Genomic DNA, 57,671 nt, shown 5'->3' with positions numbered 1-57,671 from the left:
AGTACTCCTTGCGCTCGAAGCGGCTAAGATCGTCGCGGTAATGAAAGGTCGGCCACAGCGTCGCGTTGGAGAAGCCTCGATAGTACTGGTCATAGTCGCGTCGCGTCAGGCCGACCGTGCAGAAGGTGACTTTGCCTTCCTGGTGCGAGTCAGGCGCGACGGGCAAGGCGTCGACGATGTCGCCGCTCCAGCCGAACCAGATACCGCCTTTTTCCTTGAGCGCGTCGTATACGCCCACGGCCAGCCCGCCGGCCAGCGGCTTGCCCTCGGTAATGGCGGCGACGCGATTCGAAACAATAACAAGTCGACTCATGCTGTCTATCTCCTGCGGATTGCGTTTTTGGTGAAACACGACGAGAGCGCGACGCCGTGACAGCGTGCGCGGCGGGAGCAGCGTCAGAGCAGTTGTGCGAGCCAAGCGGCCAGGGCCGCGGGCGATGGCAGGCGGGCGCGTGCGAGCGTCGGGCCGGGGCCGATCTTGATCGAGATGCCGTTCAGCGCATTGACAGCTTCAAAAGCGCTTTCGTCGGTAAGATCATCGCCGGCAAACAGCGGGCGACGGCCCGCGAATGGCGTGCGCTGCATCAGCAGCCGCAGCGCGGCCCCTTTGCTGGCGCCCTTGGGCTTGATCTCGAACACCATTTTCCCAGCCTGCAGTACAAAGGCATCACTGTTACGCGCCGCCAGCGCGCTCATCGCCTGACGCACGGCGAACTCCTGCGCGGGTGCGTTGCGAAAGTGCAGCGCCAGCGCCAGCGCCTTGCGCTCGAGCAATAGTCCGGGGTCGGTGGCAGCGACGCTGACTAGGGTCGAGGCCATTGCGGCAACACGCTGCGGGTCAATGGCCAGTCGTTCAGTCTGCCCGCGGGCGTCACGCCACTCGGCGCCATGCAAGCCGGCCGCAACGAGTTCCAGCGGCGACAGCAATTGATCGATCTGCGCGATCGGGCGGCCCGAAATGACCGCCAGGGCCCCGTCGGTGCGCCGTTGCAGATGAGACAGGGTGGTACGCAGGGTCTTGGATATCCGCACGTCATCCGGCGTGGGCGCAATGGGAGCGAGCGTGCCGTCCAGATCCAGAAAGAAAGCGGTACGGGCGATGTCGATGGGGGGCTCGATGCTGATATCGAGTTGCGCCTTCGAGGCGCTCGATTCTCGCATGGCGAATGGGTCTCCTCAGAAAAATGCAGGCAATGTGCTATGTTGAACAGCAGATCTGCCTACCATTGGGTGACAATGACTCAGACAACACTTTTCGGTTTTGGGCTACCTCCATGGTTTTATGTTGTTGCCGCCGCGTTGGCGGTGATGCTGCTCGCGCTGGCGGTGCATCGTGCCGGCGCGGCGGTATTGCGGCGCGTCACGCGTTCACGCGTGATCGGCCGTTTGCTGGTCAACTTTACGTACCAGGCCAGTCGCTATGCACTCCTGCTGATTGCATTGCAGATTGTCTGGAGCGCGGCCGATGACGCGCTGCCCGGTATACGTACTTTACGCCATCTGACCGGACTGGGTTTGATTGCCATGCTGACCTGGCTGGCAATCCGGGCCTCGCATGCGGTCAGTGCAGCGCTCATCGAGCTGCATCCGGCCAATATCGACAACAACCTCGACGCGCGCCGCGTGCAAACCCAAACCCACGTGCTCGGCCGATGCGTCAATTTTGTGATCGTTCTGATTGGCGTGTCGGCGGCACTGATGACCTTTCCCGGCGTACGCCAGATCGGTACCAGCCTGCTTGCGTCGGCCGGGGTTGCCGGTCTGGTGGCCGGTATCGCCGCGCGGCCGGTACTCGGCAATCTGATTGCCGGCTTGCAGATTGCGCTCACGCAGCCGATCCGCATCGACGATGTGCTCATTGTCCAGGGAGAGTGGGGCCGCGTCGAGGAAATCACCGGTACCTATGTGGTCGTGCGCCTATGGGACGAGCGCAGGCTGATTGTGCCGCTGCAGTGGTTTATCGAAAACCCTTTCCAGAACTGGACGCGCACGACCTCACAAATCATTGGCACCGTGTATCTATGGGTTGATTACGGCATGCCGCTCGAACCGCTGCGCGCGGAGCTGAAACGATTGTGCCAGGGCGCGCCCGAATGGGACGGACGCCTGAGCCTGCTGCAGGTCACCGATAGTAACGAACGTTCGATGCAATTGCGCGCGCTGGTCACCGCTGCCGATTCCGGGCGCAATTGGGACCTGCGCTGCAAGGTTCGCGAAGGGCTGGTGTCATTCGTGCGGCGGCACTACCCAGACTATCTCCCCCGGGTACGCGCAACCTTGGATGGACCTGACGAGCCTCACGGGCGCGGGGAGCCGCGGGATGCACAGTGATCTGCAGCGCGCCGCTCGGCCCGTTGGTGCGGGCGCGGCGGCCCACTGTATTTCTCATGTATTTTATTGAAATATATCGTAAACTATTGAAAATATTGTTTATTTTAAATTTATTTATTGTGAGGGATTAGTCTGTGGCGTAACTGTGGGCACAGAGCGAGCGTGTGTTTGGCACCCCGGCGACGGCGCGTGCATCGAATCATCACACCACCTGAGGTACCTATGGCGGCATGGCAAATCACAGTGCGGGGGCGGGTTCAGGGCGTCGGCTATCGCGCGGCATGCGTCGCTCAGGCGCAATGGCTTGGGTTGCGCGGGTGGGTCGGAAATTGCCGCGACGGTTCGGTGCGAGCGCTGGTGGTGGGCGACGAGACGCAACTCCAGGCAATGCGAAGCTGGATGCAGGTGGGGCCACGCGGCGCTTGCGTCAACGCGTGCGAAATTGCGGTGCTCGACGAAAATTCGGCGCACGAGGCTGGTAGCGCATCATTTCACATTCGTGTGATCGACTAAGCATAGACTTCGGAGCCCGACCGGCCTGATAGCTCACCAGGTTCTCCGCCATCTGCGATTGCGACATTCCGTCGGTCGCTAAATCCGCTTATGCGCGATCTTTTTAGGACATTTCCCATTCGCCGCGCTTGGTGCCTATAGAACCATCTTATTTTCCCTACAGTAGACTTTGCGCCCGGAACCGGGTCGCTGTCCCACCAAGTTCCATGAAATGTCTGCGATTGATCGCCTTATGGCGCGCTTGCCGTGCTCGTTCACGCTTGCGCGGCGAACGCGAACTGGATCGACTGCGATTATCCCAGCGCTGGCTGTTGTTCGGCGGCGGCGCCCTGATTTCCCTGGCGATTTGCGTCGCGGCCAGCATCACCGTGCTGGCGCGCATCGACAGCTACATCAATGATCAGCAGCATTTATTCGTAAGTGACCGGCAGGCGCTGATCAATGAACTCGGGTATGCCGAAGCCCGGCTGCTGCATAGCGTTCATGTCGCTGAGCTCTGGTGGCGGCAGGTGAGCCACACGTTGCCCGACATGTCGCATCCGTGTGGCGCTCAGGCACCGGAACCGGCGCGAACAGACCTGGGTGTCGACGGTATCTCGCAATATCAGCTGCTATGGCGTAGCCGTCCGCGCCAGGCGCAAGCGCCGCTGTCCGCGGCGCGCTGCCGTCGCTACCAGGCTCTCGCGGAGCATGTTTCACCCGGCCCGGTACTCGTGCGAGAAATCAATGGCGAGCCGGCCAGCGGCTATTTTTTCGATCCTCGCGGGCATTTCGTTGCCGTGGCGCCACCGATCGACCCTGCGGCGGTCTCACGCCGTCTGGGCTTGCCCGACACCGACGCCTTGATCGACCGCCTTTGTCTGAGCACGGACTGCCGGGCGGCGCCCGACAGTCGCAAGATTGCCTGGCTCGGCCCGCATGAGGACCCGCTGACCGGGCAAGCCGTGGTCAGCGCGGTCGGTACGGCGTATCACCTCGGGCGGCCGTTCGCCGTGTTTGTCGATAACTTGCCGCTGACCACGCTGCAAAGCAAGGTCGACAGCTTGCGAAATCCCGGCGAATTTTTCCTGCTCGGCGCGCACGGCAAGCCGATTGCCGCTACCCAGTCGGGCGATGGCGCCGCCCAGGCCCGGCATCTTGCCCTGGTCGGCACGCTGGCGGACAAATCGGGCGCGCTCGAGCGGCGACGCCATCTGTCTACTCAGCGTATCGGTGGCGTATTTGTATTTCTCCAGGCAGTGCCTGGCACCGACTGGATCTCGGCGTATGCACTGGATTGGCGCTCGGTCGCAGCCGGCCTCGCGCCCGAGCTGAGCCTGATCGGCGCGCTCAGTGCAGCGGTGCTGGTGCTGCTTTGGACCGTACTGATCGGCTTCGAGCGGTATGTGTTCAGCCCAGTGCATCGACGCGCTCAGCGCGTCTATGACAGTGAGCGATTCAACCGGACGGTGTTCGATACGGCGCCAATCGGCTTGTGCGTGTTGCGCGCCGACGACGGCCGCATTCTGGCCCAGAACGACCGCATGCGGGCGCTCTCGCAACAGTTTTTCGAGCAGCCGGACACGCCCGTCAGGACGTTGGCCACGCGCCTGTGGATCGATCATCGCCGGCACCCAATGCCGGTCGGGCAACGCCTGCGCGAGTTCGATCTGCCGCTTGCGCCGACGCAGGGGGGCGCGGCCTGTTTGAGGGCGGCGCTGGTAAAAACACGATATCAGGGACAGCGTGTGCTGCTGGGAGCCGTGAGCGACATCACCGCACAAAAGGCGCTCGAGGCCGGACTGCAGGCTGCGCGTCGCGCTGCCGATCAGGCCAATCATGCCAAGTCGGCGTTCCTGGCTGCCATGAGTCATGAGATCCGCACTCCGATGCAGGGAATTCTGGGACACCTGGAGTTGCTCGAGTTGTCGCTGCCAGCCGGGGATGCGGCGGCGCGTTTGAAAGTCGTCCGCAATGCATCGCAGCATCTGCTGCAGATCATCAATGACATTCTCGACATTTCGAAGCTGGAAGCCGCACACATGCGACTCGAATCGGCGGACATCGATTTGCATGCGCTGATCGAGCAGGTCGTGATGACCTATGCGCCGGGCATTCGTCAGCGTGGTCTGGCGCTTCATTTGGTGCTTGATCCGGCACTGCCGGGGCCACTGCGCGGCGACGCCGCGCGACTGACTCAAATGCTGGCCAATCTGGTCAGCAATGCGGCCAAATTCACCGAGCGCGGCGGCATCATTGTCCGCCTGGTCGTCGGCGTGCGCGAACATGCGCGGCAATGGATACGCATGCAGGTCGAGGACACCGGCATCGGGATTGCGCCCGAGCGGCAGGCGCAGTTATTCGCGCCTTTCACGCAGGCCGATGCCTCGATTGCGCGTCGCTTCGGCGGCACCGGGCTGGGGCTGTCGCTTTGCCGACGTCTGGCCGAACTGATGGGCGGCCGCATCTCGCTGGATAGCGAGCCAGGCAGGGGCAGTGTGTTTACGATCGAAGTGCCGCTTGCCATCGGTGCGGAAGCCGTCCCCGCGAGCCCAAGCGTGCTCCCGGGAGCCGAGATCATACTGCTGGGCTCGCCCGGCGAGTGGCGCGACGCTATAACCGCGCAATTGCGTTATTGGGGCGCGCGCGTGAGCGTCCTCGAGCATGCTCCGGCGCACTGGCCAGAGGCCGACTGGGTGTTGACGCTCGAGATCGCGGCATCGCTCACGCCACCGGAGAACATGCACTGGATCGATGTCACGCCCGATGGTCCCTGGACTCCGCAACGTCGGACGACGCATCCCCGGGCGTGGCAGATTTCCAGTTTCAGCCTGAGCGGCTTGCGCCAGGCATTATCGACGAGCGCGGCGGGCGAGGCCGACGCGGCACGCGAAGGCCCGGCATCCGCGCCGAAGCAGGACTGCGGCCAGACGAACGCAATGCCGCCCAGCACGCGCGTCTTGGTTGTCGAGGACAATCCCGTGAACCGGCTGCTGCTACAAGAGCAGCTCGCCCGTCTGGGCCATGGCACGCTGGGGGCCGAGAACGGCGCTCAGGCGCTGACGCTGTTCGCCTCCGCCCATGTCGATCTGGTGCTCACCGATCTCAGCATGCCGGACCTCGATGGTTATCGGCTGGCCAGGATGCTCCGGGAGCGCGGCGCCACGCAACCCATTATTACCGTGACGGCTCATACCGCCCCGGAAGTGCTCGAACGCTGTCGAGCCAATGGCATCGACGAGGTAATCGTCAAGCCGGTGTCGCTGGAGCAATTGCGCCAGGTTTTGGGCAAGTGGCTGACGTCGGACGCGCCATCGGCACAGATGCCCCGCAGCAAAGCGGAGCGTCTGCTGGACGGCGACGGCCGGTCATTGCTGACGGACACCATGCAAGCCGACTTGCAGGCGCTCGAATCGGCGTTGACGCAGGGCGATCGCGGCGTTCTGCTCGCGAAGCTGCACCGGATAAAGGGGGCGTTCGCCGCGTTGGGCGAGCGTGCGCTGACCGATCGCTGCCACGATCTCGAGACGCTCACGCTACAACAGGCGCCGACCGCGCGGTGGCGCACGGCCTATGAAGCGTTCAACGCGCAGGTGCAGGTATTTCTGAAGCGGTGGCAACCGTGACGCACTCGCCTGCCCGGCGCATACCGGCAAGTCGGCGAGAGGTTGGCTTCAACGGTTGATGCCACCGGACTTTTGCGTGGTTTTCCATTCCTGCAGCGCCTTGAGCGTGTTGGCAACGTGCCGGTCGGGGTCCAGGCTACTGTACTGATACAGCACCGTATCGTCAGGGGTGATCACATATGACACGCGATTCGCATATTTCGTCTGCATCGGCAACACCGCATGGTAGGCCTTCATGATGCTCCCATCGGTATCTGCCGCCACAGGAAACTTGCTGCGGCATTCGCTGACGGAAAAACGCTTGAGGGTCGCGATGTCATCGTGCGACACGCCAATGACTGTGGCCCCCAGTGCGTGGTAGCGCTCGATGGCGTCGGCAAAGTCGTGCGCCTCGATCGTGCACCCCTTGGTGAACGCTGCCGGATAAAAATACAGCACGACCGGACCGCGCTTGAGTGCATCGGCGAGCGAAAACGTATAAACCTTGCCACCGAGCGACGCCTGGGCAGTAAATTCCGGCGCTTTGTCGCCGGGTTTGAGGGCGGCATGGGCGGGGATGAAAAACCAGACGCCGATCAGCACAGTGAGCAACGTGCCCGTGCCGAGAAAAATTCGCTTCATGGACCGTTTCATGTTCGTTTCCAAAGAATGATCAAACGCTAAGCCAGACACGGGTAGCATAGCGCGACTGCCCGACGGCGTCTCGGCGGGCTCTATCGCTCGGTCGTTTCGATGGGCAATACCGTCGACGCTTTGATCTGCGAGAGCGCGATCATCGAGTTGACTTCCTGAATCATTGGCAGTTGCGAGAGCCGCTCGAAAAAGAACCGCTCATAGGCTTCCACATCGCGTGCCACGATACGCAAGAGAAAATCGACGTTGCCCATCAGCACATGGCATTCCATAACCTCGGGGAAGGCCTGGATCGCCCGTGAGAACTCGGGTAGCGCGTTGCGGCTGTGGGCGGCCAACTTGACATGCGCGAACAACATGACGTTAAGACCCGCCTTTTTGCGATCGACCACCGCGACCTGCCTGGTGATGACACCCTCCTGATAGAGTCGGTCGATGCGTCGCCAGCATTGCGATTGAGACAGGCCGACGCGCTCGCCCACTTCCGCCGCCGAAAGTGAAGCGTCTTCCTGCAATAGAAGCAGAATTTTTTTATCGAATTCGTCGATTTGCATAATTTATTCTTAAATTCTGTGATTTTAGAATCGATCATGTATTTTTAGCGTTTATTCGTCAAGTGAAAGCGAAGCAATTACAACGGCCCACGCCTACACTGAGTTTTCCCCGCACAAGGCCGGCCATTTGCCGACCGCTATTCCAGGAAGGCGCCCCATGAATTCCGTACTCGAACTCGATCCGCTGTCCGCGCATTGCACTTTTGCCGACACGTTGCGAGGCGCCGACATGATTGCCCGAACGCTATGCGAGATTGGAGTCTCCACGGTGTTTTGCTACCCCGGCGGCGCGAATCTGGAAATGCTGGATGCGCTATCGCGCGTCGATATTGCGCTGATCCGCACCGAGCACGAGCAAGGCGCGGTATTCGCCGCGCAAGGCTACGCTCGTGCCACTGGGCGGCTCGGGGTATGTCTGGCGACATCCGGCCCCGGCGCGACGAATCTGGTGACCGGCATTGCCGACGCAAACAGCGATTCGATCCCCGTACTGGCCATTACCGGCAATGTGGCAACGCACTGGCTAGGTAAAAATGCGTTTCAGGAAGTCGATATTGTTGCCGTGACGCGGCCGATTACCAAGCAAGCCCGACAGGTGCGTCAATTTGAGGCGATCGGCCCGGCATTGCGCGACGCTGCCGCACTGGCGTTGGCGGGCCGTCCAGGCCCGGTCTTGCTGGATTTTCCCAAGGACATTCAGCAGGCGTGCTCAGTCACCAACGAGCCGACGCCGATCCGGGCCGTCGAGCCTGTGACCATGACCTTGACGCCCGAGCAGATCGGACGGATTGCCAGACTGCTGATGGAGAGTCGCCGACCGGTTATTTATGCCGGTGGCGGCATCGTGGCATCCGGCACCAGCGCGCTGCTCGTGCAACTTGCCGAGCAATTGCAATGCCCGGTGGCACTCACCATGATGGGACTGGGAGCCATGCCGGACGGTCATGCGCTGTTACTTGGGCCGCTCGGCATGCATGGCGCATACTGCGCCAACGTGGCAGTCAATGAAGCCGACGTCGTATTGGCCTTGGGTGTGCGCTTCGACGACCGCGTGATTGGCGATCCAGCGTCGTTCGCGCAAGGGGCGGCGATCGTTCATATCGATGTCGACGCCGCGGAAATCGGCAAGAACAAAGCCGTGCACATCGGTGCGCAAGCCGATTTGCGTGCTGCGCTACCCGAGTTGCTGAGGCTGGCCAAGCCGATCGCGACGGCGCCGTGGCTGCGCTATCTGCGCTCGGTCGCGGCGGCTCGTCCCCTCAAGGTCGCGCAGAATTCCGGGACGGGGCTCAGTGGCCCTCGGGCGATTGCCATGCTGGCCGAGCGCCTGCCGGCCGAGGCCGTCGTCGCCACAGGCGTGGGCCAGCACCAAATGTGGGCCATGCAGTACCTGCGTGCGCGCCAGGCGCGCGCTTTTCTGTCTAGCGCCGGGTTCGGCACGATGGGATTCGGCTTGCCTGCCGCGCTGGGTGCGAAAGCCGCGCTGCCGCAGGTGCCGGTGATCGATATCGACGGCGATGGCAGCCTGAATATGACGATCAATGAACTCAGCACGTGCCGCCGCTATGGTTTAGGCGTCAAGATCTTCGTCGTGAATAACCAGTGGTTGGGCATGGTTCGGCAGTGGCAGGACATGATCTACCAGGGTAACCGGGTGCTCAGTGCGCTGGGTGATGACGAGCGGGCCGCCCGACCGCCCGGCAGCGCGCCGTATCCCGATTTTCCGGCGATCGCTGGGGGCTACGGGGTGGCTGCCGAGCGCGTTGAGCGGGCCGAAGATTTGCCGGCAGCGCTCGAGCGTATGTTGGCAGATCCTGATCAGCCTTACCTGCTCGATGTGATGGTGGCGCGAGAGGACAACGTATTTCCGATGATTCCGGCCGGCAAGAGTTATCGAGATGTGATTTTCGCGCCGATGTAATCGTCAGGTTTGACGCTTTGCCTGACTGAGGTCGTCGCGATAGCGCTGCGCGAGCGCCGCAACGCGCATGAGAAAATCTGCGTGCAAATCGCTCGCGCGGGCGAGTCCGCCTGCGTCGACGCGGGCCTGCAGTACGCCGAGCGCCTCGACCAGCGCGTTTTCGCCGAGCATCAGCAAGGCTCCCTTTATTTTGTGCAGACGCCGCAGGAATGCGTTCTTGTCGTTATGCTGGCGGGCGCGTTCCAGTCCCGCGATGTCCTGTTCGCAGGTGCGTAGGAAGATGGCCCTGAGGTCGTCGTCGAGCGCTGTGCCGGCAACGGGTGAGTGAAACTCGCGGTGCATCATGTCGACGGCGCGGCAGGGGTCTGGGCGCGCTACCAGTGTTAGCGTGCGAGCCAATTGCTCGAGTAACACGGGTTTGACGAGCACCGCATCGACGGCGTTGCGGAACGGATGGTCCTGGTTGATCGCAGTCGCACTGAGCGCAACCACAGGAAAGCGTTCGCCCCGCGCGCGCAGTGCGCGGACCAGTTCGCTGCCGTCGATCTCCGGCATGGCGAGGTCAGTGAACAACACGTCATAACGATTGGCGAGACTTCGCTCAAGAGCGATGCGTCCGTTTTCGGCGCAATCGACGGCAGTGTATCCCAGGGCATTCAACTGTCGCGCAATAAGGCGCCGACTGATCTCGTCGTCGTCCGCCACCAGAATTTTCAGCCTCGGCGGTGAGAGCGAGAGCCATGCCGACGGGCGCGCATCGGGAGGAGCCGACAAACCGCTCAAAACCTCGCAAAGTGCTGAACGGTTGAACGCTGATAAGGCTATCCATGGGCCCCGCGGTTCGGGTGCCAGCGGACCTCGCTGGCTGAGCCAAATCCGAGTCGATGCGACGATCGCCGGCAGTTCATCAGGACTGTCGTCGCGCATTCCCTGCGCGTAGACGATCGCGTCGTAGGGCGCATGCCACTGGAGTTGGCGAACGAGCGTGGGCTTCGCCTCGGCGCCCCAGGCCCGCAACTGTGCGAGAAGATCGCATCGCCATGCTGCAATGTCGCATATCAGCAAGATGCGCTTTCCAGCCAACGGTGCAGTGATGGAAGTGCTGGCGTGGGTGTCAACTGCAAAGGGTAGCTCGACGGTGATTTGCGTGCCGTGACCCGGGCCGCTTCGCAGCGCGATGGCGCCGTTCATCAGATCGCACAACTGGCGGCACAGCGCCAGCCCGAGGCCGGTGCCGCCGTAGCGGTTCGTAATGCGACGATTGGCCTGGGTGAACGGCGCAAATAGCTTTTCCTGATCGTGCTTCGCAATGCCGATACCCGTATCGGCGACGAGCAGGCGCAACCGGCCGCCGACGTGCTCTTCCGGTTGCCACTGCGCGCGCAATATGACGCGGCCGCGGGGCGTGAATTTGGCCGCGTTCGACAGCAGGTTATTCAGGATTTGCCTGACCCGGCCGGCGTCGCCAATCAGCATGGGAGGCAACGCCGGAATCAGGCAAAGCAGATCGACCTGCTTTTTCGTCAACAGAGGAGCAAACGTTCGCGTGACGCATTCGATCAGATCAGCCGGACTGAACGGCGCGGGTTGCAAATGAAGGCGGCGCGCTTCAATTTTGGACAAGTCGAGGATGTCGTTGACCACGCGCAGCAGGGATTCGAAGGACGCTCGAATGGTCGTGACCAATGCGCGTTGCGCCGGCGGCATCGTCGCTGTTTCGAGCAGCTCGAGATTACCCAGCGCCCCATGCAGGGGGGTGCGCAGCTCATGACTGGTCGAGGCCAGAAATATCGACTTGGCCTGGCTGGCTTCGTCGGCTTCCTGCTTGGCCTGTCGCAGCAGGTCTTCGCTAAGCTTGCGTGCGCTGATGTCGTGGATGCCGCACAGCAGGACATCTTTGTGCTGATAGCGCGCTCGCCCCATGGAGACCAGAAGGTGAAGTGGCGTGCCGTCGTCTCGAGTGGTCGAAATTTCGCTATGCACGATCTTGTCGTCCGCAGTCGGCCAAGCGTCGCTCCGATGCGTCCGATAGGCCTCGAGCAAGCGTTCTGCAAGGGTGTCGGACTCGCCCGGCAGAGCCGCATAATCTTGCGCAAGGCGGTTGCCGAGAATCACCGAACCGCGGTCGATATCGAGCACGCAGAAGCCGACGGGCGCGGTAGCCACCATGATGCGATTGAATTGTTCGCTCTGCGCGACGCGGACGGCCTCGAGGTGAATCGGTCGAAATACACGGCGGTCAAGGAGTACGGCAAAACTCCATAGCAACACGCAGACTCCTGCTGTCAACAGAGTGATCAATAAGAGTTCGTGATGCAGTTGCCTGACGATGGACAGCCAGCCAAAGCTGTGCGTCAGAATCCAGTCTGGCCCGGAGAGCGCCTGCAACAGGACAAAGCGTCCGCCGACGCGGTAGAGTGCGGCCCGCGCAGCGCCGCGTGACACAGCGTCGTGCCGCCATGTCTGCCGCGCGCGTTCGATGGCGGCCGCATCGCCCCGGGTGAGCGGGGCGCCCGCCAGATGCGCGCCCGCGAATGTGTGAAGTGCGTAATGTTCGTCCAATGCCTGCGGCAGAAAGCGTGAGGCAAAGACTCGAAGAGGTATTGAGATGACCAATACAGCCGGTGGTGCGCGATCCTGAAAAATCGGCGCGAGGCAACTGACGACCAGGTTGCCCGAGCTGGTATCGATATGTGGCCCAAGCCATTTGATGGACGGAACCATGGCTTGACCCTGTCGTGCAACGACCGTCGCACCCGCGAAAGGCGTTGTGGCCAGTCGAATCCGCCTGTCGGGTGGCCCGCTGGGGAGAGATTCGCGTGAAACTGCCAGCGGATTCCAAACGGCAAGAAATTGCCGTTTCCTGTCATACAACATGGTTTGCTGGAATTTCCCGCCCAGCAGCGTCAGTGCTGCGATATCCGGGGAGAAGTTCTGCGCTAATTCGTATAGCGATTGAAAATCCGGCGACTCGGGTGACAGCTCGGAAACAATTTCAAGCGGGGATGGCTCAGCATTGGCGATGCCGATTCCAGGGCGATGAGCGTGTTCGACCGTCGCTGGGGGGCTCGTGACGGCGCCAGCGACGTGAGCGTGTTGATGGCGAGCTAACGACTGCGATATGCGGGATTCGATTCCGACGATTTGCGATTCGATCAACGCCCGTTCTATGGAGAAGTCATGACGCTTGTCGTCGAGATAACTCGCGACGCGGTTACCGACCGAGAGGGCGACGGAACCCAGGATGACCAGGGTCAGGACCGCTGTGCCGCCGTATAGTGTTCGACGATACCACCGGCGCAGCGCGACCGCGTGGTCCGGCATTGCAGTCGTGCCGTTGACAACGGGCCGTGCCATCACGTCATGGTGCCCAATACCTTGAAGAGTTCCATGTCGTTGCGCGCGCCGAGCTTTCGCATCAATGCGCTCTTTTGCGCGCTGACCGTTTTGATGCTGCGGTGAGTCATTTGGGCGATTTCGCTGACACGCAGCCCTTTCTGGAGCAGCCGCATCGTTTCAGCCTCGCGGATCGATAGTACGGCGGCAGGCGATTTCGGATACTGAGGATCGAGCATATTCTTGAGGAGGTCATCCGCCGTCGCCTCATCGGTGAAACGCTTGCTTTGACGCGCAGCGCGTATGGCCATGAGCACGGTATCGAGATCGGCGCTTTTCCGCAGGAACGCTTGCACGCCCAGATTCAGGGTGGCCTTGATGGTCATGAGATCGTAGTGCGACGACAGCAGAATGATTTTGACATCCGGATGCAGGCGACGAATGCGGCGCAGCAATGCCAATCCATCGGGCTCCGGATCCTCGTCGAAGGAGTAATCGCAGATGAGAATATCGCACACTGTCTTGTTGAGTGCCGCCAACGTTTGTCCGACAGTCTGCGTCATCGCGACGATCTTGATGTTCTCGTCCGGCTGGAGAACCTTGGCAATACCGCTGAGCACGACTGGATGATCGTCGGCGATGATGACACGGCATGGCGACGGCGATGTGCCGATCCGGCTGCAGGACACGATGGTGCTATCCATAGATTTCCGTTCTCGAACGAGCATTGAACACGCGGAATGCAACATGCAGTTGTACCGATTGCGAAGCGAAGACGCATTCAACACGTGAGATAAACGAGGTACGTATTGCGTGCATGAGCATCGCCTCGTCTGAAAATATGCGGCGATTTTCGCAGCTCGTCTCTGGCTTGGAAATAGGATGAATCTGCTAATGTTTGAGGATTGTTCTCCTGCTATTTGCATGGCAAAGGCTTACGCTAAAACGGCGTGCAGATCGCGTTGCGCTGCCACCAGGAGAAGGTGGTTTGTTTGCCACGGCGGCCGTGTCGCGGCGTTCAGGAGGTTTTGGGCGTCGGGGTGTCGGTGAGTCCGAGCAGGGCGTAGTACTGGAAGAGTTCAGCATCGCTCGAACAGCCGAGCTTGGTCATCGCAATCCGTTTCTGATTACTGACAGTCTTGCCACTGCGCCGCAGGTGATTGGCAATGTCTTTGACCGGCATGCCGCCCAGGTACATGCGCAGCACTTCCATTTCCCGCTTGGAGAGGCTTCGCACGCGATCGGCATCGGGGCGGATCATATGCTCCTGCAGCGCCGCGGACACTGCCTTGCCAAAGTATTTGAAACCCTTGGAGACACGATCGATCGCGAGCGGGATTTCGTTGATCTCGCTCGCTTTGTTCAAGAGCCCGTGGACCCCGAGGCGGCCGATGTTGCCCAGTAGCGCTGTGTTGGTCAGCACGGTGAGGACGATCAATTTGACTTGCGGATAGCGCTGCTTGAGGCGCGTCAACATCTCAATGCCGTCGCCGTAGGCGCCGCCGGGCATGGCGTAATCGGTAATCACGATGTCGATGACATCGCTTTCCAGAATTTTGAACAGCTCGGTCGAATTTTGCGCGACTCCGACTACCTGGGCATTGACTAGCGATTTCAGCGTGGCTTGCACGCCCAATGCGACGACAGGATGATCGTCGGCAATGAGAAGCCTGATTTGAGTTTGGCTCATGTCGCCCACCATTTGGAGTCCATTTAGACTGGACTGCAAAGCATAAAAATCGGATTCTGCCCTAATTCTACCTGCAAAATTGAGCAAGATGCACGTTTTATGAGCGCCGGAACGCGCTGCCGTAGACACGTGAGCTCAGGTTTCATGGGGCTTTGCCAGTGTCTCTCGGAAATCGGATGAGCGCGTGGATTACCCTGAAAACATAAAGAGAATTTTCTGTCTGACAGACAGTCATTCTCTTATATCGAGGTTGTTTCCCGCTATTTATCATCGGGCCTACATTTTTTTGCTTTTGAGTAGGATGTTCGATGAAGAAAAAATTCCTAGCTACCCTATGCGTGGTTGGCGCATTCGGTGTGCTCTGCACACCGGCTCGAGCGCAATCCGAGCCACAGCACCCGTTGCAAGTCAGCCTGGCCGCACAAAAAATTGAAGTCACCAACGGCAAGGAAACGTTCAAGGATGCCGGTCGAGTCAAGCCTGGCGACGTGATCGAATACCGCTCCGTCTATGTCAATCGCGGCAAGGAGAGCCTGAAGGGTGTTTCCGGCACTTTGCCGATACCGACCGGCACAGAGTACATCATCGAATCGGCGAATCCCTCCAATGTCAATGCCAATACGGTAGCCAATCCCGCTTACGCACCGGCACCGCTGACCCGCACGATCTCCGTCAATGGCGCCGCGCGCACGGTGCGCGTTCCTGCCAGCGAGTACAAGTCGCTGCGATGGGATCTGGGCGAGATTCGAGCTGGTGAGCGGCGTGCCGTGTCCTTGCGTGTTCGTGTATTGAGCAATCAATTTGAGAAAGCGACTCCGACCAAGCAGTAAGGCTGGCAGAGACAAGCAGCACGGGGTTTGTATTGCGTCAGACGAAAAAAACAGATCGATGTCGCAGGATCGATGGAAATCAGGAAGGATTATGAGTTTGTTAATGAAAAATCGCACCAACGAAGCAGGATATTCGTCCGCATTCCGAAAGTCGGTTTGTTGGGCGGTGCTTATAGTCATGGCATTGGCAATGATCATGCCTACCGCACATGCCGCCATGCCTCCGGCAGGCACGGCAATCACCAGCAGCGCGACCGCCACTTATACAAACGCTGCGGGCGAACAGCAGACGATCGTGTCGAATGCGGTTACGACGACAGTCTCGGAAGTCTACGCGCTCAAACTTAACGATGGTGGCGGCAAACAAGTCAATCCCGGCCGCACGGCGACTTTCTCTCATAGCTTGACCAATACCGGCAATATCAAAGAGAAATTCAAGATAACCGCCGCGGAAGTTGGTGCTGGCATTGATGCCAGCAGCATTGTGCTATATCCGGACAGCAATCGTGATGGCATGCCTGACCCGGGAAGTCTGCCAATCGATCTTTCAACCCAAAAGCGTAGCGGGCATATCGTCGAGTTAGCCCAAGGCAACAGCTTCCACTTCGTGGTGCAGGCGACGACGCTCGGTTCGGCCGCGGAAGGGCAGGCCACCTTGAAGTTGAGAGCGTCCACTACGACGCCGGCAACAGCCGTAACGTTTGATTCGACCAATACGGTACACATCAAGAATGGTGCGGGCTTCGACGTGCGGCCTGGCGTAGCTATTCAGGTCACGCCGGATGCCGCTGCCAATGTCGAAATGATGGTTGCCAACAACAGCTCCACCGATGGCTACGTGTATTTCCACCAGGCGATTGGTAACGACAGTGACACCGACAAACTCACCTTTGTGTTGAACAGCCTGAAGGTGAATGGAAACGCGGTGGCCGATGGTGATCAAATTGGCGGCAAGCCTGTCAAGCTCGACCAATCTGCGGGATATCTGAAGATCGCGTTCTGGTTGGTCGCTGGGCAAAATGCAAAACTTAATTACCAGGTTCAGGTTGCCGCTGATGCGCAGCGTGGTTCGGTGAAGCGGTTGGTTGCTGACTACGCCGTGGCCAAAGTGACCGACGGCAAGCCGGCACTGGAACCTCAGGGGGTCACGTTCAAGGCGAGCCCATTCTTGATAACAGTTGCGCATAATCAGGTAGTCATCATTCGCGGTAGTGACATTGCCGGTGGCGCGTTGAGTGGCACAAAAGTCAAATTCCTCAACACGGTGAAAAACGCGGGTAGTGCCACCGATACCTTTGATATTTCACTAAGCGACCTGAAGTTTCCGGAAGGGACGCGCTTCAGAATTTTGGCTGCGGATGGCGTTACAGAATTGCCCGACACCAACCGAAATGGCATCCCGGACACGGGTGCGGTCGAACCTGGCCAAACTGCAGCCGTCTATGTCGAAGCAGCTCTTCCCGTCGTATCGAGTTCCAGCAGCGAGAAGTACTCGGTTACGGTTACGGCTACTTCAGGCGAGCACAGCGCTGGAGCGGTCAGCACGCTGATCGGTGGCATCAAGGTTGGCGCCGTGGTCCTGAGCTATAACAGCGTCGACGATGCAAAACGGGAGTTCAACGTGCCGGTGCAGGCGGATAAGCCGACGGCTATCAAGCTTCACGTCTCGAACAATAACCCCGGCAATCACGCGGAAAGTTACCGACTTGAGGCAACGGTCAAAGACAATCATCCTGTGGTGGTGCGGTATTTCAAGCCCGTTGGCAATGAGTGTCCCGTCGACGGCTTGACTGCGCAGATCGGCCGTACCGATGTCGTCAATGGCGGGCAATCAACTCTTGTATGCGCGCGTGTGGCTGCATTGGGCACTCTGACCAAGATCAGTGTCGATTTCAAGGCCACGGGCTCCGTTACTGGCGCCAACTCGACCGTGAAGGGTACATTTGATGGCACTACCCAGGGTATTGCCATCGGATTCTCGGGAGCGAAGACGGTACGCCCCGGTGGTGATGTGGTGTATAGCCACTTGTTGCGCAACCTCGGCAACACAGAAATCGCCGCTAATACGCTGACGATGTCACTCGTTAATGAGAAGCGCGATTGGAAAGCCAAGGTCTACCTTGACCCGCATGATACCGGCAAGATCGATGGACTGAAGGAATTGACGGGGCCAATCGATATAGCCGTTCCGGCCAATGCCGACCTCCCGTTCCTGGTGCTTGTCAGCGCGCCGACCTCGGCTGCCGACCGCTCGGTCAATGTCACTACGGTAACCGTTCAGACTAGCTCTGGCGATCTGAAGGCATCGGGCACGGATACGACGACAGTTAGCACCGACGATATCTCGGTCAGTAAGACGCAGTCTGCTTCGAGCACCTGTTCGAGTACCGTCCCGGCGGATGCAACGTTTTCGACCGCCAGTGTCAAGCAACGACCGGGGCAGTGCGTCTGGTATCGGGTAACGGTGAAGAATCAGGGTACAGCCGCCGTCTCTGACCTCGCGGTCGCCGACACCGTTCCGTCATTAACCACGATCGACGAGAGCACGATCTCCTCGTCGAACGGAGTGACGAAATTAGAACATGGTGTCGTCAAACTGACTCTTGACGCCTTGAACGCTAACCAGCAAGTCATGGTGACTTATCGAGTCAAGATTAATCAGTAATGGCACTTGACTTGCCGGTAAGCCGGCAAGTCTTTCCACTGGGTTGATACGGGCCGCAGGCCCGTCAATCGGAAAACGATTGTCCGTTCCTATTCGCGCCGGAAAAGCAAAGCACAGCACTAATGAGTGAGATGTCGGTATGCAGGGCGTTCCTGCGACATGTGCTCTAGCGCTCTGACGACGTCAACCGAGCTCTTGGTATCAACGATCTTCTTTCTCGATTCTCTCGAGGAGAGAGGTTTGTTGTGTCCAAATCTCGACATGTAACGGACATGGCTGGTCGGTTATCAGCATTGCAAACGAACTAACATGGAACAGAGCAAGCTCAACAGATTCACTTCCTGCAGGCATCACGCAATCTGTCATTGGGTGCTGGTGGTGCTTGTCATTTTCCTTGCGGTAGTTTCCTCCATCGTGTCGGCAGCGCAAGCCGGCGACGGAGCGATGCCTGAAGCCGGTACCAGAATCCGTGCGCAGGCCACTGTTACCTATATGCCGTCTGGTTCGCGTCATCCTGTGACAATCGAGTCGAATGTCACGGTGATCGAGGTGCTGCCAGTGGAGGCCTTGAGCTTCGATGGCGACCGGCAAGTACGGGCCGTGCCGGGCATGAGCGTCACCATACCGTTCCAGTTGGCCAATACGGGAAATACGCACTCGATTTATACCTTCGAGACAAAATCATTGTCTGGTTTCGCTCTGGACAATCTCAGCTTATACCTTGACACGAACAATAACGGGTCAATCGACGAGTTCGATCGTCCACTCCCTCCGGGCGCCACCCTATCGCTGTCACCTCAGGGCCGGGCGTCCTTGTTGATTCATGGCAATGTGCCGATCGGCGTAACCGGCGAAGCCAACGTTCGCCTCAGGGCAATGGCTCAGGGGAGTCGGATCGATGCTAGCGCAAAGGCGACGATTTACGCCGTGCAGGGTGCCGTGATGCAACTTACCCAAACTGCTGCGCGGGGCTCCGTGAATCCCGGTGATGCGGTCAAGGTCACATTATCCTCGAAAAATGTCGGACTCGAGACTGCGGAACCGGTGGCTCGCATCGAGGGCCGAGCCGTGAAAATCGACGGTCAGGAGCGCAACGTCATCCTGATGCGCAATCTTTTGCCGGCTGGCGTCACCTATGTTCCGGGTTCGCTGCAATCAGGTAACGCAGAAGCCTTGTTGCTGGTTCGAAACAAAACGGATGCTGAATTTCAGTATCGCGCGGCAACGGGTGTCGCGTCTGGCGATGTCGTCGAGGTCGCCATCGCGCTGCCGGTCGCCCTGCCTTCTGGCAGGGCATTCGACGCGTCGTTTTCCATGAAAGTCGCACCAAAATTCACCGGCAAACACATCAGCAATATTGCCGATACCTACTATGGTCAGGGCACTGCGCCGGCGCAGCAGGTGACCAGTAACCGCGTCAGTATTCGCGTTGGTGGAACGCGTCATCCCGACCTGGTGCCGCAGGTGACTCAGGAGGGTGATTTCATTGCCGGCGGCAAGGCTGCTTTTTTACTCCGAGCAATCAACCAGGGTAACGGTGATACAACTGGGGAGATCGAAATCAAGGCCTCGATGCCGCCGGGCGTGAATGCCATCTCGGCTCAGGGGCCCGGCTGGCGTTGCCAGGTTTCGGAGCGAATGGCGCATTGCAAAACAGCACAACTTTTAATCGCCGGTACCCACTTACCTAATATCCAATTGATGACGGAGGTCTCGCCCGACGCGGTACCGGGGGATCGTCCGTCGGTGGTGCGCGATGCCATCGTGACGATTAGCGGTGGCGGTGAGCCAGATCACCTGGAGGGTAACAACAAGGTGACCTATCGCACCACCATATTCAAGAAAACGGGCTTGTCAGGACGAGTCTGGCTCGATAGTAATCATAATGAGCGTTTTGATGAAGGTGAATCGCTGCTGCCCGGATGGCGAGTCCAGTTATTGCAGGACGCGCCCGATACGCCCGAGGGATTCGTCATCGTCGGCGAGGCGACCACGGATAAACACGGCGCTTATCAGATGGCGCTCCCCGTCGCCGGTAAAAATTTCAGTCTGCGATTCCTTTCCCCGCAAGGTCAATGGTATGGTGTGCCGCAAGACGGTGCAAAAGCGTCCCGTAACACCGCGTCTGGCGTGCGAGATTTCGATCGTGGACTATTGCGTTACTCGCAAATCAAACCTGGCAGCATTCATCAGGACCAAAGCCTCGGTGTGCGGCCCAGCGGTATCGTCTACGACGCCGTTGCACGCCATCCGGTGGCCAATGCCTTGGTTACGCTGAAAACGGAAATACCGTCATTCGATCCGAAACGCCATTTGATCGGCGGCGAGGCGAATACGACGGTGAAGACCGACGAAAACGGCTATTATTATTTTGGCCTCAGTAGCAATGCGCCAGTCGGCCAGTACCAGTTGGACGTCCAGGCAAGCGGCTATCGCGGATTCTCCTCCATTGTGCCGCCTCAGGCACAACCGCTGCGCATGAATGCCGGACTCCATAAAGTCGTTGCGGCGTTGAAAGTGCCTAGCGGCAATGATCCGGTGATTTACCATACGGCGTTCATTCACGCAGCGGATGCTCGCCCCGTCAACAATCACCTCGCGATCGACTCCAGCGACCCGCAGGCGTTCGCGCTGCAACTCAGCAAGAAGGCAGACCGGCCGGCCGTCGAGATCATCGACTTCGTCAACTACACGTTAACGCTGCAGCACGCCCAAAGCAGTGCCATTCAAGGCATCACGATTCAGGACGACCTGCCCACCGGATTCGCCTATGTGCCGCATTCCGCACGACTCACAGTGGGCGAACTGACGCCGGCCAACGGCAAGCTGCCGGCGCTGTCTCCGATCGCTGATCCGCTGGTGCAGGGAAAACAGCTTCAGTTTCAACTCAAGGACGTGGTACTTCCACCCAACGTGCCTGCCAATATCATCTATCGTGTGCGCGTCGGCGCGACCGTACGCGAAGGCACCAAGGCAACCAATCGCGCCAAAGCCTACGCCGGACCGCTAGCCTCCAATGAAGCGAGTGCCACGGTGAACATCACCGGTGGCGTTTTTTCAACTGACGCTTTCGTCGCTGGCAAGGTCTTTCTCGACTGTGACGGCGATCGCATTCAGACCGCCGGCGAGCCAGGCGTACCAGGTGTGCGGGTATATCTCGAAGATGGCACTTATGCCGAGACCGATCCCGACGGGAAGTACAGCCTGTACGGCTTGAAGCCACTGACCCACGTGCTCAAGCTTGATCCTACGACGCTGCCGCAGGGCGCGCGCGCCATGCCCATTTCGAGCCGAAACGCAAAACGGGGGGATACTCGCTTCCTGGATCTGCGTAATGGTGAGCTTGGTCGGGGTGACTTCGCACTCACATGCGACGCGGCGATTCTGGCCGAGGTCAAGGCACGACGCGAAAAAGCCGTCATGCCCGAGATCGAAGCCGCGCTCAAACCGTCGATGAGCGCGCAATACAGTGACACGCGTCCGGCGAATACCAAAGCACGGCCCGCCAGCGGGATCATCACACCGAACGGTGCCAACGGCTCCGCGGCGATGCCTGTCAAGACTGCGCCGGCACAGATATCAGTGATCCCGTCAATGCCGATTCCGGCGGCGCAATCCGGGCACGTTGCGTCGGCGCCACCTGCTGCAGGTACTTTGATGCCGCTCGAGGAAATTCTGCCCTCAGCCAATACCTCGTTGGGTTTCGTCGATCTGTCCGACGGCACAGTGCTGGACAGTCGACAAACGGCTGTGCGAGTCAAAGGCCCGCTGGGCGCCAGATTCGTCCTGTCTGTCAACGGCGTGACCGTCCCGGAAGACCGCGTCGCGCGCCGCAGCACACTGCGTAGTCGCGGAGTGACGGCGTGGGAATACCTGGGCGTCGATCTGCGGACCGGCAGGAATGAGCTGAGCCTGAGCGATGGCTCCAGCCAGGAGCGCATCGTTGTCATTGTGCCGGGCGAACTCGCGCACATCGATCTGAAGATTCCGCCGCATCCGGTCGCCGACGGAAAAACCGAGGTGCCGGTCACGATCCGCCTGACCGATGCTGCCGGTGTACCGGTCACGCGCCGAATTCCAGTTACGCTGGGTGCCAGTGCCGGCCAGTGGCAGACCCGGGATCTCGACCCCACGCAAGACGGCATACAGACTTTCGTCGAGGGCGGCGAGGGCCATTTCAAGTTGATTGCGCCTACCGTGCCGGGTGAGGTCGAGTTCCGCATCGTGTCGGGACTCGTCTCCACCGACCATGCCGTCACCTTCGTTCCAGCGCTTCGTCCCGTTATTGCAGTCGGTATCCTCGAAGGCGTGATTACTCTGCGCAATGGGCTGATCGAGCCGGTCAGCCGCAACAACGGGTTCGAGCAGGAGCTGACGCGCCTGAGCCGAGAGTGGAGTGGCGGCCGGGACACTGTTGGCGGGCGGGCCGCTTTCTTCCTCAAGGGGCAGGTGAAGGGGGAATATCTGCTGACGGCGGCTTTCGATAGCGAAAAAGACGTCAAAGACCGTCTCTTTAGGGATATTCAACCCGACCGCTACTATCCGATCTATGGTGATTCATCGGTGCGAGGTTTCGACGCTCAATCGACCAGCCGACTTTACCTGCGCGTCGATAAGGACAGCTCGTATCTGCTCTATGGCGATTTCTCCACGTCCAGCAGCCGGGACGTGCGCCAACTGACGCAATACGACCGAGCGGTTACCGGCTTGAAGCATCATTTCGAAAACGAGCGCGTTAAAGCCAATGCGTTCGTCAGTCGCGACAATCTCGTGCAGCGCAAGATCGAGATCCCTGCTGAGGGCATCTCCGGTCCATATACGGTGTTTGGCGCGGACTACGTTGAAAATTCCGAGCGCGTCGAGATCATCACCTATGACCGCAATGCACCTGGGGTCGTTGTCAAAACCCAATTGAAAACACGCTTCGTCGACTACGAGATAGAAACACTCAGCGGCCGTTTGCGTTTCAGGGAGCCCGTGCCGAGTTACGATCCGTTGACGATGAATCCGAACGTGATCCGCATTACCTATGAATCGAATGGCAATGGTCCGAAATTCTGGCTTTTCGGCGGTGACGTTCAGCTCAAGCTGACTGACCGTATCACACTCGGCGCAGTCGCCGTCGATGACCAGAATCCAGCGGATGCGCGTCGTTTGCAAGGCATTACCCTGCAAGCGAAAATCGGCGAGCGCACCAAAGTCGCAGGCGAACTGGCACGTACCGACACCATGAAAAAAGGCGTCGGTCAAGGCGCCCGCGTTGAGGTCACACATGAATCGGAGCGAATCAAAGGAAAACTCAGCGCGACACGGACCAATGAGGGTTTCGATAACATCAGTGCGCCGGTGTCTGCGGGCCGCACCGATGTGCGCGCCGAGGGAGCTTATCGCGTCGACGATCGAACGCGCGTCAAAGGCGAGTTCATTCATTCGCAAGACCATACGCAAATGGGTAACGGCGCGACCAACCTGTCCGGCGCGATGGTGGCCGTCGAGCGCAATCTGACTGAAAGACTGCAAGCCGAATTCGGCTCGAGAATCGTCGAGACATTACAGCAAATGCCAGACGGCAGCATGCGAGATATTCACCTGAATACGCTGCGTGGCCGCCTGACCACGGTCGTCCCGGGGCTACCCAAGGCGACCGCCTACGGCGAATACGAGCAGGACTTGCGCGACAGCCGTCGCCGCGTCTTCGCGCTCGGCGGCGATTACCGTCTGAACGACAGCAGTCGCCTTTACGGTCGTCATGAAATCCTGTCGAGTCTGGGCAGTCTCTATAACCTGAACAGCAATCAGCGAACGTTCCGAACCATGTTCGGTATCGACACGCAATACATGCCTGATGGCCGGGTGTTCAGCGAATATCGCCTTGGTAGCGCCCTGGATGGCCGCGATGCCCAGGCTGCACTGGGTTTGCGCAACGGATTCAACATTGCCGAAGGCGTGCGGCTGAACACAACCTTCGAGCGAACCCGGTCGGTCGGGGGCTTCAAAGGCGGTAACAATGAATCGACGGCACTCACCGGCGGACTTGAATACTTCGCCAATCCGCGCTGGAAGGGTAGCACCAGCCTGGAGTTGCGTCGAGCCACCAACGAAGACAGCCTCCTGCACACGATCATGGCTGCGGTCAAGCTTGACCAGGACTGGACGCTCTTGGGGCGTAGCGTGGTATTTCGCACGCTGGGTCGCGGCAATAACGCGACAGCCAACAGTCTCCAGACCCGACAGCGCCTCGGGGTGGCCTATAGGCAGACCGAGCGCAACGACCTCAACCTGCTGGGTTACTACGAGCATCGCTTTGCTCAGGGGAGGATGGCTTCCACCCTGTCGGACCGGCGCCGTGAGCACATTCTCGCGCTGGTGGCCAACGGCCAATTGCTGAACCGCACGACCCTGACAGGCCGCTATGCATTCAAGCACCTGAGCGAGAGCGGTTACGGGGTAAGCAGTGACGCCAGCGCCCACCTTGTGTCGGGCCGGATCACCTGGGATCTGGGCCGTGACTGGGATGTTGGCCTGAATGCTTCGACGATGTTCGACGACACTTTCCAGCGTCGCGATGCATTCGGTGCCGAGGTGGGTTATCAGCTCAAAGACAATCTCTGGTTGTCGGTCGGACACAACATTGTCGGTTTCTCCGATCGAATCTTCACCGAAATGGCACAAACCTCCAAGGGTGTCTATTTCCGTGTTCGGTACAAATTCGACGAGAACAGCTTCTTCAGATAAGCAACTAATTCATCGACATGGCGTGGCTCGGCATACATGACGAGCCACGAAAAAAATAGGAACTCGTCTGACCTATTGGAAAAAATACGCTGGAGTGCGTAATAGTTGAAGCAAGGTGCCGGCCGCCTTACAATGAGGCGCAACCGGCCCCTGTCGTCTCCTTGGGCCTGCCACGATAGTCTTACGGAAGCGGTGCTCGAAGATGCCTCTGACACCTGCCGCCGGCGCGCGGGCAAGCCGTACCTCCTATCGCTTCCTGATTGCCAGGACGGCGCTGATCATCGCGCTGTTTGCAACGCTTTTGGCGATTTATATCGTGTTGCTGGTTGCCTATACCGTATGGGATCGTAGCGAGCAGGGCGCCTTGCATTTCGCTCAGGTTCAAGAAGAAATCTCGCGGCAGGAATACTTTGTGCGCCAATTCAACACGCTGGTGCCGCATTATTTCTGTCGCGCTGGCGATCAAGTCTGCCGTTCCGCGCCAGCCGGACACTGGGATCGCCCCTTGCCGCCTATCGGCGCGCCAGCCGAATTCACCTTGCCCGGCAACGAACCGTTCTACGTGCTGCGAACGCATTCAGGTGAATCCGCGACGACAGCAGACATCCTGCTGCGACTCGGCTTGCGCTTTGTCGAATTCGACACCGCCTTCTGGGGTGCGGTCGTCAGCGACGAGCGCTCGCTCTTTCTGGCCGCCGACGGCAGCACGGCAATATTCATACCGCATCGACTCGATCATGGGCTTGGCGACGCGGCCGCCATGTCCGAATTCGTGCGCAGTCGCCTGGCCGCTTTCCAACGGGCGATGGCTCGCTCTGCTGGCGTTCGCGAGCGCGGCGCCGCAGTCTACTGGGTCGGGCCCGAGCACGACCTCATCAGCGGCAAAAGCGTCCTGATCTGCTTCATCCCCATTTACGACCCGCAAGGCAATCTCGTCGCCTACGCGTCGACAGACGTCGCTCCAGACGTCATCGACGCGCGTGCACAAGCGCAAAGGCGAGCCTTCAAGGGAGATCTGTTTCTTGTCTCGGAAAATGGCAAGCTGATCCTGCTCAACGGCCGGCGCCCGCCCGCGGCTGTCGCCAACGAACTTCGCTCATCTGGGCGGCGTGCGGCTTTGTCGCTGCAATTCAAACCCGGTCTCGCCGTCGTGCAGATCAGCCGCCGTGTGCCCCATCTCGACTGGCACCTGGTCTACGCGGTCAGTCTGGCAAGCGTCATTGGCGAGAAAATCGTGCCGATCGGCATCGCAATCGCGCTCTTCTTGCTCGCCACGGGTGCAGCCATCCTCAGTGCCAGGCATCTGATCAAAACCGTGCTGATTCCGCAAGCGCGGCAGGCGCGACAACTGGTGGATAGCGAAAACTTCAACCGTACCGTCATCGAGACTTCGCCAATCGGACTGGCGGTGCTGCGCAAGCACGACCGCTCCGTGGCCATGCAAAACCGCAATTTCATACCGCTCTCGCGGTGGCGACCCGTCGCCGCGCCGGGGGGTGACACCACCCCACGCGGCGCATTACCGGATCCAGGCTGGGCCGCCGCTCTGGTGTTTCACCAACAATTGGGTCGGCATCCGCATATCTCGGACACGCAGACCGGTCGCATTTATCAGCTTGAACTTGCCGACACAACCCACAAGGATGATGCGGTGGTGCTGTGCGCACTGGCCGACATCACCGAGCAGAAGCAGGCCGAGCAAATCCTCGAACATGCGCGCCGTGAGGCCGAGGCCGCCAGCGCGGCGAAAACGCAGTTCCTGGCTACCATCAGCCATGAAATTCGCACCCCGCTATATGGGATGCTGGCGTCCATTGAACTCCTGATCAAGACGCGTCTCGACTCGGCCCAGCAACAACTGACGTTGGCGATGGACAGTTCGGCCCGCACTCTCAAGGATGTGCTCAACGACGCGCTCGACTTCACCAAGGCCGGTGCCGGCGACATCACGCTCGACGACGTCGTATTCGATCTGGTTACCGAAGCAGAGCAAGTCGTTCAGGGCTTTTGGTCGCGAGCCAACCTCAAGGGTATCGATCTGCGGTGCTTCATGGACCCCGCGATGCGCGGTCGGTGGCAGGGCGATGCTTTGAAGATTCGTCAAATTCTCAACAACCTGCTGAACAACGCGATCAAATTCACCGAGCGCGGCCACGCGACCCTGCGCGGACGATTGTTGGCGCAGGACGGCACGCGGGTCCGGGTCATGCTGGAGGTGGAGGACAGCGGGCCCGGCATCGCCAAGAGCGACCTGGAGCGCATCTTCGTGCCGTTTGGTCAGGTAGGCAGTCATGCCGGCCGCACGCATTTCTCCGGCACCGGTCTCGGCCTGTCGATCTGCCGTAGTTTCATCGCCGCCATGAACGGAGACATTCACGTCGCCAGCCAACCGGGGCAGGGCAGCGCGTTTCGCGTCACGCTGCCGCTGACGCGCGTGGCACCGCCACCGGCGAGCGAAGCTGCGTTGCTGAGCGGTCGCCTGATCGAGATCGACGGCCCAGACGAAGAGCGGGTTCATCTGGCCGATCTCATCGGGGCCTGGGGCGGATCCGTGCGCCAGGCGCCAGGCGCGTCGGCAGCGGCGGACGAAGCCCGAATCCGCCTGACCGTACACGCCGGTCCGGACGTCGAAACGCCGCTGTCCGGCAGCATCGCCCTCGGCTCGGTTTTCAGCTTTCAACCGCATTGGCAGGGTAATGTCCTGCAAGTCACGGCGCTCTCGCAGCAGGCGCTGTTCGACGCGCTGGCGATGGTTTGCCGAAGCGCGCCGGAGCAATGCGAGTTGCCGTCCGCGAGCAATGTCGCGGCGGGCGACACGGCGCTCGGCGGCACTGTTCTGGTGGCCGACGATCAGGTCATCAACCGCATGCTGCTCGAGCGGCAACTGGCCCAGTTGGGTTGCAGCGTCATCGCCGCCGGCGATGGCTGCAAGGCGCTGGCGCTTGCCAAGAGCGCGCGCTATGACATCGTGCTGACCGACCTGAACATGCCCGGCATGAGCGGCTATACGCTGAGCCAGGAACTGCGCGCTGCCGGCGTTACTGTGCCGATCGTGGCGATCACGGCCGGCGGTGTGTCGGGTGAGCGGGAAAAATGTCTGCAGGCCGGCATGGATGACTGCCTGCAAAAGCCGTTCGACATCGAAACCCTGCATGCCGCCCTTATGCGGCACTTGCCTGGCGCTGCCGCGCAAGTGAGCATTGATCCCCCGCGCGCTGCGGACGGAGTCGGCCCGGACAGCACGACAGGAATGGCCTCGGCTACCGAGCCCATGCCGCATTGGACGCCGGATATGACCGAGCGCGCGGCCCAGAGCCTGCAGCACGACGCCGACGCGCTGCAGGGCGCGCTCGAGCAGGAAGACACGGCAAAGCTGCGGGAGGTCGCGCATCGCGCCCAGGGCGGTTTGGCCGCACTGGAAATCAAGCCAGCAGTTTTACTGTGCCAATCCATCGAGCAGTGCATCGAGTACGAATGGGGCGACGAGGCTTTCGCGCTCGCGTCTACGCTCCAGGCGATACTTGTCCAGACCGCGCAAGACATGCTCGATACCGAATAGGTTTTGGGGGCCGAGCTGTCTGGCTCGGCAGGAAGAAGAGTCAAGGGGGCGTGATGAGCTCATCGCCGGCAAAATGACGGCGCAAAAACATATCCGATGTCATCAGCGCCTGCAATGCATCTGCCTGATTCAGGGCGGCTTGCGCAAAAAACTGTGACTCCACGGCGGCGATCATCCCGAGCGCATCGTCGGCACGCAGCGTCAGCATCACGCCCTTCAACCGATGCAGCAGGCCGGCGGCTTCGTCCCAGCGCGCCGCCCGCAATGCGTCGACCAGACGCTGACTGTCGGGAATCACCGTACAGCAGTAGATATCTTTCATTGATGTCATTGCAGTGCCCATCGATGCGCCGCCGCCGGCACTCCCCGGAATGTCGATCGGTCGCTGGCGGCAAGATAAGGAAATCGAGCGTGAAGGTGCGCGCACAGACATCAGGAAAATCTGACGGCATCCTCCGGGTTGCTTAGCGCTTGACGGTAGCCAGTTTCTTCTCCAGTACGTCGGCCGCGGCGTATCCCCGCAGACGGCTGCCATCACCGAAAATCACCACCGGCGTGCCGCGCACATTCAGGCGGCGGCCCAGCGCCACCAGAGCGTCGGTCTGCGTCGCGCAAGCGTTCGTCGCAGACGGAGCCTGGTTATCGACCATCCACGCGTGCCACGCCCTGGCCGGGTCCTTGGCGCATAAAATGCTGCTGGCCTTGGCCGAAGAATCCGCCGACAGGAACGGATAAACAAAAGTGTAGATAGTCACATCATCGAGCTTTTGCAGTTCCTGCTCGAGGCGCTTGCAATACCCGCAGTTCGGATCGGCGAACACGGCCATCACGCGGGAACCCTTGCCTTTGACGGACTTGATTGCCTGATTCAGCGGCAGGTCCTGCCACGAGATGGCCTCGAGCGCGGCGCGGCGCTCAAGCGTGAGATTGGTGCCGGACTGCGTGTCGATCATATCGCCGGTGATCACATAGCGGCCGGATCGATCGGCGTAGACGATATCTTGCCCCATGCGCACCTCGAACACCCCTGGCAGCACACTGGCGCGCACCTCGTCAATGGTCGCCCGGTTGCCCAGGTGAGTGCTCAGCGTCTGTTTGACCTTGGCTGCATCCTGCGCGATCGCAGCGTCTTGCGAAGGTGCGGCATGACAGGCCGCAGCGGCCAGTGCCAGAGGGATCGCGACGAATATCGTGCGTGGGCGCATCAACTTTTCTCCAAAATGTAGGAATCGGGTATGGCTATTGTTAAAAAATTCACGTTTCCTAAATATGGGATTCGTCCCAAACCCAGATGCTCGACGGCCTAATCAATGACCATGACAGCCCTTATGCATTTGCCAGGCATGTGTCCATTCCGTGCCGTGCCCCGGCTCATAACGCTCGGGATGCTGGCCGCAATTGCCCTGAAACGGCTGGCACATATACAAATGACCGCGGTGGGACACGATGTCCCCCGGAATGTAATGCTTGCCGGGAGTATAGGCGGGTGCCGCGGGGGCGGACTCGGCATCGGCAACGGGTGCCGCGTGAGGCGCATGAGGCGTGTGCGCGGCGGCCGGGACTGCCCCGCTCAGCAGCGCGAGCGGCGCCACGCAACGCAGCAACAATGACGAAAATCGAGAGGCGCGCATCATCACTTCCCGTTCGTTTGCGGCGTGGCGGCGCCTGTCGCACCGACGTGCCTGCTCGCGCGGGACTTGGGTTGCGCGGTCGTGTTCGACTTTTCGTCGTGCGCCGGTTGGGTCAGTTTCTGTTCAATAGGCTGGCTGTCATGACCCGGGCAGGCATACGCCATGCCGGCGTTGAAAAAAATCGCGGGCATCGCCAGTAGCAGGGCCGCTTGCGAAATACGTTGCAGAGAAAACATTTGCAATCCTCGAAAAAAAACGAACAAAATACGCCGGCCCGAAGGCCGGCGCGATGGTTTAAAGAACACTTACGCTATCAGGCACCGACCTTTTCCCAGGCCAGGTTCCAGCTGGCGCCCTTGCCCGGTTCGTAGTGCGCGTCGGTCCCCGGCTGGCCGCACCAGCCGAACACCTTGCACTTGTACAGACCGCCGTCACGTGCGCGCACGACATCCCCCACTTTGTACTGGGTGCCGCTCTTGTAAGCGGGATGGTTGTCATTGCCGGGCTTCTTGTTCTGCTCGGGCTTCTGTTCGATCGCCTTGGCCTTTACAACGACCGTCATGCTGGCCTTGCCGAATGCTTTTTGCGTACCGTTCATGCCGGTTACGTGCACCGACACGTCATACTTGCCGGCGACCGTCGGCGCAAAGCGCAGTACGTTATCGGTGTGCGAGGTTTCACCCGCCGGACCCTTCACGCTCCAGGTCGCCTTGATGTCGTGTTTGAGCTCGCCCGAGACACCGAACGCAATCGCCTGCGTTTCGCCAACCGTCATCGCGGCCTGTCCGTGCAATTGCACGATTGCCTCGATAGCCGGCTTTTCGGTTTCATTGCCGGGTTTCTGGTTTTCGTTACCAGGTTTGCGGTTCTCGTTGCCAGGTTTCTGATTTTCATTGCCGGGCTTTTTATCCTCATTACCCGGCTTCTTGTCTTCCTGCCCAGGTTTTTGCTGGTCGGCAACACCGACGTCACGCCAGAATTGTTTGGCATGCGCGCCCGAGCCCGGTACATGCTCCACGTGAGCGGTGCTGCACCAGTTCGCGTACTGATAGCACTCATACTTGCGGCCCTGATGAATCACCACGTCGCCGATCTTGTACTGATCGCCGGCCTTGTAGGTCTTTGCGCTGCCTTGACGCGTCACGCCGATATCGATATTGAAGTTGAACTCGCTCTTGCCATCGATGCTATACACCTTGTTCTCGGCCGCCTTCAGGCTCGGCTCGACCTTGCCGCTGTCCTGCCGCACGCCGATGCGCACCAGCTGAGATTTCTGGTTGACCTTGGTCGCCAGGTCATACACCCAGCTGTCGGCTTCCGTGTCGCGCTCGCTGGCCAGCACGTGCATGCCGCGTTCGCGGTCGGCGCCGGTCTTGTCCATCAGGCGGAATTCAACTTGCATACCGGCCTTGAGCGCCGCGGGCTTGGCGGTCAATTGGCCGAGGTCCTTGTAGGACGCCACCGTGCCGTTCATCACCACGTCCGAGCACGAGTAGAACGATTCGGTGCTCTCGCCCCAGACCGGGCCGTAAGCGTGGCCCGGGTGCGGGCGTTGCCAAATCGTCAGCATCAGATGGCGGCCTTCCTTGTTCTTCGGATAAGCGCACTGCCAGTGCATGTCGTGCGCCGGCTTGGTCAGCCATTGGCTGCTGGCTTCCTGGCTTTTGCCGTCGACGATGCACAGTTCTTCCAGATCGCTCCACTTCACCGGCTTGCTCGGATCGTAGTTGTCCTTGGTGATGTAGGTGGCCATATAGAAGGTGCGGTGCGGCGCGGTCGCCTTCCAGTGGAAGTCGATGTTGCCCGCGGCGTTGGGCGAAACCACGGTGGTCGGCCAGCCGCCCTTGAGGTGGTTGATACCCTTCATGTCGGTGCGGCCACCCGAGCAGATTTCACCGTCCGGCGTCGCTTTCATGTGCTCGGCGATACTCAAGGCAACGCTATCGTTGTTCTGCATGCCATTGTTCATGAATGCCACGCCAGACCAGTTGGAAGTCGGCACTTCGCCGGAGATCGATTTCATCTCCTGGCAACCGGGGCTGGAAGCATCCTTCCAGCATTGATAAACACGCGAGCCGGGCGAGGCCATCGAGCCGTGCGCAGCCGCCAGTTGCGGGGCCAGCAGCGCGGCGGCGGTCAGCGCCAGCACCGTGCGGTTGAATGCATTGTTACGTTTCATTGCGTTGAATTTCCTGAAATTTTTAAATGAGTCAATTGGTTCCAAAATGACGGCGGCTGAACCGTCGGGGATCGTTACCTGTCGTGTAAGCTGGTGTAGTGCACCTCCATCCGTTCTCGACTGCCGAAAAATTGAAATGCCGTTGAAGGGACAGCGCGCGCAAGCTTCGGCGCACCGCCGTTCACGAAATGAATTTTCAGCAGTACGACGGGTTCGTCCCATTGGAAAACCCGTCCTGCGGCCAGAGAATGCGGCGCAGGCAGGCAAGAGAAATCTGTCTGTCCGCAGGCGCTCAGGCGGGGAAATAGCGTTGTATGACGCGGCACACGTCGTCGTTGCGCACGGGTTTGAGCAGCAGCTCCTGCATGCCTGCCTGCTGCGCGTGCTGGCGGGTCGAGGGGTCTGTATCGGCAGTCTGGCCAATGATCACGAGCGGCTTATCCACGCCGTCATGCGCCTTGCGCAGCTCGGTCGCCAGCGCAATGCCGTTGCGCCCCGGTACATTAATGTCGGTAAGCACCAGGTCGTGGCGTCGCGCCCGCCACGCATCGAGCGCGGCGTTGCCGTCAGCAGCGAATTCCACGTCCAATGCAAGCTCTGCGAGTTGCTGGCGCATGACCTCCCGCAAAAACGGGTCATCCTCCACCAGCAGCATGTTCGGCAAGCGGCGTCGCTGCAGAATCGCCCGGTGCTTGGGCTCGCGCGCCACGGCGTTGTCCGAGGCGTCGGTCGACGGCCCGGCGCTCACATAAACGCATTGCTCGATAAACGTGCGCGGCAGGAACAGCGGCGCCCCGGCGCATTGTGCCCGGGCGTCGCCACGCCCGGCCAGGATCGACAGCAGCAGACCACCTTGCGCCGAGGGTGCCGCCGTCACTTGCGCGTCGAGCCCTTCGTCGTCCGCCGCGCTCACCGTGGCACCGGCGTCGAGCAAGAGCTTTGAGATGCGCTGCTCGAGCACGTTTGGCATTTTGTCCAGACCAACTCGCCGGCCCGCCAGGGGCAAAACCGGATGGAGCGCGGTGTCGCGCGAGACGAACGGCACGCTCAGCGTCACACGTGTGCCAACGTGCTCGGTGCTCGTCAGCCTTAGCCAGCCGCCCATCAGGTGCGCCAGTTGCCGGCAAATCGCCAGCCCCAGACCGCTGCCGCCGCGTGGCGTCGGGCTGTTCTGGTGTGCCTGCACGAACGGTTGCAGCACCAGTTCGACCTTTTCCGCAGGAATGCCGACGCCGGTGTCGGCCACGCTCATCGTGAAAACGTCCTTGCCGTTCTCGCGCGCGGTCGACACGGCCACGGTCACGCTGCCGGTATCGGTAAAGCGAAAGGCGTTGTTGAGCAGGTTATGCAGAATTTGCCGCACGCGCGCGCCGTCAATCTCCAGCATTGCCGGCAGCGGCGTGATCTCGTGATACGCCAGGTGAATGCGCTTTTGCTCGGCGTGAGGCTGAAACAGGGCAACGGCGGCTTCCAGTTCCCGGCCCAGATCGCAGGGCTCGGGCTTGATACACAAATGGCCGGTCGACGCTTTTTCCATATCGATCAGGTCGTCGATCATCGTCAGTTGGTGTCGCACCAGCGTCAACACGTTGCCAAGCAGCCCCGCATGGCCCTGATCGCCGGTCTTGCGCTGCAGCAATTCCAGCGTCGAAATCGCGCCGGACAGCGGCGTGCGCAGCTCGTGCCCCATCACCGCCAGATAGCGCGATTTGGCCAAATTCGCCCCGTCTGCGGCGCGCCGCGCCTGCGCCAGCCGTCGATTCCAGTACACGAACAGGCTCAGCAACAACACCAGGGCGGCCACCGGTGGACCGGCCCGGCGCAGCACCGAGCGCCACGGCATTTCGACCATGATGCGCTCGGCCACGCCGGACTGTGCCTGTATCCGTGCATGCTGCGCTTCCTCCAGTGACGACAGCGCGCGATTGAGCACTGGCAGCAGATCCGCCCGGCCGGCGCGCACCGCCATCGACAGCGTCGACTCGCCCGAGGGCGGCGTCAGAATCCGTACCCGGCTGTGAAACGTGGTTTGCGCCAAATGCGCGGCCACCGCCGCCGACAAGACGGCCGCTTCGGCTTGCCCGGCGGCCACGGCGCGTACTGCCTCACTGGCGTTGGCGGTCGGTAGAATCGCCCGACGCCGGCCGAGGCTCATCAGCCAATAGTGCGCCGAGCTGTCCGATTGCACGGCGATTTTGCCGCGCACGTCGTCCAAGTCCTTAAGATGCGGCGCACCCGCCTGCACCACCACGACCGGCAACTGATCGAAGTAGGGGACCGTGCCCAGCAAGCCGCGCGCGCGAATCACCGACGCGCCGCCGGCCAGAATCATGTCGATCTCGCCGCGTTCGAGCTTGGCGAGCGTCTCGGCCCAGCTTTGCGTGGGCACCAGTTCGAAGTCCAGTCCGGTGCGCCGCGCGACGTCGGCCAGATAATCGGCAGTCATGCCGCGATGCCGTCCCTGCGCGTCGCGATACTCGAGCGGATACCACGCCGGGTCGATGCCGTAGCGCACGGTTTCGGCGAACGCAGGTGCGACAAGCCCGGCCAGTATGCCAAGCGCGAGGGCCAGCGGCGCGAGCATGCGCCAACGGTGAAGGCGCGGCAGGCTCACAGCGCCATTTCCGAAATGACGCGATACAGCGCCAGATCCGACGATACGTTCAGCTTGTCCATGGCGCGCAGCTTGTGCGCGCTGACGGTCTTAATGCTCAGATTCATCTGTCGGCTGATGTCGGTCAGTCGCTGACCCTTACTGATCAGGCGCAGAACTTCGATCTCCTTCTGGCTCAAGGTGGCGTCGGTGACATTACTGTTGAGCACATCCTTGAGCAGGCTGTGCTCGACAAAAACCTCGTTGCGCAGCACGGCGGTAATCGCCTGGTGCAACACCCCTTCCGTGGTGCCTTTGCTCAGGTAGCCCAGCGCGCCGGCCTCAAGCGCCATGCGCACGATGATCGGCGAGCGGTGCGACGACACGACAACCAGTGCCGTGCCGGGATATTGCTTGCGCAGCCACTTGATCAGCGATTGTCCGTCGATGCCGTTGATCGGATTTCCCTGCGCTTCAGTCAGGTCGAGGGAGTAGTCGAGCAATACCAGGTCGACCCGTTCGGTCGCCAGCACCGCATACAGCTCCTTGGGCGTCGATACATCCGCGACCACGCGGTACTCGTGTTCGGCGCCGGCATGCCCGGCGAAGCCGCCGAAGCGCTCGGTAAAGCCCTGGATGATCGAAACCAGCCCTTTGCGAACCAGCGTGGAATCCTCAACGATAACGATATTGATGGCCATAAGAAGTCCGTAATGACAAAAGCGTTGACGTTCTGGCAGTGCTCGCGGAGCAGTCCGCGCAGCGTGCCGGCGTCGCGATCATCGAACGCCTGGTTGATCACGATGTATCGCAGGATATTTCCCGCTCAAGGCAGGGAATATGGGATGCATCCCAAAGGAAACATCTGACACTTGGAAGTGACGCCTGGAGGCATCGCGTTCGATTCTTCTGTGGTGTTCGGGACAAATCCCATGTTTTGTCGTGCGTCTGTTTTCCACAATGACGTTGTTCCGATGAACGACGACGGATCGACCAGGCCGGCGGCGGCAACCGCCGGTGACGGTAACGATCATCATTTGCGGAGAACCCTTAATGCGTACACGTACGATTCTTGCGTTGACTGGCGTGGCCCTGGCCGCTGGCGTCACACTCAACTACGCGGCCCGGCAGGCGGAACTGGCGGGCGTGAAGGCGGCCCTCGCGCCGCACGTCGGCGCGGGCATCGATGAAGTGCGTCAGGCGCCCGTGCCGGGCCTGTTCGAGGCCCGCATCGGCAGCGATTTCATCTACGCCGATCAAACCGCTCGCTACCTGCTGAGCGGGGATCTGATCGATACGCAAACGGGTGAAAATCTGACTGAGCGCCGACGCAGCGAACTATCGCTGATTACCTGGTCGGACCTGCCGCTCACGCAGGCAATCCAAACCGTCAACGGCCACGGCAGCCGCCACATCGCGGTGTTTGCCGACCCCAATTGCCGCCACTGTCAACAACTGGAACAGACGTTGCGCACGCTCGACGACGTCACGATACATACCTTCGCGCTGCCGATCCTGTCGCAGCAATCGGTCGAACTGACCAGCGCAGTGTTGTGCAGCGCGCAACCCGCACGCGCCTGGCACGACTGGATGCTGCGCCGCCAGGCTCCGACGCCCAACGTTGCATGCGCGCCTCAGGCCGAAGCGCTGCGCGCGCTAGGACAGCGCCTGGGCATCCGCGGCACACCCGTCGTGATCTTCCCGGATGGCACCCGTATCGACGGCAATGCCGAGCGCAGCGTGATCGTGCAACGGCTGGATCGGATGGCAAGAGCAGCCAAGTAAGAAAACTCCGACGAAGCTTTGGCACTTTTGAAGCTGGCGATGGAAGGAATCCACTAGGTAAGTGCCCTGTGTTTTCGAAAAATAGGGCTTTCTTCGAATACAAAAATCAAGAGGTAAACAATGCAACGCACTGTGCAAAAAGGTTTTACATTGCTCGAGCTGTTGGTGGTGCTGCTGATCATGGCGCTGCTGGCCGGCTACGTCGGGCCCAAGATGTTCTCCGAGCTCGACAAAGCCAAGGAAAAGACAGCGCTGCGGCAAATGAAAACCCTGGCCGATGCGCTGGGGCAATACCGTCTGGACACCGGGCGATATCCCGACGAGGAGGCGGGTCTCAAAGCGCTGATCGAGCGCCCGTCCAATGAGCCCCGGTGGCATGGCCCGTATCTGAGCGGTGCGGTGCCGGCCGATCCGTGGGGCAATCCGTACGTGCTGCACAATCCGGCGCGAGACAAGAATGGCCATCATGATGCCGAAATCGTCTCGCTTGGCGCCGATGGCCGGGTGGGCGGCACCGGTGCCGGCAAAGACATCGTCTACGGGTTCTGAGTCATGCAGCGCGTCCTGAAGTGGCTGGCTGCCGGCGCGCTGTGCGCGGCCGTGCTGCCGGCTTACGCCGACTGCTGGCGCGAGGCCGGCGCGCGATACCACATCGATCCCGCGCTGCTGTACGCGATGGCGCACGTCGAATCGGGGCTCGACCCGAAGGCGCGCAACAAAAACCGCGACGGCACGCGTGATATCGGCCTGATGCAAATCAACAGCCGGCATCTGCCGCGCCTGGCCAAATTCGGCATCACCGAGAAAAAACTGCTCGACGAACCGTGCACCTCGGTGATGGTGGGCGCGTGGATTCTGGCCGACTTCATCCGGCGCGAAGGCTACAACTGGCGAGCGGTGGGCGCCTACAACGCCGGCACCGCGCCCAATCGCGAGTTCCTGCGCCAGCGCTACGCGCAGAAGGTCTGGGCACGTTACGGCCCGCTGCGTTCGGCCCCAATGCCCGGCGCTGTGGCGGTTTCGACGAGAGAACCGTGATGCAGGAATACAACGCTTTGGTGCTGCACCAGGGTGCCGTTCATTCCCGCCGGCTGCAGGCCGCCGATCCCGACGAGGCCCGGCGCCTGTGTGCCGCCGAAGGGATGCAAGTGCTCAAGCTCGACGTCCGGCGCGGCCTGCGCGGTGCACGCCAGACATTTTCCCTGACGCTGTTCGTGCAGGAACTCGTGGCGCTGCTCGACGCAGGGCTGGTGCTGGTCGAGGCGATCCAGACACTGCACGAAAAAGCCGCGTCCGCGCCGCAGGCACACGTGCTGCAAAGCCTGCTCAACGCCTTGTACCAGGGCCAGACGCTCTCGCAGGCGATGGCCGGGCAACCGGCGGTGTTTCCGTCGTTGCTGGTGGCCAGCGTCGCCTCGTCCGAGCACACCGGACAACTGCCGCAGGCTCTGCGCCGCTTCAACCACTACGAACTGCGGGTCGAGGCGCTGCGCAAGCGAGTCAAAGGCACGCTGATCTACCCGTGCGCGGTGATCGGGGTGGGTGGCTTGATCCTGGTGTTTCTGCTGGGCTTCGTCGTGCCGCGCTTCGCCACGGTATTCAGCGGCATGCGCGATCTGGCGTTCACCGGCCGGTTGATGGTGTGGTGGGGCCGTCTGGTCAACGAGCATGGCCTGGCATTGAGCCTGGGTCTGATGCTGATCGTGGCGGGCACGGTCGCCGTGCTGCGCACCGCCCCAGTGAGAGCGAAATTGGCGAACTGCCTGTGGCGCGTGCCGCGTCTGAGGCAGCAACGCACGTTGTTCATCCTGACGCGCTTTTACCGAACGCTGGGGTTGCTGCTGCAAGGCGGCATGCCGGTGGTCGAGGCGCTTGCGCTCACCGGCGGTCTGCTGCCGCAGGCCACGCGCGAGGAACTGCGTCAGACCATCGAGGACGTGAGGCAAGGCCAGGCACTGTCGGCCTCGCTGGAGCGCCGTCGGCTGACCACGCCGATTGCCGCCCGGCTGCTGCGCGTGGGTGAAAAGAGCGGCGACCTGCCGGGCATGTGCGAGCGCATCGCGCAATTCCACGACGAGGCGCTCGAGCGCGCCATCGAAATGTTCAGCAAGGTGTTTGAGCCCGTGCTGATGCTGTTGGTAGGGGGCCTGATCGGGCTCATCGTGTTTTTGCTTTATATGCCGATTTTCGAAATGGCAGGGAGTGTCTCATGAACCAGACTGCTGCATTACCCCCATGGCTTGACGCCGCCGCGCGCGAGGGCGATTTCGCCACGACGCTGCGCGACGCTCTGGCCGCCGAGCCGGGCCGGTTGGCTGAGGTTGCCGCGTTGCTCGGCCTGGCCGACATCGCGCCGGAGGTGGTTGCGAACGCGACGAGCGATTTCGAGCAGGTGCCGCTGGCCGAAGCGCTGACGCACCAGGTTTTGCCGCTGCGAATCGACGGCGTCGCCTGGCTGGTGCTGGCCGATCCGTTCAGTCCGGCCATCCGAGGCTGGGCCCAACTGCGGGCTCAGGCCTGCGCCGCGCGGCTGGCGATGAGCTTGCCGGGGCAGGTCGCGCACAGGCTGCGGCAGGTCGAATCGCAGGAACGCGCGATCGATCGCTTCAAACACGACGGCACTGCCGAGGCGACCGACGACGCCGTGCCGGAGATCTCGCTGACGAGCATCGCGAAGGACGACAACGTCGTCGTGCGACTGCTCAACTCGACCTTGTTCGATGCATTGCAGAGCCGCGCCAGCGATATTCACCTGGAGAGCATTCCGGGCGGCATGGTCGTCAAGTACCGCATCGACGGCGTGCTGCATCACATTACGCAGGTGGGCGGCGCCGACACCGCCGAACAGGTGATCTCCCGCATCAAAGTGCTCGGCGCGATGGACATCGCCGAGCGGCGCGTGCCGCAGGACGGGCGCTTCAAGGCGTCGATCCAGCGTCGCGGCGTCGACTTCCGCGTCTCCATCATGCCCAGCATTCACGGCGAGGACGCCGTGCTGCGCGTGCTGGACAAATCGCAGGACCAGAACATCCGTCTCGAAGCGCTCGGTTTCGACGACGGCACGCTGGCACGCATCCGCCAGCTCGGGCGCGCGCCGCACGGCATGGTGCTGGTGACCGGGCCCACCGGCAGCGGCAAATCCACCACCCTGTACGCGGCGCTGTCGGAAATCAACGACGGCCAGGCCAAGCTCATCACGATCGAGGATCCGGTCGAGTATCAGCTCGCCGGCGTGCTGCAGATCCCGGTCAACGACAAGAAAGGGCTGACTTTCGCGCGTGGACTGCGTTCGATTCTGCGACACGACCCCGACATCATCCTGGTGGGCGAAATCCGCGACGGCGAGACCGCCGGCATCGCCGTGCAGGCGGCTCTGACCGGCCATCTGGTGCTGTCGTCGGTGCATGCCAACGGCGTGTTCAGCGTGCTAGAACGCTTCATGTACATGGACGTCGAGCCGGCCAGCCTGCTCGAAGCGCTCAATGGCGTGGTCGCGCAGCGCCTGGTGCGGCGCGTATGCGACGAGTGCGCGCGACCGGCCTTGCCCGACAGCGAGACCCTCGCCGCCTGGGGGCTGGGGCTCAAGCGCCTTGGCCATGGTGAATTCATGGCCGGGCGGGGCTGCGATGCCTGCCGTCATACCGGTTATCGCGGGCGCGTGGCGGTAGCCGAGGTGCTCAAGTGCAGCGACGCATTCAAGGACGCCATGCTGCAGCGCGCACCGACCCGCGAATTGCGGGCGATTGCCCAAAGCGACGGCTTTTTGCCGCTGCGCGAAGTCGCCTTGCAGACCGTGCGGCGGGGCCTGACGACCTTACAGGAGGTGCAGCGTGTCATTTCCGTGGATTGAGCACACCGCCGTGCTGACCGGGGCGGCCGGCCTCGTATCGACGCCGGCCCGGGTCTGGCCGCGGCAAGCGGTAGCCGGCAAGACCGTCGCCAGCAGCACTTGCCCAGCGGGCGACGCGCTCGCCGGGCTCGATGCGCTGCTGGGCGCCGCCGGGCGCGGCCAGGTGTGGCGCGGCTTGGACCGCCTGAACGTGTTGCTTGGTTTTCCGCACGTGCATTACATGGTGCTTCCCTGGCAAGCGGGGCTCGCCACTCAGGCCCAATGGCAGGCGTATGCCGGCGCGTTGCTGGCGCAACGCAGCGGGGTGCCGGCCGAGCGCCTGGCGGTGTGGATCGAAGCCGGCCGTTACGGCGAGCCATGCCTGGCCGCGGCTGCGGAGCGCGATCTGCTGCACGGTATCGACCAGTTGATGCGCCGTCATCGCCTGCGCCGCGGCGCGTGCCGGGCGCTGGCCGCCGATGCGTTGCTGCACCACGCGCGCAGGCTGCCTGCCGACGCCTTGTTGGCCGTGCCGCAGCCCGGCGCCTGCAGCTTCGTCGCGCGGCGCGAAAACCGCTGGGAAGACGCCTTTACGCTGTGCTTCGCGCACGACGATCTGCGGCGGCAGATCGCCGCGGCCTGCGCCATGCTGGGCCGCTTGCCGGCGGCCGTGCGGGTGGCAGACGGGCCGATGGGGTGGCTCGCCCTGCCCGAAGGAGGCGCGCATGCGTGCTGATCTGTACGACTTCCGTCCTGGTCGCCGCTGCGCGATGCTGGTGATCGCCGTGGTTGCCGCCGCGGCGATGCCGGTCTCGTATGGCGTTTGGCAGGATGCTGCCGCGCTGTCGACGCAACGTGCCCAATTGCAGGCCGCGCAAGCGCGGCTCGCTCGCCACGAAAAGGCGCTCGAGGCGGCGCGCCGCGCGGCGCGGCAAGCCGCCTCGGCCGGGCGCGCCGAGGCGGCTGCGCCACTGGTCGATCCGCTGCCGATGCTGGCGGCGCTCGAAGCGGCATGGCGTGCCGACATCAGCCTCGTGAAGCTCGATCTGAACGCGGCGCAGCGCCGGGCCCAGGTGCAACTATCGGCGCAGTCGCTCGATGCGTTGTTTGGTTTTGTCGAGCGACTCAAGCAAAACCGCGCGCGCGTGACGCTCGAGCGCCATGCGTTCGACGAACGCCAGCCGCCCGAGTGGGCGCTGCAGGCATCCCTGACGGTGAATTGGTCATGAAGCGCCTGTCATGTCAATTCCGTCTGCCGGCGCTCGATGCTGCTCGCCTGCGCTGGGCCGGTCAACGTGCCGGCGCACGTCTTGGGCGGGGCGGGGTGCTGGCGGTAACCGTGCTGGTGGCGCTGGTCGCGACTGAGCGCTGCGTGCTGAAACCTCGTCTGCAGGCGGTGCAGAGCCAATACGCGGCGGTCCAGCGCGCGTTGGCGGTACCGCTGCCGACACCGGCACGCCCGGCGGGCGAGCTCAGCGAGCAGGCACGCAAGTCGCTGCAGGCGCGCCTGCAGGAAGCCTACGACGTGCTGCAGCGGCGGGGTTTGTTCGTACGCGAAGCCGCTTACCGGCAACTGCCCGGCGGTGCCGGTGATGGCGCTCAACGGTGGTCGGTCGAGCTGCCGCTGACCGGGGACTATCGGGCCGTACGCGGCGCGTTGACCGAACTGGCGAAGCTGCCGGCGCTCGGCGTGGAGACACTCTCGTTCACGCGCAGCTCGCCGGCCGATACGGTGCTGACCGTTGCCCTGCGGATTACCGTGCGGCAGGAGGGCGAGTCATGAAATTGCCTCGTTATCTGTACGTTTCCTTGCTGCTGACGGCAGCGGCGGTCGGATACACGATGTTCCTGGGTGACGGCGACGTTGCCGATGCACCACAGCCCGTCGTGCGACCGGCGCGAGCTCCGACGTTGCCCACCGCGCCAGCGCCGGCCGGCGCGAGCCCGACGGCGACGCCCAACGCGGTCGATCTGTTCCCGAATCAGGGACGGCTCGAAGAACCGCCGGTGCAGGCGCTGGTGCTGCCTGCGCCAGCCGCGCCGTCGACCCCGCCGCTGCCGTTCCGGTTCATCGGCGTGTGGTGGGAAGACGGCGAGCGCCAATTGGTGCTCGCCGTGCACGACCGGATATTCATCGTGTGCCGGGTGTGCGGCGCGACGGACAAACTGGCGCTCGGCGATACCGTTGCCAACCTCTATCGGTTGGACAAAATCGACGATCGGCAACTGACTTTTACTTACTTGCCCACCCAAGCGCAGCAGACGCTGTCGCTCGGTGATACGGTGGAAAAACCTGGGTTTTAATCATGTCAACTTTGAAAACCAACCTAAAAAAATGGTGTGCGGCGCTGGCGATCCTGCCCGTGCTGGGAGGCTGTGCCGCCACCCAGGCACTGCATGACAGCGTGGCGCTGTCGCGCAATGGCGATCTGGAGCCGGCCGTGCAACGCCTGCAGGCCGCACAGGAAAAGGCTCCGGAAGACCTGCGCCTGAAAACCGCCGTGCACCGCAAGGTCGACCTGCTGGTCAGCCAGTATCAGAAGGAGGCGCAGGCCGCGATGCAGGCAGGCGATGAAAACACCGCGCTGGCCAGGTTCCAGAGCATCCTGACGTATGACGGCGGCAATCTGCAGGCTCGTCAGGAGATCGAGCGCCTGCAGGCGCGCATGCATTTGCGCCGCGTGCTGGCACAGGCCGAGTCGATGAAGACGAGCGACCCGAAGGAAGCGCTCAAGCGCGTGCAGCAGGTGCTCGAGGAGCAGCCGTCATGGCCGCAGGCGCTGACGCTGCGCGACGCGCTGATGCGCCAGATCGCCGAGCAGGAAATGCTCTCGCCGTCGCTCGACCGTAAGTTGCGCAAGCCGGTGTCGCTGAGCTTTCGCGAGCATAACCTGATCGGCATTTTCGAGACCATTTCGCAGTTGGCGAAGGTCAACTTCATTTTCGACAGCGAAGTGCCGAAAAGCGCCACTGCGAGTATTTCGGCCAGCAATACGACCGCCGAGGACGCGATCAACCTGTTGCTGGTCACCAACCAGCTGCGCAAGAAGGTACTCAACCACAATACGCTGCTGATCTATCCGGCCAAGGCCACCAAGGAAAAGGAGTATCGCGACATTGCGGTGAAGACTTTCTTCCTGAGTCATGCGGATGGCAAATCAGTGGGCAGCGCGCTGCGCACCATGCTGAAGATCCGCGACCTGCACGTCGACGAGCGCATCAACGCCGTGGTGGTGCGCGATGTGCCTGAATCGATTGCGCTGGCCGAGCGACTGGTGCAGGCGCTCGACCGGCCCGAAGCGGAAGTTACGCTCGATGTGCAGGTACTCGAGGTCAACAGTAGTGACTTGCTCAACCTGGGGATCAAATATCCGCAGGAAATCGGCGTGGGCATCGGAAGCAAGACCGCCGAGATTCCGCTGAATCTTGTCAAGGGACTGACCTCGAACGATATGTTCGTCAATCTCGGCTCGCAAAAAGGGTTGGCGCTGAGCATGCTGCAAAAATCCGATAGCACCCAAGTGCTGGCCAATCCGCAGATTCGCGTGAAAAACGGCAAGAAGGCTGAGATCGTCATCGGCCAGCGCATCCCGGTGATCACCAACATCCTGACCGATCGCGGCGGTGCGGTGGAAAAGGTCGACATGCAGGACGTCGGCTTGAAATTCAACGTTCAGCCGACCATCAGCCTGAATGGCGAGATTTCGGTGGATGTCGACCTCACCGTCAGCAGCCTTGGCCATTACGAGGAGTCGCCGAAGAAAGCCAAGTATTACCGCGTCAACAACCGCTCGGCCAAGACCACGCTGACCGCCCGCAACAACGAGGTGCAAGTGCTCGCCGGTCTGATCAGCCGCACCGAAAAGGACGTGCGCACTGGCTTGCCGGGTGCCAGCCAGGTGCCGCTGCTCGACCGGCTGTTCGGTGCGCGCGACGGTTCGACCGAAAAGAGCGAAATCGTGCTGGTAATCACGCCGCGTATCGAGCGCGGGCTGGACTTGCCGGGCGCCCACGTCACCACGTTTCTGACCGGCAGCGAAGCCCGCCCGGGCGATGACGCGCTTTCGCTGCGCGCCACCGAGACGCCGCCGCCGCTGGCTCCGCCGGGCGACGCCGAGACGGCCCCTGCGGGACCGGGCGCCGCACCGGTGGTCGGCGCGGGGGCGGTGTCGTTGCCGCCGCCGCTGTCGGTGCCACGCGTACGAGCTGCGCAATTGGCACCTGCCTTGGCCGCGTCTCATCCGGCCACCGGGCCCGGCGCCCAGCCTGGGCACCATCGCACTGCTTTGCCGTCCACCGGCCTGCAGGCGTCACACGCCGGACAGACGGTAATGGCCGCGCAGTCCGCGCCGGCGAACAGCCGCTCGGGAGCCATGCAAACTCCTCGGGCGCCCCGGCTTGCCGAACCGGTTCGTGCGGCCAAGCGTTACGCAAGAGCCCGCAATCTGGCCACGACGTCCGCAGGCATGGTCGCTGCGCTCGACGCCTCGCGCTCAGCGGCGGTCCAGTCGTGGCGGGCCTGGCGTCAAGGCGCGACGACGGTGCACGATGTTGCGCGCGCGGCCACTCGAGCGGTTGCCGCGCGAGCGCGCACGAGCCTGGCCGGTCCGGCCCTCTCGTTGCAAGGCCCGAGCGCGCATCGCAAGGCGAAGATGTCGAACCGGCCCGCCAGTCCGGCCGGGCCTGTGTATGACGCCCGCCGCGCAGTGCCCTGGCAGCATGCGGGCGGGCCCATTCCGGGCGGCATGCTCGCGGTGCCGGGCTTGGGCTGGCCGGGCACCGATGTGGTCCGACTGCTATGACTCCGCGCCTGGCAAGCGCCGCGGCGAAGGTGCGCGGCTTCACGCTGATCGAAATCCTGGTGGCGCTCACGTTGATGGCGACGCTCGCAGCGCTCGCGCTGCCGCTGACCGAACAAACTGTTCGCCGCGAGCGGGAGACCCAGTTGCAGCGCGCGCTGCGCGAGATTCGCCAGGGGATCGATGCGTACAAGCAAGCCGCCGAGGCGGGGCGGATCGACAAATCGATCGACGACAGCGGGTATCCGCCAAGCCTCGAGGCATTGGTCGACGGCGTGCCCGACAAGACCGATCCGAACGGCCAGCGGCTGTACTTTCTGCGGCGCATCCCGCGCGATCCGACCTGCGATTGCCCCGACTTGAGCGCCGCGCACACGTGGCAGTTACGCAGCTACGGCAGTCCGGCCGATGCACCGAGCGCGGGCAAGGACGTGTTCGACGTGCTATCGAAGAGTGAAGGAGAGGGCCTCAATGGCATACCCTACAGGCAATGGTGACAAGCGAGCCCGGCGTCGGCCGCGCGCGCGGCTTGGCTTTACGCTGATCGAGCTGCTGGTGGTCATGGCGATCGTCGCCACGCTGCTCAGCCTGGCGACGCCGCGTTACTTCAGGCACACCACGCGGGCCGAGGAAGTGGTGCTCAAGCATAATCTGCGCGGCATGCGCGAGGCGCTCGACCAATATCGGCAAGACCGTGCCAAGGGACCGGAGGCGCTCGACGACCTGGTGCGCGATCGCTATCTGCGGGAGATTCCGCTCGACCCGATCACCGGCCGGCACGACACCTGGGCCACGCAGGGTGAAGCGGCGCAGGGCATTCGCGACGTGCGCAGCGGCTCGCAGAAAACCTCCAGCGAGGGCAGTCCCTATGCGCAATGGTAGGCAAACCGGACGAACGCGTGCACGGCAGGCCCAGCGTGGCATGGCGTACCTGGGCGTGCTCGTGGCGATCGCTATCGCCGGCGCCTGGCTCTACCAGGTGGCTGGCTCGCGAGCCGTCGGCGCGCAACGCGAGAAAGAGGCGCAATTGCTGTTTGCCGGCGATCAGATCGCGCGCGCCATCGGCCGCTATTACGCCAGCGGCCCGGTGCCGGGGTGCTATCCGCCCGACCTGCAGGCGCTGCTCGACGATCACCGTCTGGGCGGTGTTACGCAGCGGCATCTGCGCCATGTCTATGCCGATCCGATGACCGGCAAAACGGCCTGGGGCGAGCTGCGCGACGAACTGGGCAATCTGCGCGGGGTGTACAGCACGAGCGATGCATCGCCTTACAAACAGGCCAACTTTCCTGCCGGGTACCGCGCCTTCGCTGGCAAGCAGCATTACCGGGAATGGCATTTCCTGCCGGCCGACACGCGCGTGCCGCCGGCGCCGCCCGAAGCATGCCTGCGTCGCTCGGGTTGACCCCGGCCGCTCAAAGCGCCAGGCTGCCGACACTGGTGCCGCCACACACGTAGAGCACCTGGCCGGTGACGAAGCTGTTTTCCGGCGCGGCAAAGAACATCACCGCACGGGCCACGTCGTCGGCTTGCCCAAGGCGCTTGACAGGAATCCCGGCAGCGATTTGCGTGACTTTCTCGCTGCCCGCGGGGACGACCTCATGAAACATGTCGGTCTGGATCGGACCCGGGGCCACCACGTTCGAAGTGATGCCGTACGGTCCCAGTTCGAGAGCCCAGGTGCGTGCCATGCCCAGCATGCCCGCCTTGGTGGCCGAATACGCCGTGCGCGTGGCCAGACCGAGCGCGGCGCGCGAGGAAATCAGCACGATGCGCCCGAATCCCTGTGCCTTCATGGCCGGCAGTGCCGCTTGCGCGAGCGTGATGGCCGCGCCCAGATGCAAGTGATTGAGCGCGGCGAGATCGTCCAGCGATACCTCCGGCAGCAATGCCGGGCGGATCACGCCCGCGTTATGCACAAGCGTCGAGACCTCGAAGCGTTGCGTGACGGCCTGGGCCGCGTCGCACGTGGCGGCTGCATCGGCGAGGTCGACCTCGATCGAATGCAACTTGGGATGGGAGAAGTCGGCGCCGCGGCGGGCCAGCGAAACGACCTCGTAGCCGGCGTCAAGCAAGTGGTGGCAGATCGATTTGCCGATACCGGCGCTGCCGCCAGTGACGATGGCAACGCGGCTCATGGGCGTAATCCTGTCGATGGCATGACGGTTGGTCTCACATGAAAAGCTGGATGGAGGGCAGGGCGGCGTCGGCGTTGAGCAGGTTGACCCGCTTGCAGCGCATCATCAGCTTGCCGTCGCGCTCGACGAGTTCGTGCAGCACCGTGGCGGCGAACATCAACTGCTCGTCGCCGCGCGTCTCGGTGTAGGTCATCGGCGTGCGCAATCGGTAGCAGCCGTTATCGGCGCCGTCGACCTGCGGGCGCTGCAGCACATGCAGGCAGCGGCTCGGCGGTTGCTGTGAAAAAGCGCGCGGCTGCTTGAGCCGCTCGATGCGCAGCTTGAGCAGCAGGCGATCCTCATACATCAACGAAACGTGGTTCAGGCCGTCCTGCTGCTCGGCCGAGAGCGGAATCCAATATAGCCCGTCGTCGGTGAACAGCTCATACCAGGCGTCGAAACGCTTTTCGTCGAGCAGGCGCGCTTCGTCATAGACGAAATCAACCAACGCGTCGCGCATTGAAGCGGGAATATTCATGCGGATTTTTCTCCGGAAACGGGGCCTGGCGCCATATAGCGGGCCCAGGCACGAAACTGGTTGCGCATCGAAATTTCACTGGTGCCGTTGGCCGTGCACGGTGTCTGCGCCGCTTCATCGGCGCGGAAATCGCGGTGCAGGCTGACCCACTCGTTGCCGTCGGCATGCAATCCTTCCTGAATCGCGCGATACGCATGCAGGTCATCGTGTCCGACCACCGACATCGGGGAATTGATCAGGCGCGAGTAGTTCACGGTGCGCTGCAGCAGTTGCTCGGGAGCCCCTTTGAGACGGAACGTCCACGATTCGATCAGCGTTTGCTCGGGGCCGAGCGGGCGTACTACGCGAATCGCCTGAATCGCGCCCTTGATGGTCAGGCTCGGATAATAGACCGTGTTATGCCGCGCGGTGCCCAGCACGTCTCGCGCTTTGGCCTGCCCCCAGGCCTGCGTGAGCTGGTCTTCATAGCCGGGCACCGCCGCGTAGTTGGAGTGGATCGAGAAGTTCACGCCGGTGTAGCTATGCCCGTTGTCGAACACGCGCACCCCCATGCCGTCGAAGAATTGGTAGTCGGACACGAACGGCACGAATTGCTCGATGGCCATCGGCTTGGGCGCGTCGGGCGGCTGCCCGTCCCAGAGTTGCCTGGCGGTGCCGGCCGATGACTCATGCGCGACCATCGGATGCATCGTGTCATTGAGATTTTCGACGAACATCTTCCAGTTGCAGTTGTGCAGGTAACGCAGGCAACCTCCCGCGATTTCAAGTTCGCCCTCGGGCGAGCGGTCGGCCATGTTGTCGATCGAGGAGAGCGACTCGCCGAAATATTCCCCAAACGCCGGACCTTCGTCGGCCAGCCGGGCGAAGACGAACCCTCGGTAGACCTCGACGTGCTCGATTGCCGTGAGCCCCTTGCCTGACGGGCAGGCCGACAGCCGCGTGCCTTCGTAGCCCGCCTTGAGGGGAATCGCCAGCGGCGCGCCATCGGTTCTGTAGGTCCAGGCGTGATACGGGCACCGAAAGAACTTGCCCGTATTGCCGCTGGGGTTCGATACCAGTTTGGCGCCCTTGTGCGCGCACCGGTTCATCAGCACCCGGACGCCGCCATCGGGCTGCCTGACCAGCAGTAGCGGCCGGCGCGCGATGTCCGCGCTCAGGTAGTCGCCCGCGCCGGGTATTTGGCTCGTGTGGCCCACATAGATCCAGGTGCGCGCCCACAGGCGTTCCATTTCAAGATCGAAAATCTCCTGATCGATGTAGACGTCGCGATGCACTTGATCGGGCTCCACCAGAGCGGCAAGCGCGCGATCGTCGTCTCGGTAATGCGGCATGGCTGTCACCTCGTGGTTCGGTTCGGAATGGGGCACTGGCTCAGGCGTCAAGTACAAGGCGCGTCCCGCGTGCGCGCGAGACGCAGATCTGCATCACTTGTCCGGCCTGCTTCTCGCGCTCGCTCAGGCAGTAATCGCGATGTTCGACCGCTCCCTCGAGCACGGCCGTCTGGCATACGCCGCATTCGCCGCGCTTGCAGTCATAGAGCGGATCGAGCCCCGCATCGAGCATGGCATCGAGAATGGTTTGTTCGGGCCGCACCGACAGCACCACACCCGATTGACGCAATTCCACCTCGAAGCCGGCATCGCCGGCCCGGGGTTCAGCGGTGGTGAACAACTCGACATGAATGTCCTCGCGAGCCCAGCCGAGTGCGCTCGCCTGGGAAATCACCGCGTCGATCATTCCCTTCGGGCCGCAGACGTAAAGCGGTTGCGTGGGACGCAGCGCCGCAAGCAGGCGCGGCAACGCCAGGCGGTGCGCGGGATCGTCGTCGCCGTACAGATGCAGGCGCTCTGCGGCCAGGGCCCGCAATTCGGCCGTAAATGCCAGTTGCGCGATACTGCGTCCGCTGTAGTGCAGCGAGAAATCATGCCCCGCGGCCGCCAGCGCCGTGGCCATCGCCGTCAGCGGCGTCACGCCAATGCCGCCAGCAATCAACACGGCGTCGCGACAGGCCGTCATTGGAAAGTCGTTTTGCGGCGGGAGCACGCGCAATATGTCGCCGGCGCGCACCTCGGTGTGTAGCCAGCGCGATCCGCCGCGGCCTTGGTCCTCGCGCCGCACGGCGATCAGATAGGCGTCGGGCGCTTGTGTGGCGTGTCCGTCGATATCGAAATTGACAAGCGAATAATGACGCCATTGCCGCATGCCGCCAGGTGCGACCTCGACTTGCACGTGGGCGCCCGGGGTGAAGCCGGGCAGCGGGGCGCCATCGGCGGCGCACAGTCGCAATGCGATGATCTGCGGGCTTAACGCGCGTATGCCGTCCACGCGCAATTCAAGCGGGATCTCAGGATTGGCCGTCATCAAACTGCTCCATCTTTGTCTCCGGGCGATGCGCTCGACGCCGCTGAATAAATGTTTATATCAATATATATGAATATTCATGTAAACATTCAACAGCAAATGCATGTGCCTGTCAAGCTGCCGTGATTACGGGGGGGGGCTGGCGATGCGCTTATGGCTGGGCGCTTGAAGTCATCGCCTCAAGCCAGGCGCGAAACTGATTGCGCATGAGATCTTCACTCGTGCCGCTAATGTCGGCCGAGGCCGCTTCGCTCTGCTGCGCGCGATGCTCGCGATGCAGGCTGACCCAGGGGTTGCCGTTGCCGGCCAGCGACTTTTGCAGGGTCTCGAACACGTGGATGTCATCGTGGGCGACCATCGACATCGGCGAGAACGTCAAGCGGTTGTAGGTGAGCGTGCGGCGCAGCAGCTCCGGTGGCGCGTCCTGCGGCGCCAGCGCCCAAATTTCTACCAGTGTCCTGTCGACCGCGAGCGGCCGGATCACACGCAGTGTCTGGGGTGCGCTCTTGAGCGCCAGGGTTGGGAACAGCACGGCGTTTTGCGGCGTGAAGCTCAATACTTCGTGCGCGCGCTGCTGGCCATGCGCGCGGCACAGCGCATCTTCATAACCGGGCAAGGCGTCATACCCTGAGTGGATGCTGGCCCGGGTGCCGAGAATGCAGTGCCCCTGCGGGTAGACGCGCGCGCCAGCCTGTTGGAAAAAGTCGTAGCCTGCGCCGAATGGCAGCAGTTGCTCGAGTGCCATGGGACGTGGCTGGTGCGCCGGCCATTCGCTTGCGACCTCACGCGCCGGCTGCCAGGCCGACTCATGGGTCGAGACGGGGTGCACGGCATCGATGACGTTTTCAAGGTAGATCTTCCAGTTGCACTGCATCACGCTGCGCAGGCAGCCGCCGCTCACGCGCAATTCGCCGGCAGGCGAGCGGTCGGCCAGGTTATCGAAAACGGCCAGCATGGCACCGGCATAGTCCTCGAAAGAGCGACCCTCGGACGCCAGGCGCGCAAACACAAAACCGCGATAGACAGCGGTGGCGACGTTGGTCAGCCCGGCACCGGCCTCGCACTCGTGCAGCCGCGTGCCTTCATAACCATTGCGCAACGGCACGCCCAGGGGTTTGCCGTCGGTTTTGTAAGTCCAGGCGTGATAGGGGCAACGCAAAAATTTCCCGGCGTTGCCCGAGGCGCACGAGAGCACCATCGCACCCTTGTGCGCGCAGCGGTTGAGCAGCACGCGCACCGTGCCGTCCCCCTGCCGGATCATGATGACGGGCTGATCGGCCAGTGTGGTCGTCAGGTAATCACCGGCCGCGGGAGTCTGGCTGGTGTGCCCCACGTATAGCCAGGCGCGGGCAAACAGTCGTTCGGCTTCGAGTGCGAACAGCTCTGCGTCGAGATAGACGTCGCGATGCACGCGGTCGGCATCGATCAAGGTGCGAATGGCGTCGGGGCAGTCGCGATACGAGATTGAATTCATGATTGCATTGCGAGTGAGACGCCGCTTTGCGCGCGAGCGACGAAGCGGCAAACAGGGCTGGCGACATGCGCCGCGCAGCCGGTTTCTTCGACCAGTACAGGACCTTCGAAAAGCATGGCGGCGACGCTGCCGAGCATGCCGGCAATGGGAGCGCACACTGGACGTGCGGCCTTGCCATGTCCCTGCGCGAAGGGACTGTTGTGCACGGTCAGGTCCAGCCGGTCTGCGCCGAGACTCATGTGCCAACGCCCCCAGCCCAGGCCGGCGGCCGTGTCGCACATCGTGTCGAGCAGGGCGGTGCCTCGGTCGAGGCTTGCATAAGCGCGCACGCTTCGCCCGCCGTTGCGTTCGGTGGAAGTCGCAAGGGCCGCCAGCACGCGCTGCCGGGTCTTCCCGTCGAGCTCGTGCAGCGCGCCCATCAGTACATCGGGCCGCATCAGCACGTAGCGCCGCTGTCCATCGCGAATTTCACCGGCCGCGGTATCGAACACCAGCCGTTGCACGATAGCGCTCATGCAACCTGCTCCACGATGCGCTGTTCGTGAGGCAAGGTCTCCGGCGTGAAGCACAGCGACAACGCCGTGATGCCGCCGAGCAGCACCAGATAGACTGCCACCGGCCAGGCCTGGCGATAATGAGCCAGCAGCGCGGTAGCCACCACGGGCGACAGGCCGCCGCCCAGCACGGACGACACCTCGCGCCCGAGTCCGAGGCCGGAATAGCGAACGCCGGTGGGAAACAGTTCGCTCATATAGGCGGGTTGGGCGCCTTCGAGCGCGCCAAGCACGACGCCGTTGGCCAGCACGAACGCCAGCACGATCAGCCACGGGTGGCCCGTGTGAATCAGCCGAAAAAACGGAAACGCCACGGCCATGATGCCCAGCGCGCCGAACGCATAAACCGGGCGTCGACCGATACGGTCCGACAGATGGCCAAACCATAGCGCGGCCGGTATCAGCAGCACCATCGAGGCAGTCACCGCGCCGAGCAGCAGGGTGTTGGGCAGGCCAAGGAATTTGCCATAGGCCAGTGAAAATGCAAAGAACACATACGAGGCGCCGCCCTCGCCGAAGCGCAATCCCATCACCATCAGCAATTGCCGGGGGTGGCGCCGGATCACTTCGAGCAACGGCGTGCGCACGCGCTCGCCCGCGTCGGCGACCCTGACGAATTCCGCGCTTTCCGGAATCCGCGTGCGCACGTAAATGCCGAGCACGATGATCAGCACGCTGGCCAGAAACGGCAGCCGCCAGCCCCATGCCATGAAGGCCTCGTGCGACAGCGACTGGGTCAGCAGAAAGGCAAACGACGACAACACGAACCCCAGCGTGGCGCCGGCCGGACTCCAGGCGCAGAGAAAGCCGCGCCGCGCGGGCGGGGCGTTCTCGCTGATCACCAGGATGCTGCCGCTCCATTCGCCGCCGGCGGCCAGACCTTGCACCACTCGCAACGCAATCAGCAAAGCCGGCGCCCAGACACCGATGCGCGCATAGGTGGGTAGCAAGCCCATGGCGAAGGTGGCGCAGCCCATTGCCATAAAGGTCAGCATCAACACTCGCTTGCGGCCGATGCGATCGCCCAGGTGTCCGCATACCACGCCGCCGATGGGGCGGGCAATGAAGCCGACGGTGAAGCCGCCGAAAGCGAGGATGGTGCCGATCAGCGGATCTGCGCCGACCGGAAAGAAAAGCCTGCCAAACACCAGCGCGGCGGCCGTGCCGTACAGAAAAAAGTCGTACCACTCGAGCGCCTGGCCTACCACCGAGGTGAGCACGGTTCGCCGCAAGGCGGCGCCGGGCACGGGGACGGGGGTCGGGACGGATGCAACCGTTGTTTCAAAACCCATCTTTGTCTCCTTGGGAAAGGGTAATGCTGAAAATACACGGCAGATCGCTGAACCCGGGATGCCTGGCCGAGGGCTGGCACCCACTGTTTGTTTTTATTGATGGCGACGATAGATTCTGCGTGATACATTTGTCAAATGAATGTTAAAAATGGAAATCATGAATGAAAAGAATTTGAATTCGGTCGATTTGAATCTGCTGCGCGTGTTTCTCGCGATCTGGGAGTCAGGCAGCCTGACGGTCGCCGGTGAGCATTTGGGCCTGACCCAGCCGGCCATGAGCCATGCGCTGGCGCGCCTGCGCCGCTTGCTGGACGATCCGCTGTTCGTGCGCACGCCCGCCGGGATGGAGCCGACGGCAACCGCCGAGCGGCTGTTCGAGCCGATCAACACAGCGCTGGCCTTGATTCGCACCACGTTGCAGGCCCAGGAACATTTCGATCCGCGCACGGCCGCGCGAGCCTTCCGGCTGGCGATGTCGGATATGTCGGAGTTCTTCTTTTTGCCGCCCTTGCTGGCGCGCCTGGAGCAGGAAGCGCCAGGCGTGAAGCTGGAGGTCCTGCAAGTGCCGGTGGACAGGCTGGCCGATGCGTTGCGCTCGCGCGAGATCGATTTGGCGATCGGCTATCTGCCGGGACTGGAGCGCAACTGTGCGACGCAGCACCTGTTCAGCGACAGCCACGTGTGCATGGTGCGGGCGCGCCATCCGCAGGCGGGCCGCAAGCTGACGCTGGCCACGCTATTGAAAATGAAGCACGTGTTCGTGCCGTCGAATGCAACCGGCCATCGCATGGTCGAGCAGTGGCTCATGGAAAGTGGAGTGCATCGTCATATCGTATTGCGCTTGCCGCACTTTACCGTCGCGCCGGAAATCGTTCGCGGCACCGATCTGGCCGTGCTCCTGCCGCGCAGCATCGCCGAGCGCTTCAATCGGGGGCGCGCCTATCGCTTGCTGGAAATCCCGGTGGCGCTGCCGAGCATCGACGTCAACGTGTATTGGCATCCGCGCTTTGACGCCGATCAGGCGGTGGGATGGCTGCGCGATTTGCTGCTGGAGATGTTCGGCAAGTGATGCCATGGCCCGGTGCGATCGCCGCGTCCGCGGTGTCGCGTCTTCTTCGTGCGAAGACGCCCTGGCTGTCGCGGCAGCCTGCTAGAATGGTCCATCGCCTGACGGTGCCGGCTCGCTGGAGCCGGCTATCCCGCATCTGTGACTTACCGCTCGGCGGCGCCGCCCGGTCGCGCGCCCGCCAGGTTTGCCGCCGGCAGATCGCCGGCGTTCTTTGCTAGGAGAGACAGCATGGCGCTATATCCCACCCGTAACACCCTCCCCGAGGAAATTCGTTTGCAATCGATCAATCTGCTCGGCCAGTCCCTGGCGACGGCGATCGATGTGCAACGTCATGCCAAGCAAGCCCATTGGAATGTGCATGGACCCAACTTCATCGCCTTGCATCTGCTGTTCGATGAAGTGCATGGCGCATCGCTCGAGTGGGCCGATCTGTGTGCCGAGCGTATTGTCGCGCTGGGCGGCACGGCCGACGGACGCGTCGAGCATGTTGCCAAGACGACTCCGCTCAACCCGTATCCGCTGCAAGTCAAGGACGGCGCCGAACACGTGTTCGCACTGGCCGCCGCGTTGGCTGCCTTCGGCGAGCAGGTGCGCGGAGCGATCAAGGCGTCGGCCGATTTCGACGATCCGACGACGTCCGATCTATTCACCGAAATCTCGCGCGGTGTCGACGAGTATTTGTGGAAAGTCGAAGCGCATCACCGCTCCAATTGATCCGTTGCTGCCGGGCGTGGGCCCGGCAGCCGACTCGCCGGCAAGGAAACCCCGATGACCGTTCGGAATCTGGATATTCTGTTCAAACCGCGTTCGGTGGCTGTGATCGGCGCGTCCAGGCGAACGCAAAGTGTCGGTGCGACGGTGCTGCACAATATGCTGCATGGCGGTTACACCGGAATGATCTATCCGGTCAATCCGAAATATGACCGTCTGGCCGGGCAAAAGAACTATCGCAGCATCGCCGCGCTGCCCGAAGCGCCCGACCTGGCAGTCATCTGTACGCCGCCGGCGACGATCCCGGGCCTGATCGCCGAACTGGGCCGGCGCGGCACGCGCTCGGCGGTGGTGCTCACCGCAGGTCTGGCGCGTGACAAGGACGCGCCAGAGCGCGCTCTGCAAGCGGCCATGCTGGCGGCGGCCAAACCACACCTGCTGCGCATTCTCGGGCCCAACTCGGTGGGTATGCTGGTGCCAGGAATCGGCTTGAACGCCAGTTTTGCCCATACGAATGCGCTGCCCGGCAAGTTGGCGTTTCTTTCGCAATCCGGCGCATTGACCACGGCGATGCTCGACTGGGCGCGCACCAAGGGCATCGGCTTTTCTCATTTCGTCTCGCTGGGCGATCTGGCCGATATCGATTTCGGCGACATGCTGGATTATCTCGCCAACGACGCCGGTACCAGCGCGATTCTGCTGTATATCGAGTCAATTCGCGATGCGCGCAAATTCATGTCGGCCGCCCGGGCTGCCTCGCGCAACAAACCGGTCGTGGTCGTCAAGTCGGGCCGCGGACCGGAGACAGCGCATGCGGTTGCCTCGCATACCGGGGCCCTGACGGCCGGCGACGACGTCTACGACGCGGCGTTCCGCCGCGCCGGCATGTTGCGCGCCAACACGCTCGAGGAATTGTTTTCCGCGGCCGAAATGCTCGCACGCCTCAAACCGCTGGCCGGCGAGGGTCTGGGCATCATGGCCAACGGCGGCGGACCGGGCTTGCTGGCCACCGATGCGCTGGTGCTCGGCGGCGGCCGGCTGGCCGCGTTCGAGACCTCGACGCTGGCGCGCATCGACACGCTGCTGCCGGCTTCGCTGGCACGCGCCAATCCGGTCGATATCGGTGGAGATGCCTCCGCGGACCGCTTCTCGGGGGTGCTGGAGGCACTCTCCCAAGATCCGAACACTGGCGCGGTGCTGCTGATTCACGCGCCATCGGCGCTGCTCGACAGCGACGCGCTGGCCCAGACGCTCGCGCCGATCATCCGCAATGCACGGCGCAACGTTTTTACCAACTGGCTGGGCGGTGAAGCGGCCGAGACGGCTCGAAGGATTTCGCGTGAAGCGGGCGCTTTGACGTTCGATACGCCGGAGCGGGCCGTGCAGGCGTTCCAGGCCGCCGTCGATTACCGGCGCAACCAGCAGATGCTGATGGAAGTGCCACCGTCAGTCGCGCAATCGTTCGTGCCGGATATCGCGGCTGTGCGCAAGCTGGTCGAGCAGGCGCTGTTCGACGGGCGGGAAGCACTGGGCGAGCCCGAAGCCATGGCGGTGCTGTCAGCCTATGACATCCCGGTGGTGGAGACGCGCGTTGCCCAGACGCCCGAGCAAGTTGCCGAGTTGGCGCAAGCGATCGGTTTTCCGGTTGTGGTCAAGTTGATTTCGCCGGACCTCACACACAAGTCCGATGTCGGCGGCGTGGTGTTGGACATCCGCTCGCAAGCACAAGCCAGCATGGCCGCGCGGCAGATTGTCGAGCGCGTGCGCCTGCATCGCCCGGGCGCGCGCGTCGTGGGTTTTAGCGTGCAGCGCATGGCCGAAAGCGAGAGCGGGTTTGAATTGATCCTCGGCATGGCGACCGATCCGGTATTCGGGCCGGTGATTCTGTTCGGGCAGGGCGGCGTGGCGGTCGAGGCGATCGGCGATCGCGCCATCGGCCTGCCGCCGCTCAATCTGACGCTCGCGCGCGAACTGGTGTCGCGCGCGCGCATCAGCAAGTTGCTCGCCGGCTATCGGCACTGGCCGGCGGCCGACCACGAGGCGATCTACCTGACGCTGGTCAAACTCTCGCAACTGGTGTGCGACGTGCCGGAGATCGCCGAGCTCGATATCAACCCGCTGCGGGCCGACGCGCATGGCGTGCTGGCGCTCGATGCGCGTATCGTCGTGCGTCCGGCGCCGGCGCCCGGTCAGGCGCGCCTGGCGATCCGGCCTTATCCGAAGCAGTTGGAGAGCCGTCTCGAGTCGAATGGGCAAACCATTGTTTTCCGGCCGATCCGCCCGGAAGATACGCAGGCCTATAACGATCTGTTTTCTTCAATGACGGCAGAAGACGTGCACTTCCGCTACTTCGGCCTGATCCGCTCG

General features: G+C 62.2%; 45 protein-coding genes and 1 pseudogene (2 of these 46 cut by a window edge). 24 read left to right on the top strand and 22 right to left on the bottom strand.

Annotated elements, in window-relative coordinates; all coding sequences use genetic code 11:
- Both otsA and otsB read right to left on the bottom strand, forming a co-directional pair.
- Window positions 1-313 carry the 5' end (the start) of an alpha,alpha-trehalose-phosphate synthase (UDP-forming) gene (gene otsA, locus EPN80_RS15200; protein WP_293028963.1) on the bottom strand. Its footprint begins 1,103 nt before the window's first position, so 313 of the gene's 1,416 nt are visible here — the first part of the coding sequence; the start codon lies at window positions 311-313; its stop codon lies off the left edge, out of view.
- 83 nt (window positions 314-396) lie between these two features.
- Window positions 397-1,161, bottom strand: a complete 765-nt coding sequence (gene otsB / locus EPN80_RS15195) for a trehalose-phosphatase (RefSeq protein WP_293028960.1) — start codon at window positions 1,159-1,161, stop codon at window positions 397-399.
- 75 nt (window positions 1,162-1,236) lie between these two features.
- Here otsB and EPN80_RS15190 point away from each other — a divergent pair, with 75 nt between their 5' ends.
- The 3 genes from EPN80_RS15190 to EPN80_RS15180 all read left to right on the top strand — a co-directional run bounded on the left by EPN80_RS15190 (window position 1,237) and on the right by EPN80_RS15180 (window position 6,449).
- On the top strand, window positions 1,237-2,331 hold the full coding sequence (locus EPN80_RS15190) for a mechanosensitive ion channel domain-containing protein (RefSeq protein ID WP_293028958.1): 1,095 nt from the start codon (window positions 1,237-1,239) through the stop codon (window positions 2,329-2,331).
- 222 nt (window positions 2,332-2,553) lie between these two features.
- Window positions 2,554-2,844 (top strand): acylphosphatase, encoded by a 291-nt coding sequence (locus tag EPN80_RS15185; RefSeq protein WP_293028956.1) that lies wholly within the window; start codon window positions 2,554-2,556, stop codon window positions 2,842-2,844.
- Between the two features lie 260 nt (window positions 2,845-3,104).
- On the top strand, window positions 3,105-6,449 hold the full coding sequence (locus tag EPN80_RS15180; RefSeq protein ID WP_293028954.1) for a hybrid sensor histidine kinase/response regulator: 3,345 nt from the start codon (window positions 3,105-3,107) through the stop codon (window positions 6,447-6,449).
- Between the two features lie 48 nt (window positions 6,450-6,497).
- Here EPN80_RS15180 and EPN80_RS15175 read toward each other — a convergent pair whose 3' ends face one another.
- Both EPN80_RS15175 and EPN80_RS15170 read right to left on the bottom strand, forming a co-directional pair.
- Window positions 6,498-7,082 carry a peroxiredoxin gene (locus EPN80_RS15175; protein WP_293028952.1) on the bottom strand — a complete coding sequence of 195 codons (585 nt, stop codon included), beginning with the start codon at window positions 7,080-7,082 and terminating at the stop codon, window positions 6,498-6,500.
- Window positions 7,083-7,162: 80 nt separating this feature from the next.
- A complete protein-coding gene (locus EPN80_RS15170) occupies window positions 7,163-7,636 on the bottom strand; it encodes an Lrp/AsnC family transcriptional regulator (protein ID WP_293028951.1) in 474 nt (157 codons plus the stop codon).
- Between the two features lie 157 nt (window positions 7,637-7,793).
- Between EPN80_RS15170 and ilvB the strand changes: the two genes are divergently transcribed.
- Entirely contained in the window at window positions 7,794-9,557 is a 1,764-nt protein-coding gene (gene ilvB / locus EPN80_RS15165) for a biosynthetic-type acetolactate synthase large subunit (RefSeq protein ID WP_293028949.1), read from the top strand.
- A 3-nt stretch (window positions 9,558-9,560) separates the two neighbouring features.
- Here the strand turns inward: ilvB and EPN80_RS15160 are convergent, their stop codons facing one another.
- From EPN80_RS15160 to EPN80_RS15145, 4 genes and pseudogenes are all read right to left on the bottom strand, one after another.
- Window positions 9,561-11,201 (bottom strand): hybrid sensor histidine kinase/response regulator, encoded by a 1,641-nt coding sequence (locus EPN80_RS15160; RefSeq protein ID WP_293028947.1) that lies wholly within the window; start codon window positions 11,199-11,201, stop codon window positions 9,561-9,563.
- A gap of 21 nt (window positions 11,202-11,222) precedes the next feature.
- Window positions 11,223-11,480 (bottom strand): annotated as a pseudogene (locus tag EPN80_RS21130) (histidine kinase dimerization/phospho-acceptor domain-containing protein); the annotation flags it as partial.
- A gap of 1,433 nt (window positions 11,481-12,913) precedes the next feature.
- Window positions 12,914-13,597, bottom strand: a complete 684-nt coding sequence (locus tag EPN80_RS15150; protein WP_293028941.1) for a response regulator transcription factor — start codon at window positions 13,595-13,597, stop codon at window positions 12,914-12,916.
- Window positions 13,598-13,911: 314 nt separating this feature from the next.
- Window positions 13,912-14,595, bottom strand: a complete 684-nt coding sequence (locus EPN80_RS15145) for a response regulator transcription factor (protein WP_293028939.1) — start codon at window positions 14,593-14,595, stop codon at window positions 13,912-13,914.
- A 296-nt stretch (window positions 14,596-14,891) separates the two neighbouring features.
- Here EPN80_RS15145 and EPN80_RS15140 point away from each other — a divergent pair, with 296 nt between their 5' ends.
- From EPN80_RS15140 to EPN80_RS15125, 4 genes are all read left to right on the top strand, one after another.
- A complete protein-coding gene (locus tag EPN80_RS15140; RefSeq protein WP_293028937.1) occupies window positions 14,892-15,413 on the top strand; it encodes a hypothetical protein in 522 nt (173 codons plus the stop codon).
- Window positions 15,414-15,516: 103 nt separating this feature from the next.
- Entirely contained in the window at window positions 15,517-18,078 is a 2,562-nt protein-coding gene (locus tag EPN80_RS15135) for a hypothetical protein (protein WP_293028934.1), read from the top strand.
- A 309-nt stretch (window positions 18,079-18,387) separates the two neighbouring features.
- A complete protein-coding gene (locus EPN80_RS15130) occupies window positions 18,388-24,813 on the top strand; it encodes a hypothetical protein (RefSeq protein ID WP_293028931.1) in 6,426 nt (2,141 codons plus the stop codon).
- Between the two features lie 202 nt (window positions 24,814-25,015).
- On the top strand, window positions 25,016-28,372 hold the full coding sequence (locus EPN80_RS15125) for an ATP-binding protein (protein WP_293028928.1): 3,357 nt from the start codon (window positions 25,016-25,018) through the stop codon (window positions 28,370-28,372).
- A gap of 40 nt (window positions 28,373-28,412) precedes the next feature.
- Here EPN80_RS15125 and EPN80_RS15120 read toward each other — a convergent pair whose 3' ends face one another.
- The 7 genes from EPN80_RS15120 to EPN80_RS15090 form a co-directional block, all read right to left on the bottom strand.
- Window positions 28,413-28,694, bottom strand: a complete 282-nt coding sequence (locus EPN80_RS15120) for a hypothetical protein (RefSeq protein ID WP_293028925.1) — start codon at window positions 28,692-28,694, stop codon at window positions 28,413-28,415.
- Between the two features lie 142 nt (window positions 28,695-28,836).
- On the bottom strand, window positions 28,837-29,577 hold the full coding sequence (locus tag EPN80_RS15115) for a DsbC family protein (RefSeq protein WP_293028922.1): 741 nt from the start codon (window positions 29,575-29,577) through the stop codon (window positions 28,837-28,839).
- Window positions 29,578-29,679: 102 nt separating this feature from the next.
- Window positions 29,680-30,006 (bottom strand): hypothetical protein, encoded by a 327-nt coding sequence (locus EPN80_RS15110; protein WP_293028919.1) that lies wholly within the window; start codon window positions 30,004-30,006, stop codon window positions 29,680-29,682.
- On the bottom strand, window positions 30,006-30,239 hold the full coding sequence (locus tag EPN80_RS15105) for a hypothetical protein (protein ID WP_293028916.1): 234 nt from the start codon (window positions 30,237-30,239) through the stop codon (window positions 30,006-30,008). Before EPN80_RS15105 ends, EPN80_RS15110 begins: the two co-directional genes overlap by 1 nt.
- 77 nt (window positions 30,240-30,316) lie before the next feature.
- Window positions 30,317-32,182, bottom strand: coding sequence for a lytic polysaccharide monooxygenase (locus tag EPN80_RS15100; protein WP_293028913.1), 1,866 nt, complete (start codon window positions 32,180-32,182; stop codon window positions 30,317-30,319).
- Between the two features lie 292 nt (window positions 32,183-32,474).
- Window positions 32,475-34,796, bottom strand: coding sequence for a transporter substrate-binding domain-containing protein (locus tag EPN80_RS15095; protein ID WP_293028910.1), 2,322 nt, complete (start codon window positions 34,794-34,796; stop codon window positions 32,475-32,477).
- On the bottom strand, window positions 34,793-35,476 hold the full coding sequence (locus tag EPN80_RS15090) for a response regulator transcription factor (RefSeq protein ID WP_293028908.1): 684 nt from the start codon (window positions 35,474-35,476) through the stop codon (window positions 34,793-34,795). Before EPN80_RS15090 ends, EPN80_RS15095 begins: the two co-directional genes overlap by 4 nt.
- Before the next feature lie 352 nt (window positions 35,477-35,828).
- Between EPN80_RS15090 and EPN80_RS15085 the strand changes: the two genes are divergently transcribed.
- The 13 genes from EPN80_RS15085 (at window position 35,829) to EPN80_RS15025 (ending at window position 46,593) form a co-directional block, all read left to right on the top strand.
- Window positions 35,829-36,560 carry a DsbC family protein gene (locus EPN80_RS15085; RefSeq protein ID WP_293028905.1) on the top strand — a complete coding sequence of 244 codons (732 nt, stop codon included), beginning with the start codon at window positions 35,829-35,831 and terminating at the stop codon, window positions 36,558-36,560.
- 120 nt (window positions 36,561-36,680) lie between these two features.
- Window positions 36,681-37,109 carry a type II secretion system major pseudopilin GspG gene (gene gspG, locus EPN80_RS15080; RefSeq protein ID WP_293028902.1) on the top strand — a complete coding sequence of 143 codons (429 nt, stop codon included), beginning with the start codon at window positions 36,681-36,683 and terminating at the stop codon, window positions 37,107-37,109.
- A 3-nt stretch (window positions 37,110-37,112) separates the two neighbouring features.
- Complete coding sequence (locus tag EPN80_RS15075) at window positions 37,113-37,598, top strand: transglycosylase SLT domain-containing protein (protein ID WP_293028899.1); 486 nt, start codon at window positions 37,113-37,115, stop codon at window positions 37,596-37,598.
- On the top strand, window positions 37,598-38,773 hold the full coding sequence (locus EPN80_RS15070) for a type II secretion system F family protein (RefSeq protein ID WP_293029146.1): 1,176 nt from the start codon (window positions 37,598-37,600) through the stop codon (window positions 38,771-38,773). Before EPN80_RS15075 ends, EPN80_RS15070 begins: the two co-directional genes overlap by 1 nt.
- On the top strand, window positions 38,770-40,410 hold the full coding sequence (locus tag EPN80_RS15065) for a GspE/PulE family protein (protein WP_293028896.1): 1,641 nt from the start codon (window positions 38,770-38,772) through the stop codon (window positions 40,408-40,410). Before EPN80_RS15070 ends, EPN80_RS15065 begins: the two co-directional genes overlap by 4 nt.
- A complete protein-coding gene (locus tag EPN80_RS15060) occupies window positions 40,391-41,125 on the top strand; it encodes a hypothetical protein (protein WP_293028894.1) in 735 nt (244 codons plus the stop codon). The genes EPN80_RS15065 and EPN80_RS15060 overlap by 20 nt, the downstream gene beginning before the upstream one ends.
- Window positions 41,115-41,618: a hypothetical protein gene (locus tag EPN80_RS15055; protein ID WP_293028891.1), complete on the top strand. Its 504-nt coding sequence runs from the start codon at window positions 41,115-41,117 to the stop codon at window positions 41,616-41,618. The genes EPN80_RS15060 and EPN80_RS15055 overlap by 11 nt, the downstream gene beginning before the upstream one ends.
- Entirely contained in the window at window positions 41,615-42,172 is a 558-nt protein-coding gene (locus tag EPN80_RS15050; protein ID WP_293028889.1) for a hypothetical protein, read from the top strand. Before EPN80_RS15055 ends, EPN80_RS15050 begins: the two co-directional genes overlap by 4 nt.
- Entirely contained in the window at window positions 42,169-42,693 is a 525-nt protein-coding gene (locus EPN80_RS15045) for a hypothetical protein (protein ID WP_293028886.1), read from the top strand. The genes EPN80_RS15050 and EPN80_RS15045 overlap by 4 nt, the downstream gene beginning before the upstream one ends.
- 2 nt (window positions 42,694-42,695) lie before the next feature.
- Window positions 42,696-45,191, top strand: coding sequence for a secretin N-terminal domain-containing protein (locus EPN80_RS15040; protein ID WP_293028884.1), 2,496 nt, complete (start codon window positions 42,696-42,698; stop codon window positions 45,189-45,191).
- On the top strand, window positions 45,188-45,685 hold the full coding sequence (locus EPN80_RS15035) for a type II secretion system protein (protein ID WP_293028881.1): 498 nt from the start codon (window positions 45,188-45,190) through the stop codon (window positions 45,683-45,685). Before EPN80_RS15040 ends, EPN80_RS15035 begins: the two co-directional genes overlap by 4 nt.
- A complete protein-coding gene (locus tag EPN80_RS15030) occupies window positions 45,660-46,070 on the top strand; it encodes a type II secretion system protein (protein WP_293028879.1) in 411 nt (136 codons plus the stop codon). Before EPN80_RS15035 ends, EPN80_RS15030 begins: the two co-directional genes overlap by 26 nt.
- A gap of 40 nt (window positions 46,071-46,110) precedes the next feature.
- Window positions 46,111-46,593 carry a type II secretion system protein gene (locus EPN80_RS15025; protein ID WP_293028877.1) on the top strand — a complete coding sequence of 161 codons (483 nt, stop codon included), beginning with the start codon at window positions 46,111-46,113 and terminating at the stop codon, window positions 46,591-46,593.
- A 10-nt stretch (window positions 46,594-46,603) separates the two neighbouring features.
- Here the strand turns inward: EPN80_RS15025 and EPN80_RS15020 are convergent, their stop codons facing one another.
- The 7 genes from EPN80_RS15020 to EPN80_RS14990 form a co-directional block, all read right to left on the bottom strand.
- Complete coding sequence (locus EPN80_RS15020; RefSeq protein ID WP_293028874.1) at window positions 46,604-47,326, bottom strand: SDR family oxidoreductase; 723 nt, start codon at window positions 47,324-47,326, stop codon at window positions 46,604-46,606.
- A gap of 34 nt (window positions 47,327-47,360) precedes the next feature.
- Window positions 47,361-47,843, bottom strand: coding sequence for an aromatic-ring-hydroxylating dioxygenase subunit beta (locus EPN80_RS15015; protein WP_293028872.1), 483 nt, complete (start codon window positions 47,841-47,843; stop codon window positions 47,361-47,363).
- The gene (locus EPN80_RS15010) at window positions 47,840-49,174 is read right to left on the bottom strand and encodes an aromatic ring-hydroxylating dioxygenase subunit alpha (protein WP_293028870.1); all 1,335 of its coding nucleotides are present in this window, start codon (window positions 49,172-49,174) and stop codon (window positions 47,840-47,842) included. Before EPN80_RS15010 ends, EPN80_RS15015 begins: the two co-directional genes overlap by 4 nt.
- Before the next feature lie 40 nt (window positions 49,175-49,214).
- Window positions 49,215-50,204 carry a 2Fe-2S iron-sulfur cluster-binding protein gene (locus EPN80_RS15005; RefSeq protein WP_293028867.1) on the bottom strand — a complete coding sequence of 330 codons (990 nt, stop codon included), beginning with the start codon at window positions 50,202-50,204 and terminating at the stop codon, window positions 49,215-49,217.
- A 151-nt stretch (window positions 50,205-50,355) separates the two neighbouring features.
- Window positions 50,356-51,678, bottom strand: a complete 1,323-nt coding sequence (locus tag EPN80_RS15000; protein ID WP_293028864.1) for an aromatic ring-hydroxylating dioxygenase subunit alpha — start codon at window positions 51,676-51,678, stop codon at window positions 50,356-50,358.
- Entirely contained in the window at window positions 51,675-52,193 is a 519-nt protein-coding gene (locus tag EPN80_RS14995; protein WP_293028860.1) for a 4-vinyl reductase, read from the bottom strand. Before EPN80_RS14995 ends, EPN80_RS15000 begins: the two co-directional genes overlap by 4 nt.
- Complete coding sequence (locus EPN80_RS14990; protein ID WP_293028857.1) at window positions 52,190-53,524, bottom strand: MFS transporter; 1,335 nt, start codon at window positions 53,522-53,524, stop codon at window positions 52,190-52,192. Before EPN80_RS14990 ends, EPN80_RS14995 begins: the two co-directional genes overlap by 4 nt.
- Window positions 53,525-53,681: 157 nt before the next feature.
- On the opposite strand from EPN80_RS14990, the gene EPN80_RS14985 reads away from it, so the two are divergent.
- The 3 genes from EPN80_RS14985 to EPN80_RS14975 all read left to right on the top strand — a co-directional run.
- Window positions 53,682-54,593 (top strand): LysR family transcriptional regulator, encoded by a 912-nt coding sequence (locus tag EPN80_RS14985; protein ID WP_293028855.1) that lies wholly within the window; start codon window positions 53,682-53,684, stop codon window positions 54,591-54,593.
- A 228-nt stretch (window positions 54,594-54,821) separates the two neighbouring features.
- The gene (gene dps / locus EPN80_RS14980) at window positions 54,822-55,307 is read left to right on the top strand and encodes a DNA starvation/stationary phase protection protein Dps (RefSeq protein WP_293028852.1); all 486 of its coding nucleotides are present in this window, start codon (window positions 54,822-54,824) and stop codon (window positions 55,305-55,307) included.
- A gap of 54 nt (window positions 55,308-55,361) precedes the next feature.
- Window positions 55,362-57,671: the 5' portion of a bifunctional acetate--CoA ligase family protein/GNAT family N-acetyltransferase gene (locus EPN80_RS14975; RefSeq protein WP_293028850.1), read on the top strand. 372 nt of this gene lie beyond the right edge of the window; 2,310 of the gene's 2,682 nt are visible here — the first part of the coding sequence; its start codon is at window positions 55,362-55,364; its stop codon lies off the right edge, out of view.

It is taken from the genome of Pandoraea sp., assembly GCF_004297875.1.
GTDB lineage: Bacteria > Pseudomonadota > Gammaproteobacteria > Burkholderiales > Burkholderiaceae > Pandoraea.
This window is presented reverse-complemented; position numbering and strand designations above follow the sequence as displayed.

Excerpts from the sequence above, each read along its gene's own strand:
- otsB (WP_293028960.1), bottom strand. The coding sequence starts at position 1,161 with ATGCGAGAATCGAGCGCCTCGAAGGCGCAACTCGATATCAGCATCGAG.
- EPN80_RS15190 (WP_293028958.1), top strand. The coding sequence starts at position 1,237 with ATGACTCAGACAACACTTTTCGGTTTTGGGCTACCTCCATGGTTTTAT.
- EPN80_RS15185 (WP_293028956.1), top strand. The coding sequence starts at position 2,554 with ATGGCGGCATGGCAAATCACAGTGCGGGGGCGGGTTCAGGGCGTCGGC.
- EPN80_RS15175 (WP_293028952.1), bottom strand. The coding sequence starts at position 7,082 with ATGAAACGGTCCATGAAGCGAATTTTTCTCGGCACGGGCACGTTGCTC.
- EPN80_RS15170 (WP_293028951.1), bottom strand. The coding sequence starts at position 7,636 with ATGCAAATCGACGAATTCGATAAAAAAATTCTGCTTCTATTGCAGGAA.
- ilvB (WP_293028949.1), top strand. The coding sequence starts at position 7,794 with ATGAATTCCGTACTCGAACTCGATCCGCTGTCCGCGCATTGCACTTTT.
- EPN80_RS15150 (WP_293028941.1), bottom strand. The coding sequence starts at position 13,597 with ATGGATAGCACCATCGTGTCCTGCAGCCGGATCGGCACATCGCCGTCG.
- EPN80_RS15145 (WP_293028939.1), bottom strand. The coding sequence starts at position 14,595 with ATGGTGGGCGACATGAGCCAAACTCAAATCAGGCTTCTCATTGCCGAC.
- EPN80_RS15140 (WP_293028937.1), top strand. The coding sequence starts at position 14,892 with ATGAAGAAAAAATTCCTAGCTACCCTATGCGTGGTTGGCGCATTCGGT.
- EPN80_RS15135 (WP_293028934.1), top strand. The coding sequence starts at position 15,517 with ATGAAAAATCGCACCAACGAAGCAGGATATTCGTCCGCATTCCGAAAG.
- EPN80_RS15130 (WP_293028931.1), top strand. The coding sequence starts at position 18,388 with ATGGAACAGAGCAAGCTCAACAGATTCACTTCCTGCAGGCATCACGCA.
- EPN80_RS15125 (WP_293028928.1), top strand. The coding sequence starts at position 25,016 with ATGCCTCTGACACCTGCCGCCGGCGCGCGGGCAAGCCGTACCTCCTAT.
- EPN80_RS15120 (WP_293028925.1), bottom strand. The coding sequence starts at position 28,694 with ATGAAAGATATCTACTGCTGTACGGTGATTCCCGACAGTCAGCGTCTG.
- EPN80_RS15115 (WP_293028922.1), bottom strand. The coding sequence starts at position 29,577 with ATGCGCCCACGCACGATATTCGTCGCGATCCCTCTGGCACTGGCCGCT.
- EPN80_RS15110 (WP_293028919.1), bottom strand. The coding sequence starts at position 30,006 with ATGATGCGCGCCTCTCGATTTTCGTCATTGTTGCTGCGTTGCGTGGCG.
- EPN80_RS15105 (WP_293028916.1), bottom strand. The coding sequence starts at position 30,239 with ATGTTTTCTCTGCAACGTATTTCGCAAGCGGCCCTGCTACTGGCGATG.
- EPN80_RS15100 (WP_293028913.1), bottom strand. The coding sequence starts at position 32,182 with ATGAAACGTAACAATGCATTCAACCGCACGGTGCTGGCGCTGACCGCC.
- EPN80_RS15090 (WP_293028908.1), bottom strand. The coding sequence starts at position 35,476 with ATGGCCATCAATATCGTTATCGTTGAGGATTCCACGCTGGTTCGCAAA.
- EPN80_RS15085 (WP_293028905.1), top strand. The coding sequence starts at position 35,829 with ATGCGTACACGTACGATTCTTGCGTTGACTGGCGTGGCCCTGGCCGCT.
- gspG (WP_293028902.1), top strand. The coding sequence starts at position 36,681 with ATGCAACGCACTGTGCAAAAAGGTTTTACATTGCTCGAGCTGTTGGTG.
- EPN80_RS15075 (WP_293028899.1), top strand. The coding sequence starts at position 37,113 with ATGCAGCGCGTCCTGAAGTGGCTGGCTGCCGGCGCGCTGTGCGCGGCC.
- EPN80_RS15070 (WP_293029146.1), top strand. The coding sequence starts at position 37,598 with ATGCAGGAATACAACGCTTTGGTGCTGCACCAGGGTGCCGTTCATTCC.
- EPN80_RS15065 (WP_293028896.1), top strand. The coding sequence starts at position 38,770 with ATGAACCAGACTGCTGCATTACCCCCATGGCTTGACGCCGCCGCGCGC.
- EPN80_RS15055 (WP_293028891.1), top strand. The coding sequence starts at position 41,115 with ATGCGTGCTGATCTGTACGACTTCCGTCCTGGTCGCCGCTGCGCGATG.
- EPN80_RS15050 (WP_293028889.1), top strand. The coding sequence starts at position 41,615 with ATGAAGCGCCTGTCATGTCAATTCCGTCTGCCGGCGCTCGATGCTGCT.
- EPN80_RS15045 (WP_293028886.1), top strand. The coding sequence starts at position 42,169 with ATGAAATTGCCTCGTTATCTGTACGTTTCCTTGCTGCTGACGGCAGCG.
- EPN80_RS15040 (WP_293028884.1), top strand. The coding sequence starts at position 42,696 with ATGTCAACTTTGAAAACCAACCTAAAAAAATGGTGTGCGGCGCTGGCG.
- EPN80_RS15035 (WP_293028881.1), top strand. The coding sequence starts at position 45,188 with ATGACTCCGCGCCTGGCAAGCGCCGCGGCGAAGGTGCGCGGCTTCACG.
- EPN80_RS15030 (WP_293028879.1), top strand. The coding sequence starts at position 45,660 with ATGGCATACCCTACAGGCAATGGTGACAAGCGAGCCCGGCGTCGGCCG.
- EPN80_RS15025 (WP_293028877.1), top strand. The coding sequence starts at position 46,111 with ATGGCGTACCTGGGCGTGCTCGTGGCGATCGCTATCGCCGGCGCCTGG.
- EPN80_RS15020 (WP_293028874.1), bottom strand. The coding sequence starts at position 47,326 with ATGAGCCGCGTTGCCATCGTCACTGGCGGCAGCGCCGGTATCGGCAAA.
- EPN80_RS15015 (WP_293028872.1), bottom strand. The coding sequence starts at position 47,843 with ATGAATATTCCCGCTTCAATGCGCGACGCGTTGGTTGATTTCGTCTAT.
- EPN80_RS15010 (WP_293028870.1), bottom strand. The coding sequence starts at position 49,174 with ATGCCGCATTACCGAGACGACGATCGCGCGCTTGCCGCTCTGGTGGAG.
- EPN80_RS15005 (WP_293028867.1), bottom strand. The coding sequence starts at position 50,204 with ATGACGGCCAATCCTGAGATCCCGCTTGAATTGCGCGTGGACGGCATA.
- EPN80_RS15000 (WP_293028864.1), bottom strand. The coding sequence starts at position 51,678 with ATGAATTCAATCTCGTATCGCGACTGCCCCGACGCCATTCGCACCTTG.
- EPN80_RS14995 (WP_293028860.1), bottom strand. The coding sequence starts at position 52,193 with ATGAGCGCTATCGTGCAACGGCTGGTGTTCGATACCGCGGCCGGTGAA.
- EPN80_RS14990 (WP_293028857.1), bottom strand. The coding sequence starts at position 53,524 with ATGGGTTTTGAAACAACGGTTGCATCCGTCCCGACCCCCGTCCCCGTG.
- EPN80_RS14985 (WP_293028855.1), top strand. The coding sequence starts at position 53,682 with ATGAATGAAAAGAATTTGAATTCGGTCGATTTGAATCTGCTGCGCGTG.
- dps (WP_293028852.1), top strand. The coding sequence starts at position 54,822 with ATGGCGCTATATCCCACCCGTAACACCCTCCCCGAGGAAATTCGTTTG.